General features: G+C 62.7%; 49 protein-coding genes (2 of these 49 cut by a window edge). 16 read left to right on the top strand and 33 right to left on the bottom strand.

What is annotated here, in order from left to right:
- From rpoB to BBF93_RS02155, 8 genes are all read right to left on the bottom strand, one after another.
- Positions 1 to 2167, bottom strand: the 5' portion of a protein-coding gene (gene rpoB / locus BBF93_RS02190) for a DNA-directed RNA polymerase subunit beta (protein ID WP_114104833.1). It extends 1973 nt beyond the left edge of the window; only the first 2167 of its 4140 coding nucleotides appear in the window; the start codon lies at positions 2165 to 2167; the stop codon falls past the left edge of the window.
- Positions 2168 to 2320: 153 nt separating this feature from the next.
- Positions 2321 to 2701 (bottom strand): 50S ribosomal protein L7/L12, encoded by a 381-nt coding sequence (gene rplL / locus BBF93_RS02185; protein WP_035594168.1) that lies wholly within the window; start codon positions 2699 to 2701, stop codon positions 2321 to 2323.
- Between the two features lie 58 nt (positions 2702 to 2759).
- Positions 2760 to 3275 (bottom strand): 50S ribosomal protein L10, encoded by a 516-nt coding sequence (rplJ, locus tag BBF93_RS02180; protein ID WP_035594165.1) that lies wholly within the window; start codon positions 3273 to 3275, stop codon positions 2760 to 2762.
- A gap of 392 nt (positions 3276 to 3667) precedes the next feature.
- Entirely contained in the window at positions 3668 to 4363 is a 696-nt protein-coding gene (rplA, locus tag BBF93_RS02175; protein ID WP_035594162.1) for a 50S ribosomal protein L1, read from the bottom strand.
- Positions 4364 to 4368: 5 nt separating this feature from the next.
- Positions 4369 to 4815, bottom strand: coding sequence for a 50S ribosomal protein L11 (rplK, locus tag BBF93_RS02170; RefSeq protein ID WP_035594161.1), 447 nt, complete (start codon positions 4813 to 4815; stop codon positions 4369 to 4371).
- Between the two features lie 198 nt (positions 4816 to 5013).
- Positions 5014 to 5850 carry a M48 family metallopeptidase gene (locus BBF93_RS02165; RefSeq protein WP_051612204.1) on the bottom strand — a complete coding sequence of 279 codons (837 nt, stop codon included), beginning with the start codon at positions 5848 to 5850 and terminating at the stop codon, positions 5014 to 5016.
- Between the two features lie 113 nt (positions 5851 to 5963).
- Positions 5964 to 7313 (bottom strand): hypothetical protein, encoded by a 1350-nt coding sequence (locus BBF93_RS02160; RefSeq protein WP_114104832.1) that lies wholly within the window; start codon positions 7311 to 7313, stop codon positions 5964 to 5966.
- Positions 7310 to 8734, bottom strand: a complete 1425-nt coding sequence (locus BBF93_RS02155) for a hypothetical protein (protein WP_114104831.1) — start codon at positions 8732 to 8734, stop codon at positions 7310 to 7312. The genes BBF93_RS02160 and BBF93_RS02155 overlap by 4 nt, the downstream gene beginning before the upstream one ends.
- A gap of 107 nt (positions 8735 to 8841) precedes the next feature.
- On the opposite strand from BBF93_RS02155, the gene BBF93_RS02150 reads away from it, so the two are divergent.
- Positions 8842 to 9657, top strand: coding sequence for an RNA methyltransferase (locus BBF93_RS02150; protein WP_114104830.1), 816 nt, complete (start codon positions 8842 to 8844; stop codon positions 9655 to 9657).
- A complete protein-coding gene (locus BBF93_RS02145) occupies positions 9654 to 10550 on the top strand; it encodes a class I SAM-dependent methyltransferase (protein WP_114104829.1) in 897 nt (298 codons plus the stop codon). The genes BBF93_RS02150 and BBF93_RS02145 overlap by 4 nt, the downstream gene beginning before the upstream one ends.
- 24 nt (positions 10551 to 10574) lie before the next feature.
- Here the strand turns inward: BBF93_RS02145 and BBF93_RS02140 are convergent, their stop codons facing one another.
- Complete coding sequence (locus BBF93_RS02140) at positions 10575 to 11108, bottom strand: hypothetical protein (protein WP_114104828.1); 534 nt, start codon at positions 11106 to 11108, stop codon at positions 10575 to 10577.
- A 214-nt stretch (positions 11109 to 11322) separates the two neighbouring features.
- Entirely contained in the window at positions 11323 to 14454 is a 3132-nt protein-coding gene (locus BBF93_RS02135; RefSeq protein ID WP_162786370.1) for a TonB-dependent receptor domain-containing protein, read from the bottom strand.
- 251 nt (positions 14455 to 14705) lie between these two features.
- Between BBF93_RS02135 and BBF93_RS02130 the strand changes: the two genes are divergently transcribed.
- Positions 14706 to 15287, top strand: coding sequence for a hypothetical protein (locus tag BBF93_RS02130; protein ID WP_162786369.1), 582 nt, complete (start codon positions 14706 to 14708; stop codon positions 15285 to 15287).
- Between the two features lie 139 nt (positions 15288 to 15426).
- Entirely contained in the window at positions 15427 to 17448 is a 2022-nt protein-coding gene (locus BBF93_RS02125; RefSeq protein ID WP_114104825.1) for a S9 family peptidase, read from the top strand.
- 106 nt (positions 17449 to 17554) lie between these two features.
- On the opposite strand, the gene BBF93_RS02120 is transcribed toward BBF93_RS02125, so the two are convergent.
- The 7 genes from BBF93_RS02120 to BBF93_RS02090 form a co-directional block, all read right to left on the bottom strand.
- Positions 17555 to 18343 (bottom strand): hypothetical protein, encoded by a 789-nt coding sequence (locus tag BBF93_RS02120; protein ID WP_035594147.1) that lies wholly within the window; start codon positions 18341 to 18343, stop codon positions 17555 to 17557.
- A gap of 85 nt (positions 18344 to 18428) precedes the next feature.
- Entirely contained in the window at positions 18429 to 21545 is a 3117-nt protein-coding gene (locus BBF93_RS02115; protein ID WP_114106969.1) for a TonB-dependent receptor domain-containing protein, read from the bottom strand.
- Positions 21546 to 21806: 261 nt separating this feature from the next.
- Positions 21807 to 23204 carry a putative 2OG-Fe(II) oxygenase gene (locus BBF93_RS02110; RefSeq protein ID WP_114104824.1) on the bottom strand — a complete coding sequence of 466 codons (1398 nt, stop codon included), beginning with the start codon at positions 23202 to 23204 and terminating at the stop codon, positions 21807 to 21809.
- Between the two features lie 77 nt (positions 23205 to 23281).
- Positions 23282 to 24901, bottom strand: coding sequence for a peptide ABC transporter substrate-binding protein (locus tag BBF93_RS02105; protein ID WP_114104823.1), 1620 nt, complete (start codon positions 24899 to 24901; stop codon positions 23282 to 23284).
- Between the two features lie 185 nt (positions 24902 to 25086).
- A complete protein-coding gene (locus BBF93_RS02100; RefSeq protein WP_114104822.1) occupies positions 25087 to 25983 on the bottom strand; it encodes an MBL fold metallo-hydrolase in 897 nt (298 codons plus the stop codon).
- Between the two features lie 32 nt (positions 25984 to 26015).
- Entirely contained in the window at positions 26016 to 26954 is a 939-nt protein-coding gene (locus BBF93_RS02095; protein ID WP_114104821.1) for a hypothetical protein, read from the bottom strand.
- 113 nt (positions 26955 to 27067) lie between these two features.
- Positions 27068 to 27478: a TIGR01244 family sulfur transferase gene (locus tag BBF93_RS02090; RefSeq protein ID WP_035594137.1), complete on the bottom strand. Its 411-nt coding sequence runs from the start codon at positions 27476 to 27478 to the stop codon at positions 27068 to 27070.
- Positions 27479 to 27618: 140 nt separating this feature from the next.
- On the opposite strand from BBF93_RS02090, the gene BBF93_RS02085 reads away from it, so the two are divergent.
- From BBF93_RS02085 to BBF93_RS02075, 3 genes are read left to right on the top strand one after another with little or no spacing between them, the layout of a single operon-like run.
- Positions 27619 to 28584, top strand: coding sequence for an ABC transporter permease (locus BBF93_RS02085; protein WP_051612199.1), 966 nt, complete (start codon positions 27619 to 27621; stop codon positions 28582 to 28584).
- Positions 28584 to 29495: an ABC transporter permease gene (locus BBF93_RS02080; RefSeq protein ID WP_114104820.1), complete on the top strand. Its 912-nt coding sequence runs from the start codon at positions 28584 to 28586 to the stop codon at positions 29493 to 29495. The genes BBF93_RS02085 and BBF93_RS02080 overlap by 1 nt, the downstream gene beginning before the upstream one ends.
- 1 nt (position 29496) lies before the next feature.
- Positions 29497 to 30360: an alpha/beta fold hydrolase gene (locus BBF93_RS02075; RefSeq protein ID WP_114104819.1), complete on the top strand. Its 864-nt coding sequence runs from the start codon at positions 29497 to 29499 to the stop codon at positions 30358 to 30360.
- An 82-nt stretch (positions 30361 to 30442) separates the two neighbouring features.
- Here BBF93_RS02075 and BBF93_RS02070 read toward each other — a convergent pair whose 3' ends face one another.
- The gene (locus BBF93_RS02070; RefSeq protein WP_035594133.1) at positions 30443 to 31231 is read right to left on the bottom strand and encodes a transglutaminase family protein; all 789 of its coding nucleotides are present in this window, start codon (positions 31229 to 31231) and stop codon (positions 30443 to 30445) included.
- Between the two features lie 222 nt (positions 31232 to 31453).
- Here BBF93_RS02070 and BBF93_RS02065 point away from each other — a divergent pair, with 222 nt between their 5' ends.
- Together BBF93_RS02065 and BBF93_RS02060 are read left to right on the top strand one after the other, a co-directional pair.
- Positions 31454 to 32299 (top strand): neutral zinc metallopeptidase, encoded by an 846-nt coding sequence (locus tag BBF93_RS02065; protein ID WP_114104818.1) that lies wholly within the window; start codon positions 31454 to 31456, stop codon positions 32297 to 32299.
- Positions 32300 to 32350: 51 nt separating this feature from the next.
- Positions 32351 to 33640, top strand: a complete 1290-nt coding sequence (locus BBF93_RS02060; protein WP_114104817.1) for an O-acetylhomoserine aminocarboxypropyltransferase/cysteine synthase family protein — start codon at positions 32351 to 32353, stop codon at positions 33638 to 33640.
- 23 nt (positions 33641 to 33663) lie between these two features.
- On the opposite strand, the gene BBF93_RS02055 is transcribed toward BBF93_RS02060, so the two are convergent.
- From BBF93_RS02055 to BBF93_RS02025, 7 genes are all read right to left on the bottom strand, one after another.
- A complete protein-coding gene (locus BBF93_RS02055; RefSeq protein WP_114104816.1) occupies positions 33664 to 34413 on the bottom strand; it encodes a DUF72 domain-containing protein in 750 nt (249 codons plus the stop codon).
- A gap of 20 nt (positions 34414 to 34433) precedes the next feature.
- Positions 34434 to 34718: a type II toxin-antitoxin system RelE/ParE family toxin gene (locus BBF93_RS02050; protein ID WP_035594123.1), complete on the bottom strand. Its 285-nt coding sequence runs from the start codon at positions 34716 to 34718 to the stop codon at positions 34434 to 34436.
- Positions 34715 to 34954: a type II toxin-antitoxin system ParD family antitoxin gene (locus BBF93_RS02045; protein ID WP_035594120.1), complete on the bottom strand. Its 240-nt coding sequence runs from the start codon at positions 34952 to 34954 to the stop codon at positions 34715 to 34717. The genes BBF93_RS02050 and BBF93_RS02045 overlap by 4 nt, the downstream gene beginning before the upstream one ends.
- Before the next feature lie 110 nt (positions 34955 to 35064).
- Positions 35065 to 37062 (bottom strand): RNA polymerase sigma factor RpoD, encoded by a 1998-nt coding sequence (rpoD, locus tag BBF93_RS02040; RefSeq protein WP_035594118.1) that lies wholly within the window; start codon positions 37060 to 37062, stop codon positions 35065 to 35067.
- A 71-nt stretch (positions 37063 to 37133) separates the two neighbouring features.
- Positions 37134 to 39020, bottom strand: a complete 1887-nt coding sequence (gene dnaG, locus BBF93_RS02035) for a DNA primase (RefSeq protein ID WP_114106968.1) — start codon at positions 39018 to 39020, stop codon at positions 37134 to 37136.
- Between the two features lie 132 nt (positions 39021 to 39152).
- Positions 39153 to 39899 carry a PRC-barrel domain-containing protein gene (locus tag BBF93_RS02030; RefSeq protein ID WP_051612197.1) on the bottom strand — a complete coding sequence of 249 codons (747 nt, stop codon included), beginning with the start codon at positions 39897 to 39899 and terminating at the stop codon, positions 39153 to 39155.
- A 122-nt stretch (positions 39900 to 40021) separates the two neighbouring features.
- Entirely contained in the window at positions 40022 to 40489 is a 468-nt protein-coding gene (locus BBF93_RS02025; protein WP_035594278.1) for a GatB/YqeY domain-containing protein, read from the bottom strand.
- Between the two features lie 188 nt (positions 40490 to 40677).
- On the opposite strand from BBF93_RS02025, the gene carA reads away from it, so the two are divergent.
- Positions 40678 to 41835 carry a glutamine-hydrolyzing carbamoyl-phosphate synthase small subunit gene (carA, locus tag BBF93_RS02020; RefSeq protein ID WP_114104815.1) on the top strand — a complete coding sequence of 386 codons (1158 nt, stop codon included), beginning with the start codon at positions 40678 to 40680 and terminating at the stop codon, positions 41833 to 41835.
- A gap of 90 nt (positions 41836 to 41925) precedes the next feature.
- Here carA and BBF93_RS02015 read toward each other — a convergent pair whose 3' ends face one another.
- The 5 genes from BBF93_RS02015 to hppD form a co-directional block, all read right to left on the bottom strand.
- Positions 41926 to 42552, bottom strand: coding sequence for a CoA transferase subunit B (locus BBF93_RS02015; protein ID WP_114104814.1), 627 nt, complete (start codon positions 42550 to 42552; stop codon positions 41926 to 41928).
- Positions 42552 to 43259, bottom strand: coding sequence for a CoA transferase subunit A (locus tag BBF93_RS02010; RefSeq protein ID WP_035594110.1), 708 nt, complete (start codon positions 43257 to 43259; stop codon positions 42552 to 42554). The genes BBF93_RS02015 and BBF93_RS02010 overlap by 1 nt, the downstream gene beginning before the upstream one ends.
- A gap of 127 nt (positions 43260 to 43386) precedes the next feature.
- A complete protein-coding gene (locus tag BBF93_RS02005) occupies positions 43387 to 44397 on the bottom strand; it encodes a fumarylacetoacetate hydrolase family protein (protein ID WP_035594108.1) in 1011 nt (336 codons plus the stop codon).
- Between the two features lie 130 nt (positions 44398 to 44527).
- On the bottom strand, positions 44528 to 45079 hold the full coding sequence (locus BBF93_RS02000) for a VOC family protein (RefSeq protein ID WP_114104813.1): 552 nt from the start codon (positions 45077 to 45079) through the stop codon (positions 44528 to 44530).
- A 123-nt stretch (positions 45080 to 45202) separates the two neighbouring features.
- Positions 45203 to 46303 carry a 4-hydroxyphenylpyruvate dioxygenase gene (gene hppD, locus BBF93_RS01995; RefSeq protein ID WP_114106967.1) on the bottom strand — a complete coding sequence of 367 codons (1101 nt, stop codon included), beginning with the start codon at positions 46301 to 46303 and terminating at the stop codon, positions 45203 to 45205.
- 95 nt (positions 46304 to 46398) lie between these two features.
- Between hppD and BBF93_RS01990 the strand changes: the two genes are divergently transcribed.
- Complete coding sequence (locus tag BBF93_RS01990; protein WP_035594102.1) at positions 46399 to 46857, top strand: MarR family winged helix-turn-helix transcriptional regulator; 459 nt, start codon at positions 46399 to 46401, stop codon at positions 46855 to 46857.
- A gap of 165 nt (positions 46858 to 47022) precedes the next feature.
- Here the strand turns inward: BBF93_RS01990 and BBF93_RS01985 are convergent, their stop codons facing one another.
- Positions 47023 to 48000 (bottom strand): alpha/beta fold hydrolase, encoded by a 978-nt coding sequence (locus BBF93_RS01985; RefSeq protein WP_233349237.1) that lies wholly within the window; start codon positions 47998 to 48000, stop codon positions 47023 to 47025.
- A gap of 360 nt (positions 48001 to 48360) precedes the next feature.
- On the opposite strand from BBF93_RS01985, the gene BBF93_RS01980 reads away from it, so the two are divergent.
- From BBF93_RS01980 to BBF93_RS01960, 5 genes are all read left to right on the top strand, one after another.
- Complete coding sequence (locus BBF93_RS01980; RefSeq protein WP_035594099.1) at positions 48361 to 48726, top strand: BlaI/MecI/CopY family transcriptional regulator; 366 nt, start codon at positions 48361 to 48363, stop codon at positions 48724 to 48726.
- Positions 48723 to 50861 (top strand): M56 family metallopeptidase, encoded by a 2139-nt coding sequence (locus tag BBF93_RS01975; RefSeq protein WP_035594097.1) that lies wholly within the window; start codon positions 48723 to 48725, stop codon positions 50859 to 50861. Before BBF93_RS01980 ends, BBF93_RS01975 begins: the two co-directional genes overlap by 4 nt.
- Positions 50862 to 50932: 71 nt before the next feature.
- The gene (locus tag BBF93_RS01970) at positions 50933 to 51379 is read left to right on the top strand and encodes a hypothetical protein (RefSeq protein ID WP_114104812.1); all 447 of its coding nucleotides are present in this window, start codon (positions 50933 to 50935) and stop codon (positions 51377 to 51379) included.
- Positions 51380 to 51395: 16 nt separating this feature from the next.
- Positions 51396 to 52208, top strand: a complete 813-nt coding sequence (locus BBF93_RS01965) for a manno-octulosonate cytidylyltransferase (RefSeq protein ID WP_114104811.1) — start codon at positions 51396 to 51398, stop codon at positions 52206 to 52208.
- A 3-nt stretch (positions 52209 to 52211) separates the two neighbouring features.
- Positions 52212 to 52811 (top strand): histidine phosphatase family protein, encoded by a 600-nt coding sequence (locus BBF93_RS01960; protein ID WP_114104810.1) that lies wholly within the window; start codon positions 52212 to 52214, stop codon positions 52809 to 52811.
- A 3-nt stretch (positions 52812 to 52814) separates the two neighbouring features.
- Here the strand turns inward: BBF93_RS01960 and BBF93_RS01955 are convergent, their stop codons facing one another.
- Both BBF93_RS01955 and pepN read right to left on the bottom strand, forming a co-directional pair.
- The gene (locus BBF93_RS01955) at positions 52815 to 55214 is read right to left on the bottom strand and encodes an ATP-binding protein (protein WP_114104809.1); all 2400 of its coding nucleotides are present in this window, start codon (positions 55212 to 55214) and stop codon (positions 52815 to 52817) included.
- A 93-nt stretch (positions 55215 to 55307) separates the two neighbouring features.
- Positions 55308 to 57671 carry the 3' portion of an aminopeptidase N gene (gene pepN / locus BBF93_RS01950; RefSeq protein ID WP_114104808.1) on the bottom strand. Its footprint extends 258 nt past the window's final position, so only the last 2364 of its 2622 coding nucleotides appear in the window; its start codon lies off the right edge, out of view; the stop codon is at positions 55308 to 55310.

The raw sequence follows: 57671 nt of genomic DNA, 5'->3' as shown, positions 1-57671 counted from the left end.
CAACGACCGCTTCCATACCGGTGCCGACGAAGGGCGCTTCGGACTTCACAAGCGGCACCGCCTGGCGCTGCATGTTCGAGCCCATCAGCGCGCGGTTGGCGTCGTCATTCTCGAGGAACGGAATGAGCGAGGCAGCCACCGAGACGACCTGCTTGGGCGAAACGTCCATGTACTGAACTTCTTCGCGGGCAACCATGGTCGCTTCGCCAGCCACACGGGCGTTGACGAACTCGTTCACGAGTTCGCCCTTCTCGTTGACCGTCGCGTTCGCCTGAGCAATCGAATAGATGCTCTCTTCCATCGCGGAGAGGTACACGACCTCTTCAGTCAGCTTGCCGTTCAGCACGCGGCGGTACGGGCTCTCGATGAAGCCGTACTTGTTGACGCGCGCATGGGTCGCGAGGCTGTTGATCAGACCGATGTTCGGGCCTTCCGGCGTCTCGATCGGGCAGATACGGCCATAATGGGTCGGGTGAACGTCGCGGACCTCGAAGCCAGCACGCTCGCGCGTCAAACCGCCCGGGCCAAGGGCCGAAAGACGGCGCTTGTGGGTGATCTCGGAGAGCGGGTTGGTCTGGTCCATGAACTGCGACAGCTGCGAGGAGCCGAAGAATTCGCGGACAGCGGCCACAACCGGTTTGGCATTGATCAGGTCGTGCGGCATCACGGTGTCGATATCGACCGCGCCCATACGTTCCTTGATCGCGCGCTCCATGCGCACGAGACCGATGCGGTAGTTGTTTTCCATCAGCTCGCCGACCGAGCGGACACGCCGGTTGCCGAGGTTGTCGATGTCGTCGACTTCGCCCTTGCCGTCCTTCAGGTCGAGGATGACCTTCATGACGCCGATGATGTCTTCGTTGCGCAGGGTGCGCATGTTGTCTTCAGCCGACTCGTACTCGCGCACGGCCACCGAGAGACGCATGTTCATCTTCACGCGGCCAACGGCCGAGAGGTCATAGCGTTCGGCATCGAAGAACAGCTGGCCGAAGAGGGCTTCTGCCGCTTCCTGCGTCGGCGGCTCGCCGGGGCGCATGACGCGGTAGATATCCGAGAGCGCCTCGAAGCGGGTCTCGTTCTTGTCGGCTTTCAGCGTGTTGCGCAGCCAGGGGCCACGGCCACCAGCGTCGATGTCCAGCACTTCGATCAGGTCGATGCCGTAATCGCGCATTTCGGCGATGGTCGCCTCTTCCAGCGCGTCGCCGGCTTCCCCGAAGATTTCCCCGGTTTCCAGATTGACGACATCGCGGGCCAGGAACTTGCCGACGAGGGCTTCGGAGGTGACGAGGATCTCGTCTGTGCCGCTTTCAGCCGTACGCTTTGCCTTGAGCGCGGTGATCTTCTTGCCGGCCTCGGCCACGACCTTGCCGGTCTTGGCGTCGATCAGGTCGAATTCCGGCTTCACACCCTTCCAGGCATCGGCGCGGAAGCTGGTGACCCAGCCCTTCTTGTCGAGGCGGTAGATGGAGCGGGTGTAGAATTGGTCGAGGATCTGCTCGGTGTCATAGCCGAGCGCATAGAGCATCGTCGTCGCCGGCAGCTTGCGCTTGCGGTCGATCCGGATGTTCAGGATGTCTTTCGCGTCGAACTCGAAATCGAGCCAGGAGCCGCGATACGGAATGATGCGGGCGGCAAACAGCAGCTTGCCCGAAGCGTGGGTCTTGCCCTTGTCATGGTCAAAGAATACGCCCGGCGAACGGTGCATCTGCGAGACGATCACGCGCTCGGTGCCGTTGACGACGAAAGTGCCCTTCTCGGTCATCAGCGGGATGTCGCCGAGATAGCATTCCTGCTCTTTCACTTCCTTGACCGAGCGGGCGCCGGTGTCTTCATCAACGTCGAACACCACGAGCTGGAGGCGAACCTTCAGCGGCGCCTGGAATGTCAGGTCGCGCTGGACGCACTCTTCAACGTCGAACTTAGGCTGTTCGAACTCGTAGGAGACGTATTCGAGGGTCGCGCGCTCAGAGAAGTCCGTGATCGGGAAAACCGATTTGAAGACACCGCCCAGGCCATCGTCCGTGCGCTTTTCGCGCGGCGTGTTCATCTGGAGGAAGGCTTCGTAGGACTCGCGCTGGACCTCGATCAGGTTTGGCATTTCGATGGCTTCGGGAATGCGGCCGAAGTTTTTGCGGATACGTTTCTTTTCCGTGAAGGAGAGTGCCATCCCAGGTTCCCAGTCTTTCGGCTTGTCCGCACGCGCGCAGACAGCCTGTGATTAGAACGCGAGTACGCGGCGATCCCCAATGGAGACCGCCGCGCAGATCCTTGAACGGGTGACGCCTCGCGCGAACGCCGCCCGGATGCGAAACCGCAGAGCTTACTTCAGCTCGACTTTTGCGCCTGCAGCTTCGAATTTCTTCTTCATCTCTTCAGCGTCAGCTTTGGCAACGCCTTCCTTGACGGTCTTCGGAGCGCCTTCGACGAGGTCTTTGGCTTCTTTCAGGCCGAGGGCCGGAACGACTTCGCGGACGAGTTTGATGACTTCGATTTTCTTCGCGCCAGCGTCGGTCAGCACGACATCGAATTCGGTCTTCTCTTCAACAGCAGCAGCCGGAGCAGCGCCGCCGCCAGCAGCAGCGACAGCCACCGGAGCAGCAGCAGAAACGCCCCACTTTTCTTCGAGCATCTTTGCGAGCTCAGCGGCTTCCAGAACGGTCAGAGCCGAGAGATCTTCGACAATCTTTTCGAGATTTGCCATGGTTTCAATTCCTGTTTGGTTCGGTTGTTAAGGTCTTGGTGTTGCGAAAACGGGTGTCTTATGCGGCGTCTTTCGACGCATACGCGGACACCACGCGGGCAAGTTGCGAAGCCGGTGCCTGAATGACGCCTGCAACTTTCGTTGCCGGTGCCTGGATGAGGCCGATAAGCTTGCCACGCAGTTGGTCGAGGGACGGCAGTTTCGCGAGGGCTTCGACGCCTTTGGCATCGAGGACCTGCTCACCCATCACGGCGCCGATGATGACGAGTTTCGAATTTTCCTTCGAGAACTCATCGGCCGCTTTTGCAGCCGACACCGGATCCGGCGAGTAGGCGATTGCCACGGGGCCCTGGAAGAGCTCCTGTGCCTTGTCGCCACCTGCCCCGCCCAGCGCGATTTTCGCGAGGCGGTTCTTGACCACTTTGAAGTGCGCGCCGTCCTTGCGGAGCAGGCCACGCAGCTTCGTCATTTCCGCCACGGTAAGACCGGTATAGTGGGTCACGACGACCACGCCCGCCCCTTCGAAAACCCCTTTGAGGTTCTCAAGAGCCGCGCTTTTTCCAGCTTTATCCATTGCGGGTCTCCATTGAGGCGTCCGGACCATCCGGCCGCCCTGGTGATCGCCAAGACTCCCGAAAGAGCCTCAGCGCCTGCCCAGGGATTGGCCTGCCCGGCTTGCACCCCCTGGAAAATTCCAGAAGATTCCGAACCGTATCAACGCCTCACCCCGTCTGCACAGGCGGCCAGATGGCCCTTAGCAACCCCGAAGGGTATGACCTATGGTCTAGGACAGGAAAACGGGAGGCCGCCGATGCATATCGGAGAACTCCCGTCAAGCGGGGGGCATTAACGCTTTTTCCAGAGGTTCGCAAGCCCCTTCCCTCATTTTTTCACAGGGGCAGAAAAAAGCCCGGAGCAGCAAGGCGCTCCGGGCTTCTCCCAATTTCAGTCCCGAAGGGACGAAGATCAGCCTTTGGCTTCGGCCAGGTCGATCATGACGCCGGCGCCCATCGTGGACGACAGGGTGACCTTGCGCACGAACGTGCCCTTTGCGCCCGACGGGCGAGCTTTCACGACAGCGGAGATGAACGCCTGAACGTTCTTCTCGATGTCGGCGTCGGTGAAGCTGGCTTTGCCAACGCCGGCATGAACGATACCGGCCTTCTCGACCTTGAACTCGACGGCGCCGCCCTTGGCGTCCTTGACGGCCTGGGTGACGTTCGGGGTCACGGTGCCGACTTTCGGGTTCGGCATCAGGCCGCGGGGGCCGAGCACCTTACCGAGACGGCCGACGAGGCCCATCATGTCCGGCGTCGCGATCACGCGGTCAAAGTCCATGAAGCCGCCATTGACCTTTTCGAACAGGTCTTCTGCGCCGACGATGTCTGCGCCAGCCGCCAGGGCTTCCTCGGCCTTCTTGTCCTTGGCGAACACGGCCACGCGGACGTCCTTGCCAGTGCCGGCCGGCAGGTTCACCACAGAGCGGACCTGCTGGTCAGCATATTTGGGGTCAACGCCGAGATTGATGGCGATTTCGATCGACTCGTCGAACTTCGCCTTGGCGTTCGATTTCACGAGCTTCACAGCCTCGGAGATCGTGTAAGCTTTCGTCTTGTCGACGGTCTGCTCGATTGCGCGGGTGCGTTTACCTTTGGTCGCCATGTCGCTTACTCCACGATCTGCAGACCCATCGCGCGGGCAGAGCCGGCGATGATCTTGGTGGCTGCGTCAAGGTCGTTGGCGTTCAGGTCTTCCATCTTGACCTTTGCGATCTCGCGGACCTGGTCCATCGTCACTTTGCCGACGGTGTCGTAACCGGGCTTTTTCGCGCCAGAAGCAGGCTTCTTGCCGAGTTTCAGGCCAGCGGCCTTCTTCAGCAGAACCGTTGCCGGCGGCGTTTTGGTGACGAAGGTGAACGACTTGTCCTGATAATACTGGATCACAACAGGGGTCGGCAGGCCTTCTTCCATACCCTGGGTACGGGCGTTGAAGGCTTTGCAGAATTCCATGATGTTGATACCGCGCTGGCCGAGGGCGGGGCCCACTGGCGGCGACGGGTTGGCCTTGCCGGCCGGGATCTGGAGCTTGATCTGCCCCAGAAGTTTCTTAGCCATTTTGTCCTCACAACTTTGGCGAAGGGGCGGTGGTCTTTCGATCCGCCCGGTTTAATACGAGGCTCCGCGGTTCGGCTGGCAGCCTCCCGCAGAAGCGGGGCGTATGGCCGAAAGCCCCTGCCCGGTCAAGCTGCAGGCATGAAAAAGCCCGGAGCGCCTGGCGTCCGGGCCTTTCGCAGAGAGGGGCTGCCCCCTTCCCTACATCATCGCATAGCCGCGCGCATTGATATACTGGCGCAGCTCCTGGGCACGGCGGACCGGATCCGGGTGGGTCGACATGAATTCCGCCGGGCGCTGGCCCTTGGACTGGGCATCCATCAGCTCCCACAGGCGGACAGACTGTTTCACGTCATAGCCCGCATTATACATGTAATCGACGCCGAGGCGGTCGGCCTCCAGCTCATGATTGCGGCTGTAGGGCAGAATGACGCCGAACTGCACCGCCGCCCCGCCGAGCGCGCCGATGGCCGAGCCATACTTGCTGAGCTCCTCGGAAGACGCCACGGCGATCTGGCCGACCATCATGCCGGCCTGCGCCGCCATGGTCACGGACATCCGCTCTGCCGCATGGCGGCCCGTCACATGGCCTGCCTCATGGCCCAGCACAGACGACAGCTGGTCGTCATTCTCCGTCAGCTCGGTAATCCCGCGATAGACGCCCACCCGGTTGCCCGGCATCACGAACGCGTTGACATCATCGGTGTCGAACACCGCCACATCCCACTGTTCATGATCGCGCTTGGCGCCTTTTGCGGTGCGGTTCCAGACATTCAGCACGCGGTTGCGCAGGGCCGAATTGGAAGTCTGCGGCACCTGGCTTTTCATGTCAGACCAGGCGGCGGTTGCCATGCTCGCCACTTCCGCGTCGCCCATTAGCAGGAACTGGCTGCGGCCGGTCTCCGGATTGGTCGTGCAGCTCGACACGAAAGGCAGCACCGTGCCGGCAGCGATGCCGGTGATGATCGCGCGGCGCGACATCCGGATCCTGGGCGCGCCAGCAAGAATCTCGCCGTCAAAATCAATGCGTTCGACCATTTTTCTCTCCCTGAAACCGGCCATGGGAAGGTTAACCCCCCGGCGGTAAATTGCAATTCCAGCCTGCGATCCCTAGGCCCCTGCCCGTGAACCGCTGCTGAATGTGAACGGCCTCAGGGCTCGGCGCCCTCGCCCACCAGAATGGCCGCCTGCTCCACCCAGCCTTCGCGCTTCACGCGGCCATTGAAGTGCAGATAATCGTCGATCCAAGCGATGTTCTCCGGGCTCCAGTCGGCAATCTGATCGAAATGATAGATGCCCAGCGAGTTCAGCACTTCCTGAATGCGCGGGCCGATGCCGCCGATCAGGGTCAGGTCGTCCGGCGCGCCTTCTACCGGCCGCTCCAGGGCCAGCGGCCGGGCGGGCACCACATCGGCCGCCCCTCCGGCATCGGCCAGCGCATCTTCTTCCTCAAGCCGGCCGAGGATGGTTTCCGCAGCAAACGCGCCCTCATCTTCTTCTTCGTTCTCGTCTTCGAAACCTTCATCATCGCCGTCTTCATCCCCGGCGATGTCTTCCAGCTCGTCATAGGCCTCATCAACCTCAGCGGCCTCATCGAGCGCTTCCCCGGTCTCGTAGTCGGTCTCCACCTCGAACGCCTCGCTGGCGGTCTCCTCGTCCTGCGCAGCGATTTCATCGGCGACGCTTTCCTGGTCCCCTTCAAAATAGGCCAGCCGGCCTTCCAGATAGCGGTTGCGCCAGCGCAGACGGGCCAGTTCTTCCTCGGGCGACTCCTCATCAGCCTTCGGCTCGGCGGGGGCGATCGCTGCGGCCACCCGGGCCGGCTCTTCCGCCTCGGGCGCGGGCGCCGCCGGGGCGGGCTGGGCAGCCACTTCGTTTTCCAGCGCCTTCACGCGAAGCGCCAGATACGAGACTCTCCAGGCCAGCTTGGGGTCTGCCTCGGCGGCGGGGGGCGCCTCAGCCTGAACAGGCGCAGGCACGGGCGCCGCTGCCGCAGCGGCCTCTGCGCGCGCCACTTCGGCGTCCGTCAGCGCCCGGCGGGCTTCGGCCAGCTCTGCTTCAAGCCCGGCAACCTGATCTTCAAGCTCCTGGGTGCGCAGCATCGCGGCCCCGTCAATCGCAGGCACCGCCGCCATTTCCGGCGCCGGCGCCAGCACGGGCGGCGCGGCCTTCAGCGCGTCGAGTTCAGCCCGCGCCGCGCGCAGGGCCGAGAGGGTTTCGGCAAGCCGCTGTTCCAGCGCCGGGTCAGCCTGGGGCGAGACCTGCGCTGCCTCGAAGGCCTGCGCCCCGCCCTGCCCCGCCAGCAGCTTGCGCTGGGCGGCAAACAGGCGCTCGATCTCGTCACGCGCTTCGCTGAGCTCCACTTTCGTCACATCGCGGTCGACTTCCGCCCGGCGCAGACGCCCGGTCAGCAACATGCCGCGGAGCGACCAGCCCAGCAGCAGTGCCACGAGCGCTGCCCCGGCCAGTGCGATCCACATATGCGCCACAAGCCAGGTCATTCTCCGCTCCGTTCCAAAACTCTGATGTCTACCGGCCGGGCCGCTGCCGTGTCCGCGTCAGCTTCCTGATTAGCCGCCTCGCCGCCAGGGCGACTATAGCTGATAGCAGCCAGCTGCGCGCGGGGCACCCCTGCCGAAACAAGGAAATCCACCAGTTCGGACGCCTGCACATTTCCGGCAGCGACAACCTCGAACCGCTCAGACGCGCCACAGCGGCGGATGATCCCGGCAACCTGGTCGAGCTGCGGGCCGCTTTCGCGGGCAATGGCCGCGCCGCCATGGATGAAGCGGATCTGTCCGGCGGCAAGCGCCGCGCGAAGCTCTCCCTGGCAGTCCATTCCCGCGTCCTCTGCAGACATCGGCAGGACATTTCCGGACATTTCCTGGACACTTTCGGACATTTCGGCGCCAATCGCCGTCTTCCAGCGGCCTGCGACGCGCGCCATGTCGTCCTTCAGGTAATAGAGTGTGCTGGGCCGCGCCTCGCCGTCGAAAATGAACACGCCGCCCGCCGCATCAAACGCCATCTCACCGGCGCGGAACTTCGCAAATTCCGGCAACCCGGCCAACGCGCCGGTGAGCCAGCCTTCAGGCATCCCCGCGCCAGCCGTCATCTCGTCACGGATCTCGCCGGCAAAGCCCTCCTCGGCCGCCGCCAGCAATTGGCGCCGCTCGCCCTCATCGGAGATCGTGCCCGACAGCGTCAGGACATTGTCCTCAACGCGCGCGCGCCAGCGAATGTCGCCGGTCAGAAGCGGCTCTCCGCGGAAGGGCGCGGCCACGCCCGACACCGCCCTGGCGATCTCCGCCCGAAGGGCCGGATCAGCCACCTCGCCGCGCAGCACCAGCCGGTGATCGGTGAGGGTCACCTCCCCTTGGTCCATCTGCGCAAGCTGTTTCAGCGCCAGCCGGGCCATCCCCTGGAAGTTGCCTGCCGGCGCGCCGGCGGCCAGCTGCATCTCGTTATCCACCGCGGCGCGGCCCACAAGGCGGGCGTCCTCCACCAGCGTCGCCTGGATCGCCTTGGAGGGCACCAGGCCGGACAGCACGATCCGCCCTTCCTGCGTCTTGGTGGCCCGCCACACATAGGGGGAAACCGGCGGGGCCGCGTCGGCCCGGTTTTCCACCAGGGTCACGCCGCCAAAGATCACGCCGCCGGGCCCGCTGCTGCGCCGCACGAAGCGCGCCGCTTCAGTCACCGCATCATGGGAAGGCGCCGCGCCGGTGATGACGGCCCGCTGGCCATCGATGCGAACGCTGGCCCAATCGGCCCCGCCTTCGGCAAGCGCCGCCTTGGCCCGCGCCTCAAGCCGCGCTTGGAGGTTTACAGCGCTCTGTGGGGATTGGTAGATGCCCCACCACATAAGGAAAGGCAGGGCCAGGAGGGCGAGCCCCCCAATAAGGTAGTCAAGCAGGCGCATGACGTCGCTGACCTCCCAAAACCAGTACCCCCACAGCACTCTCTCGGGCGAGGCATGCCCTAACCCTTAACTGATCGCAAGATGAACCAGTCAGGCCCAACCCGGCGATGAAACAGCCCCTCGAACTGATCACCAGCCCCTCCAATCCGCTGATCAAGACCTTGAAAGGCCTTGAACGCAAGAAGGAGCGCGCCGAAACCGGCCTCTTCCTGGCCGAAGGTGCCCGGATTGTCAGCGAGGGCCTGGCCCGCGGCTGGCAGCCGGAAACCGTGATTATTGCCGCCGATATGGCAGAACGGCCACAGATCCGTGACCTGGCGCGCGACGCGGCAAAGGCCGGCGCCCGCGTGGTGATGGCGCCTGAGCGGCTGATGAGCAAGATCACCCAGAAGGACAACGCCCAGAGCGTGGTCGCCGCCTTCCGCCAGCGCCATCTCAGCCTTGCGAACCTGCCCGCGCCCAAGACCGCCCCCCTCTACATCGCCCTCTATGAAGTGCGCGATCCCGGCAATCTCGGCACCATCCTGCGCACAGCAGACTGCGCCGGATTGAGCGGCGTCATCCTGGTGGGCACCTGCTGTGATCCTTACAGTTTCGAGGCCGTGCGGGCGTCCATGGGATCGGTGTTTGACGTGCCCTTTGCCCATGCAGATTTCGACAGTTTCAACACCTGGCGCAAGGGCGCCGGAATGCGCCTCAGCGCTGCATCTGTAAACGGGACCGTGCGTCATGACGGGGCTGATTTCACCGGCGGATCCATCATCCTGATGGGCAATGAACAGGCCGGCCTGCCCGGCTGGGCGGAAGCAGCCTGCGACACGCTCTGCCTCATCCCCATGCGCGGCGGGGCCGACAGCCTCAACCTTGCCCAGGCCAGCGCCGTCATGATCTATGAGGCCTGGCGCCAGCGGGGCTATGCATGACCATGAAGACCGAAACCCGCCTGCTGATTGCCGATGACTGGGAAGACTATGCCCTGCTCGATTCAGGTCACCTGCAAAAGCTGGAACGCTTCGGCAGCCAGACCGTAATCCGGCCCGATCCGCAGGCCTTCTGGGAACCGGCCCGGCCGGTGCAGAGCTGGAAGGCAGACGCCCGGTTCGTCACCAAGGCGCAGGATGAAGACGGCGCGGGGCAATGGGAAGCGCTCTCCCCACGCGCCGCCGAAAGCTGGCCGATGCGCTGGAACGGCCTCACCTTCACCGCGCGCCGCACCGCCTTCCGCCATATGGGCGTGTTCCAGGAACACTCCGTCCACTGGCGGTTTGCGCAGGACCAGATCCGCGCCGTAAAACGCCCACTGAAAGTGCTGAACCTCTTTGGTTATACCGGCATGATGTCGCTCGCCTGCGCGGCGGCCGGCGCCGAAGTCGTCCATCTCGATGCCAGCCCGAAATCCAACGGCTATGGCAAGGACAACCAGGCCCTCTCCGGCCTTGATGACCGCACCATCCGCTGGATTGCCGATGACGCGATGAAGTTCGTCGCCCGGGAAATCCGCCGCGGCAGCAAGTATGACGGCATCGTGCTCGACCCGCCGAAATTTGGCCGCGGCCCCAAGAACGAAACCTGGCGCTTCGAAGAGAGCCTGCCCGAACTGCTCGACGGCGTGCGCGACCTCCTGAGCGAGGAACCGCAGTTCGTCATCGCGACCGCCTATGCTGTCCGCCTCTCCTATCTCGCCGTGGCCCAGGCCCTCGGCGACCGGCTGAAGCCCTATGGCGGCGTGATGGAGATGGGTGAAATGGCCCTGCCCCAGCAGGGGTCTGACCGCCTGCTGCCTACCGCGCTCTATGCCCGGTGGCGGGCGGCCTGACGCCGCCCTGACCCGCCCTGGGCGCTAGAGCGCCTTGCTGCCCGGGATTCTCGCCCGCTCACGCTCGACCCAGCCTTTTCCGCCGGGGACGACTTCCATCCCCTGCCAGGGCTCATTCTTGCAGATGACATCACGGGCGCGCGCCACCGCATGCCCGATGATCGGGTAGAAGGCTGTGTCTTCGTCCTGCCCGAAGGCGTTGCCTTCGAAATCATAGCGCGTGCGCTGGCCCATCATCACACTATCCCGCGCGCAGTTAAGCGTCGCATACGGATATTCCTGCCAGGCCACATACCGGCCTTCGAAGGAAACCTCATCCGGCCTGTAGACGTAGACCATCCTGAAGAAGGCAAGGTCTCCCTCGCGCACGGCCGGCTGGCCGATAAAGACGGCGAAGCGCTCGTCCTGCTGAATGATCTTGCGCCATTCCGGCGCCGGCAGGTCCGGAACCGCTGCAAGTGGCGCTGGCGCGGGCGGAGGCGGCGCACTGGCACACGCCGCAACGAGGCCCGCCACGGCAAGCCCCGCCAGCATCTTCAGGGATCGGTTGAGGGTCATATTGATCTCCCATGTGATGGATGATCCCAGAATGCCAGACCAAGCCCCCCTGTAATCCCCCTCAACAGGGGGGCTGGCACAGCCCTGAGCCCCGCTCCTGTCAGCCCCCAAAGAGGCCGATACGGAAACCAGCAGAAAAAGAAAACGGCGGCCCCGAAGGACCGCCGTTCCTGTAGTCGAGAAAGAATGGCCGGATTGCGCCGGCCAGTCCCGATTAGAAGCGCAGGTTGACACCCACGAAGGCCGAGCGGCCAACCACGTCATACTGGGACGGGTCGGTGTTGGCCTGGACGTTCGGCGAGTACAGACGCGGCTCTTGGTCGAACAGGTTGTTCACACCAGCGCGGAGCGTGACGTAGTCGGTCAGATTGTACGAGCCGTTGAGGTCGAAGTACCAGGTTTCCGGGACGTTCGTGTTCGTCAGAACGCTACCACCCGTCACGCGGTTCGCGTGCGACATGTTCTGAATGTAACGCGTTGCGAGCGTCAGACGCAGATCGTCGTAGGTGTAGGTGGAGTTCAGGGTGAACTTCCATTCCGGAACAGCCGAACCCGTCAGAGAACCGATGGTGCCCACATACTCGTACATCGGATCGTTCGGGGTCACAGTGGTGCCCGACTTGTAGGACTCGATCCAGGTCGCAACCAGGTTCCAGTTCAGAGCGCCAAAGGTGTCGAGATCAACACCCCAACGGCCCGTGATGTCCACGCCCGAGGTTTCCAGAGCGAGGTCATTGGTGTTGATCTGCGAAAGGTTGATCACACCCCCGTTGCCAGGATCCCGCTCGAACAGCTGGCAGTAGGCGTTCGATGGATCGTATGTCGGGTTGGAGCCGTCCCGGTTAAAGCAGCGTTGAACGATGGTGTTCGCGGCGAATGCCCCGATCTGCTTGTCCAGTTCGATGGACCAGTAATCGACCGTCAGACCGAGGCTTTCCACGAAGGAATTGCCCGTGAACGGCGAGGAGAGGACGAAACCGATGGTATAGGAGTCGGATTCTTCCGGCGTCAGGTTGACGTTACCACCGGTAAGACCTGTTGCCTGGCCCGAGGGTTGGTTGTACGTCGCGCCTCCAGCCACGCCGGACTGGATCGCGCAAAGGGCCTGGACCTGTGCACCATTTGCACCGTTGCGGCCGTACTCGGGGTTTGTCACCGAGCCGGAGGTGGTGTTGCAAGGATCCTGGTTAGTGAAGGTCGGGAAGCCGTTGAGCACCGGAGCGAAGAGCTCGGTGATGGACGGCGAACGAATAGCCTTCTGATAACCACCGCGGAAGCGGAGGTAATCATTGACTTTCCAGTCACCGTTGATTTTCCAGGAGTCCGCAGTGCCCGAGCGGCTGTTGTCGGTTACGCGGTAACCAGCGGTCAGCGTCACTTCTTCAGCGAAGGGCATGTCTTTCACGACCGGGATCAGAGCCTCGGTGTAGAGGTCGTACCAGTCAAGATAGCCAAAGGTCGGGAGCTGCTGGTTGAAGCCGGCAACGATCCCCGGCTGAAGGCCGGAGTCGGGCTGGAAGTCATAGTCCAGCTCGCGGTACTGGATACCAAAAGCGGTCTGGATCGGACCAGCGGGAAGCTGGAACATCTCGCCCTGGATCGAGCCTTCGATGATCTTCTGTTCGATCTCGGTGAGGTTTTTCGCCGTCAGCGAGATGTAGTCGATGCACGCTTGGCTGATCGGAGCGTTGCCGATCAGGTTCAGGCCACCGGCGCAAAGCGAAGCGCCGCCATCGGCTGCGTTGAGCAGCGTCTGGACACGGTCACGGCGAACGTTACCCGTCTGGATTTCATTCAGCGTGGAGCGGCCCTGCGACATATACACGTCATAGGTCCAGGTCTCGGTGCCCATCAGCTTGCCGTCGAACCCGACAGTCATCTGCCAGACGTCATGCGTCGTGGAGCCGACCCGGCCGCCGAGCGAATTGAAGCGCTTGGAGAAAAGGAAGGGAGCATTGGCCGCATCGGTGTAAAGGATGTTTTCTACGACCGCTGCGCCGGGGATTGCGGCAGCGCCAGGAGCCATTGCAGGCGTGGTAGGGTTGCCCGGCAGGCGGTAGCAACCGCCGGCGGCAATATTTGCCGGAGTGTTCGCACAGGTAATGTTGCTGCCAGTGCGCGTTTGCATGAGCGTACGAAGCTCTGGGCTAACGAAGGGGTTCGTAAGGGGAATATAAAAACCTGTGGTCCCACCCGCTGGAGTCGGCGCAAGCTCCTGCTCGGCATTGTAGTTCGTGAACACGAAATTACCGTAAGCACGAACGTACTCGTTAATGTCGTAGTCCACCGAGGAATAGATGTTCCAGCGGTTGAGCGGCAGGATCAGATTGTTGTCCGGCTCAAAGTTGTAGGAGAAAGCATCCGGAGCAAACGCCGTTGCGATGGCCGATTCCGGGCCGGTGTAGCCAACGATATTGCGGTTCGGGTTACCGGCAACACCGGTACAGAAAATCGAACCATCGGGGTTGAAACCAAAGCCAGCGTCACCGCCATTGTTGGCGCAGACACCGGGTCCGAAAATGCTGGCAACGGCAGCAGCCGTCGGCTGGTTGGTTCCGGGGTTCCAGGAGCCATCCGGGAAGATCGAGGTGGTGCTGGACGCTTGAGCGGAGAAGTCGCGAGCGCCTTTGCCGAGCACTTCACGGGTGAAGTAGTTCATGGAGAGAACAGCGTTACCACGGCCGTCAGCAAAGTTGCTGCCCATGGTGATGCCCGAGCCCCACTCGACAGCGTCGCCGTTTTCCATCGCAGCGCGGTACTGGCCGTCGACTTCAACGCCTTCGAAGTTGTCGCGCATGATGAAGTTGGCGACACCTGCCACAGCGTCGGCGCCGTAGGTCGAAGCTGCACCACCGGTGATGATTTCAACGCGCTCAACGAGTGCCGAAGGGATCGTGTTGATGTCGACTGCGCCACCGGCGAAGGACGGCATGCCACGGCGGCCGTTGACGAGCACGAGGTTACGGCCCGAACCCAGACCGCGAAGGTCGAGAACGGCGCGGCCGTTGGAGCTCGGGTTGTTCGACTGGGACGACAGGTTCGGCGTGATCTGCGGCAGCGTGTTCAGGTACTGCTCGACCGTGGTGAGACCCGAGGTGACCAGCGCGTCCTGACCAACGGTGAGGATCGGGCTTTCAGCAACTTCGTCACGGCGCACCAGGCGCGAGCCGGTGACGGTGATGCGCTGCTGGCGTGCTTCGGCTTCGTCGCCCTGAGCAGCAGTGGTTTCAACAACAGGTTCATCTGCTTCTTGCGCAACAGCCACAAACGGGCTGGTGGCAGCAAACAGCGCACCGGCAAACAGCGATGTGGTGAACAGTCGCTTTTTCCAAGTAGGTTCGTTCAACTTACCCTCCAAAAATAATGTAGCGCGCATGCGCGCTATAGCGGCACTCAGCTTGAGTTTGAGTGTTGGGTCCGACTCCCCGGACCTTAACGGTGAGTAATGAAGTCAAGAATTTGACAGTCAACCACAGTGTCGCAAAACCTTCGACAAATTCCCCGAGTGTGACTATTTGGCTTCAGGTTTATGTGAATCTCCACCCGGAATTACGCGAAACGCGAACTCAATAGGTGCACCAGCCCCGGCTAGCGGGCATGATCGTGCCAGAATTATTGGATATGGAGCGAAATATCGTGGTCCTTAAATCAGCCTTCAGCGCCGCCGCTTGTCTGTCCGCCACGCTCTTGTGTGTCGCGGCGGCACAGACGGCCCCCTCCAACCCGATCGATCCCATCTATGCCTGTCAGACCATTCCGGCCGATGCCGAACGGCTGGCCTGCTTCGACCAGGCGGTCGCAACGCTCAAGGCACGGGAGACCGCCGGCGAAGTCCAAACTGTGGATGTAGCGGCCATCGAGTCCATCGAGAAGGAAGCCTTCGGCTTTTCCCTGCCCAGCCTCCCTTCCCTCTTCCGTAGTCAGGCAGGTGATACCGCTCCCCGGGAATCGGTCTCTGAAATCACCGTCCCGGTGAAATCGGCGCGGATCCAGGGGGTCACCGGCAAAGTTGTTGTCGTGCTCGAAAATGGTCAGACCTGGGAGCAGACCGATACGGTCAAGGCAAACGCCTTTGCCATCAAGAAGGCCAAGGAAGCCAGGATCCGCAAGGCATCAATGGGCAGCTACATGCTTAGCCTGGATGGGGCGGCATCCTTCCGCGCGAAACGTATCTCCTGAAGCGAATGGCGCTTGAGCGATCCTTAAGGATCAGCAATATCTTCCCTGGGGAAGTCAGAGTTAATGTCACAATCAACATCGCTCCTGCGGAAGCTTCTCGCTGGCGGTGATAGCTAAAGAATTACAGGAGTGTGATCACATGAAAGGTTTCCTGCCCGTGCGCGGGCTGGTTCTGGCGCTTGCGGCCAGTCTTGCCACCCCGGCCGCGCTGGCCAAGCCGATCCCCATCGAGGATCTGGCCAGACTGCCGGCAATGTCTTCCGTGTCGGTATCTTCGGACGGCAAAACCATGGTGGCCCTGGTCGGTCCGTCTACCGGCAATGATCAGGACCGCGCGGTTGTCGCCGCATGGGATCTGACCGATCTCTCCAAGCCGCCGGTGACCGTTGCCCCCGATGGGCGGGATTCAGAGTTCATCAGTGTTGCCGCCCTTAAGAACGGGAAAATCCAGACGGTTGTGCGCCAGCCCTTCACCGGACGCCTTCAGGGCTGCGCCGAGGGATCGGCCATCGGGTCGACCCGCACATGGTCGGTCAAGGTTCTTCTCACCGATACGAGTTTCAAGAGCTTCGAAGAGCCCTTCATCGATCTCGGCAGCACCCGGAACATCAGCAAGTCGACGGCGGACTGCGTGCGGATCACCGCACGCGGCAGCGTTGTTTCAACCCTGCCGCTGGATCCGGACAATGTTCTGATCAACCGGATTTCGGGCACTTCCTTTGCCCGGGAGATAGGGCTGCTGAACGTCAACACCGGCGCCTTCCGCAGCACCTATCGCGCCTCGGGCGATACGGGCGCAGACTATATTGATCCCCGCGATGGCGAAGTGATGAGCCAGGCTGGCACGGATGAGAAGCGCAACACCTTCGAACAGTATACCCAGCTGAAAACCACCAAGGGCGGCGCCTTCGAACAGCATGATGCGCTGACGGTGGACGCGGTAAACCGCCAGGTGCTCTCGGTCATCCACCGGGATGAAGCGACCGGGATCTACTATATCCTGACGAACAAATTCTCGGACAAGTCAGCCATCTACACCTATGATCCGGTAACCCGGAAACTCAGCGATGAGCCGGTCTTCCTCGCCACGGATTTTGACGCCACCGGCGTTGTAACGTCCACGGCCGCGCATGATTTCGGCAAGATACTCGGCTATCGCTATGCTGCAGACATTCAGCGCACGGAGTGGATTGACCCGGAGTTCGGCGGCATCGTCCTCGGGCTCGAACAGCAGCTTGGCGTGGAAAGCGTCAACATCCTGTACCGCAACGACGATTTCAGCCTGATCATCTTCAGCGCGTCTGGCTCACAGATGCCGGAACGCTATTTCCTGCTGCGCGACCGCAGCCAGCTGGAAGCATTGGGCGGGGAACGCCCCTGGATTGACACGGCAGATCTCTCCCGAACCGAACTCGTCTATTACAATGCGCGCGATGGGCGCAAACTCCCAGCCCTGCTGACGCCCCGCCAGGGCTGGAAGGAAGGCGATGCGCCCGGCAAGGCCATCATCCTGCCGCATGGCGGGCCCTGGGCACGGGATTTCGGCGGCTGGGACATGTCCGGCTGGGTGCCGTTCCTGACCTCACGCGGGTTCACTGTTCTGCAACCTCAATATCGCGGCAGCGTCGGCTGGGGGCTTGATCTCTGGCGCGCGGGCGATGGCGAGTTCGGCTACAAGGCGCAGGACGACAAGGATGACGGCGCCGCATGGCTCGTTTCCGAAGGCTATGCCGCGCCCGGCAAGATGGCGATGTTCGGATATTCTTATGGCGGCTACGCTGCCATGGCTGCCGCCACACGCAAGAACAGCCCCTATCAGTGCGCGATCGCAGGCGCTGGCTATGCCGAATCGGCCAAGATCAATGTCGGCATCGACCGGGGACGTTTCAGCCGCCTGGCCTTTGGGAAAGGCCTCTCTGGCCGGGATGTCATCAAGGACGTCGCCCAGGCGGAAATCCCGATCCTGGTCTATCATGGCGACCGGGACGTGCGCGTGCCGGATACATTTGGCAAAGCCTTCTACAACGCCATCCGCAAGCATACGAAAGCGAAGTATCTGAACGTGCCGGACATGCCCCACAGCCTGCCCTGGACGCCAGATCAGCAACGCCTGACGCTGACAGAAATCGAGAAGTTCCTGACCAACGATTGCGGGCTCTAGCCCCCTCGCGACCCCAGAGACAAACGGAAAAGGCGCGCCGGCCGGCGCGCCTTTTTTAGTTCGTTTAAGCCTGTGGGGCTGGTGACAGCCCCCCTTCCCCGCGCGGTCAGGCGTAGCCCAGCAGCGCGCGCATGCCCGGCATGGCCACATCCACGAGGCGCTTCTGGATATCCGGCAACTCTTCCGGAATGGTGCTATTGTCGACGCGCAAATTCTCACGCGCCGTTGCACTCTGCTCCCGGTCGCTGCCGATGCGGATACGCGCCCGCCAGTCCTCCGGCATGGCGATGCCGCAATCATCCAGCAAGGCGCGGAAAAACACTTCGGATTCCGGTGTGTCGATCGTCTTCACAGCGCGGACGATATCCTCATACCGGTAAAGCTTGGCGCCCGTTCCCATCCAGGCCGCTGCGTTGAACTGGAAGACGTCCACCATCGGCGGGGCTTTCCCGTGGATGCCGAAGATCATCATGTTCATCAGCGCTTCGGCTGAAACCCCCGGCCCTTTCAGATGGCTGAGATTGGCCTCGAAGTTCTCCGACACGAAGAAGCGCGCCCGCGCCAGAACCCAGGTATACGGGTCACGCACCAGCAGGATGTGCCGCGCGGCGCGGGTTGCGATGGCAGAATCATCCGTAAACAGAAGATGCCCCCAGCTCAGCATCGGCTTGGCCGGGTTCAGCGCCGCCCCGGCATGGTTCCGAAGATTGGGGATCTGAAGGAAGGTTGCGTGGTACTGCTGCTCCACCGGCACAAACATGCGCATGATATTGCGGATGAGGTGGGTTCCGGATTTGGGAACGGAGTTGAGGAAAACCGGATGCTGCAGGGGCTGCTGAGTGAACTCGGCATTCCGTTCGTTCAGATTGTCCATCTTCATGGTGATGCGCGGCATGGATAAAACCTTCCATTCACAGGGCCACATAAAAGAAAGCGGCGGGTGAGGCACCCGCCGCTTTCGGTTCTTTCCCGCGTGAAGTCTAGAACTTTTTGCTCATGTTCACGAAGAAGCGGCGACCCATCCAGTCATACTGCGAGTAGAACGCCGAGGTACCCACGGTGTTGTATTCGCCCAGACCCAGCGTGGTGACTGCCGGGGGATGCTCGTCGAAGATGTTGGCCACACCCACCCGCACGTTGATGTCGTAGGGCAGTTCCCGGCCGAGAGATGCATTGTGGTAGGTCGTCTGCTCGGTTTCCAGTTTGAAGACAACCGGCACACCGAAATAGGTGCCCGTATTGCCGCCATAGCTGGCAACGTTCGACGTCTTGCCGATGAAGTCCAGGCCATAGAAGGCCGACCACGGGCCGCGTTCGAATGCGAACGAAACTTCACCCACCCACTCCGGACGGCCGGCTTCGCCGGTGTAGTCCTGCGGAACGCTGGTCGGGAGCAGCTGGAACTCGCTCTCGAGCGTGAAGGTGTGCGAGGTGTCGATCGTCAGCGTACCGAAGCTGAAGTCACGGCTGTAGGTTGCGGCAACGTCGACACCATTCACCGACTGCTTGGCGATGTTGATGAAGTTGTCCGTAACCGTCTCGATCAGGTCATTCTGAGTATTCCGGGTGAACAGCTGGCAGAGCGGGTCCGTTCCGAAATTGTCAGAATTGTAGCATCCGGCAACAATGGTCGCAGGCCCGAGCTGGTCGATCTGACCATCAACCTTGATCTCGTAATAGTCGATCGACATCCGCAGATCTGCGAAGTTCGGTGCCCAGACGAGACCGATGTTGAAGGCGTCCGAGGTTTCGGCCTGCAGGTTGCCGGTGGCGTTACCCGAGGAAATGATCGTGGCCGAAGAACCCGAACCCGTGTGCGTCGGCAGAATACCATCTGCGGCGCAGTTGTCTGCCAGGCGCTGGGAGATGTCGCCGTTAGCCAGAGCCGAACCCCAGTTGATACAGGGGTCGATGTTACGCTGCTGGAGGAAGCTCGTCTGACCAGCGAGGAACAGTTCGAACAGGGCCGGTGCGCGGAACGACGTGCCATAGCTTGTGCGTGCCCGTACGGTCGGCGTGATCTGCCAGCCGAGGCCAGCCTTGTAGGTCGTGTCCGAACCATACACGTCCACATCCGTCAGACGCGCCGAGAGCGACAGGTCAACAGCTTCCGCAAGCGGAAGGTCCTTCACCACCGGGATCGAAACCTCACCGAAGACCGCGCGGGTCATCTTGCGGCCACGGGTGATGCCGGCGCTCGACGTGCCCCAGGCGTTGCCAATCCGGGTGTTTTCGCCCGGAATATCGTTGATACGCTCATGGATACGGCTGAAGCCGATACCACCGCGCACTTCGCCAGCCGGCAGCGTGAACAGCGGACCGTCGAGGAAGAGTTCGAGCTGCGACTGTTCGTAGATCGTCGTGCCGGTATCGACCCCGAAGAGGAAGTCCCGGTCGGCCTGGGAGATATTGCCCGCCAGGAATTCAGGGCTGTACCAATCCGGCGTGCGGCAGGCAACGCCGCGCACAGGGGTCACATCGCCCGGTCCGCAAGGCGTACCGATCCAGTAGCGATACGGCGCAATGGCATCATTGAAGATGATGTCATTCTGATATTCACCATCCGAACGCGAGAACTGGAAGAAGGCATCCCAGTTCCAGCCCGGAACCGCGAAATCACCTTTAGCCCCGACAACGGCGTTGATGTAATCGACGGTGATCTTGTCTCTGTTGTGGTCGGTAATTGCCGTGGGGCTGAACCCGACCACGTACACATCGTCCGTCGCATACTGGAAGCCGTGCGCTTCGCCAGGTGCCGTACCCGGAGCATACTCATCGAAGCTGTAATTATAGAGATAACCGAAATAGTTGTAGACGTAGTCATACTGCCAGAACTGGCGGTAGCCGTTCACTTTGGTTTCCCGGCGGTTGACCAGCACTTCGCCATACAGCGTCATCGAGTCGGTCAGTTCATAATCGCCGTTGGCATAGAACGTCATCCGCTCGACTTCCGGAACCATCGTCTGCCGATCCTGGAACGGATGGTCATAGTTCAGCAGAGCTTCGGACAGCAGTGCCGTCGGGGCGTAGAAGGGGTCCGGCGTGGCGCCCGGCAGGGTCAGTTCGCCAAGACCCATCGGATACCAGGGAGCATTCATGCCGAGACCGAAGGAGTTCGGCCCCCAGGGAGCAACTCCGTTGGCAGCCAGCGTGCCATCATAGTCATACTGCAGAAGCTGCGGACGGCCCTGCCACGGACGGCCAATGGCGCCGGGGCTGAGATAGTCATACATCCAGATATGGCCCCAGAGCAGGTCCTGACACTTGTAGGTGCCGGTGGTGGGATCGATCAGATCGGCGCGCGAGCCGTCCTGATTGTAGATGTAAGGCTGGCCACAGCTGAAATAGCTGCGATCGCCTTGTGCAAGCTCTTCACGCTTGAAGTAGTCGAGCGAGACCAGCAGGTTGCCGCGATCGGTCACCTTGCCGCTCCAGGTGCCGCTGGCACGCAGTTCTTCACCGCCGCCCTCTTCCGGGCCGCTGTAGAAGAAGTTCACTTCCGAGCCAGCGTCTTTCTTCGTGATGATGTTCACAACACCGGCAACGGCGTCAGAACCGTAGATCGAAGAGGCGCCGTCTTTCAGGATCTCGACGTTCTGAACAGCCGAGAGCGGAATGGCGTTAAGGTCGAATGCCGAAACGCCGCCGCGCGTACCGGCGGGGCCGGCCCGGCGGCCGTTGATCAGGGTCAGCGTGCGGTTGGCGCCCAGGCCGCGCAGCGACACGGTTTCCGTACCGATACCGCCGTTCTGGACGAATGCAGCAGAGGTTGCTGCGGTCACCTGCGGCGCGCCGGCGGCAACAGTTGCCGTCTGGAGCAGCTTACCTACGTCAGAGATGCCTTTGAGGCTGGCCGAGTCGGCCGTGATGATGTCGAGCGGGGCGATGCTCGTATAGGGATTGTTCAGGCGCGAACCGGTAACCCGGACAACATCCTGACGCGCTTCGTCTTCAACAGCCGGCGCCTGGGTGGTCGTTACCGGTGCATCTTCAGCCTCTTCGGCCGTTTGGGCCGCCGCCGTGAAGACGAGGCTGGAGCACAGCGCCGTGATGGCGGCCGTGCGGTAGAGAAAACTATTGTAATTGGTTCTGGCCATGTCCGCCATAACTCCCCGTTAAAACCAAAAATGATCCGCTGACGCGTAAAACGCGCTCACGGTAACGCCCTGAACGGCAACATTGCAGTTCTGTTACAAAACAATCAATCCGGAAATTTATGCTGTGGGGGCATCATCTTCCCCCTGTGTGCTTTTTGGGCACCACGGTTTGGCGCAAGATTTACGGCGTTTTCGCCATTTCAGCGCAATAATTCGCAAATAGTCGCGGGCATGCCACCAAAATTCCTGTTCAGGCAGCGTTCAGATTGGCGCCAGATCAAACGCGATCGTCAGGCGCGGCTGCGTGCCTGTAAAAGCCTCGGTGCCATGCCACATGTAGGATGGGAAAAGCGCCACCACGCCCGGCTCCGGCCGCACCCAATGTTCAGCTTCCGGCCCGCCGGCAACGGGAATGCCGGGCCGGCCAAACCGCAGCCAGCCTTCCTTACCGCCCGCACTCACCGACGGGGGTAACTCTATATAGCAGGCCGAAGACAGCCACCCTTCCTGATGCACATGGTCGACATGATATCCGCCCGGCCGCAGCCAGACCGACCAATTGCCAATCATCCCCACGCGGCCGGTATTCCGGCGGGTCAGAACATCGCTCCCCTGCCCTATCCGCTGCAGATGCCGGCTCAGCGGCCCCTGCAGCGCCTCAAGAAAGGCGGCAATCGCCGGGGTCTGCAACATCAGGACATGCGGGCGCTGGCTGCCATACCTCACAGAATGCCCGAACGGGTGGGTCCGGAAGGGGTGAGCCTGTTTCAGCTCCGCGGCGAGGTCCAGGACATACGCGTCCAGGTCTGCCCAACCTTTGGGCACATCAAGACGGTCGACAGATACGAATCGTCCATAATCGTAGAGGTCGCGGTAGCGGCTATCGCCCAGCATCCGCCAGGCAGTCGCCTGCAAGGCAAGCGCGTGCTGATTGCCGGGCTGCCGGCGGATCAGGTCCGCCGCCGCCGCTGAGGCGCCCGCCCCATCTCCCGCCGCAAGCCGCGCCCGGATCAAGGCTTCCAGAGCGCCAGGGTGGCCCGCCGCCTTGGCAAAAGCGCGCTCCGCCAGCCCGACCGCCAAGTCCGGGCGCCCGAGACGTGCCTCGATGTCCGCTGCAAGCGCCAATATCTCGGAAGGGCAGTCTGCGTGCTGAAGCGCCGGCTCCAGCGCTGCGCGGGCGCCGGCGGGTTCTTCCATGAACTCCAGAGCCTGCGCCTCGAGAAACCGCAGCATCACCGGCGCGCCAGGCCGGGCCGCAGCCGCGCGGATATCCGCCAGGGCCGCCTCCCGGTCACCGGTCGACATCCACACCAGCTGCGCCATCTCGAATTGCGCCGGCAGTATGTCCGGCCGCCGCCGGATTACCTCGGCATAGCTTTTACGGGAAGGCTCCAGCTTTCCCTGTCCAAGCTGCGCCCGTGCCAGCACCAACCAGGTCTCCGGCGCGTCGAGCCCCGTCTTCAGGGCGGAAGCGGCTATCGTCTCCGCCTCGGCATGGGCGGCCACATCACCGAGCGCGCCGGCCAGATTGTGCAGCGCCACCCCGTTGCCCGGATAGAGCGAAACGGCGCGGCGATAGGCGTTGATCGCCTCATCTATCCGCCCCGCCGCTTTCAGGCGCTGGGCTTCCTGGGTCAGGTTCGCAAGAGTTGGTTGCATGGACGGTCACGTCACTCACCGGAAAGGCCCGGCTTGAAGCGGAAGAGCGAGGGGGCCGCAAGGCCCCCTCCCCGGCATCAGTCAGCTTTCAGTCCGTCGCGGCAGAGGAAGCGCGAGCGGTGGATGTCTTTGGCGTTGTCTTCCCAGCCGGTCAGGGCGGGGTCGACCAGGTTTTGCGTCACCTGCACCCACATCGGCGTGATCGGATACTCCTCCAGCATCAGTGCCTCGGCCTTGGCGAAGATTTCGGCGCGCTTCTGCAGGTCCAGCTCCATGTTCGACTGGTTCAGCAGCGCGTCATACTCAGCATTGGCATAGCGGCCATAGTTCTGCTGGCCGGTGGTCGATTGCAGCAGGTAGAGGAAGTTGATCGGATCATCGAAGTCCGCCAGCCAGGCACCATCCGACACCTGGAAGTCGTTCTGGCGCAGGCGGGCATAGAGCACCTTGGTATCCTGGCGCACGATGGTGGGCTGTACCCAGTCGCCAATCTCCGCCCAGTTCTGCTGGGCTACCGGGGCGACTTTCGGATTGTCACCGGTCGAGCGGTGAGTGAATTCAAAGCGCAGCGGGTTGGACGGGCCGAAACCAGCTTCCTGCAGCAGGCGGCGCGCTTCTTCCAGACGCTCGGCGCGCGGCATGCTCTCCCAGGAAACATGCGGACGCGGCACATCATAATTGCTCATTTCTGGCGGCACGAAGGAATAGGCCGCCTGGAAGCCGGGCGTCATCACATTGCGCACCATGAACTCACGGTCGAGCGCCATGGAGAGCGCCTTGCGCACGCGCACATCGTTGAAGGGGGCGCGCTGCTGGTTATAGCTCCAATAGGTGGTCAGCAGGCCCGGCCCGGTGCGCACCCAGCCTGGAAACTTCGCCTCGATCTCGCTCTGGCGCGGGCCGGAGAAGGCATTGTTGATGTCGAGTTCACCGGCCGAGATCTTGTTCTCATAGGCCGCCTCATTCTCGATCTCGAAATACACCACGCGGTCAAAGCAGGCCTCAGCCGCGCCAAAGCCGGTGGGGTTCTTCTCTGCCACCAGCTGGTCGCCCGTACGCCAGTAAACCAGCTTGTAGGGGCCGTTCACCACGATGTTCTGCGGCTGGATCCAGGCATCGCCATAGGTCTCCACCGCCTGACGCGGCACCGGGAAGGTCGTGTAATGAGAGAGCAGGCCCGGCAGATAGGGCGCGGGATATTCGAGGGTGATCTCGAAGGTCTTCTCGTCGATCGCCCGCACGCCCATTTCCTCGGGCGGCAGGTCGCCATTGTTCACCTTCTCGGCATTCTTCACCAGCCACAGCATCGAGGCATATTGGGAAGCAACCGTCGGGTCCTGGATGCGGCGGAAGGCAAACACAAAGTCCTCTGCCGTCACCGGCGTGCCGTCCGACCAGGTGTAGTCGCCGAGCTTGAAGGTCCAGACGGTGCCCGTGTCATCGACCTCCCAGCTCTCCGCCATACCCGGAACCGGCTTGCCGTCAGCGTCATCCGTCGTCAGGCCGATCATCATGTCGCCGATGATGATGTTCTCCCAGGCGGCGGAGGATTTGTGCGGGTCCAGCGTGTCGACCTTGGCCGAAATGCCCCGGCGCAGCGTCGGCACATCGCTGCCCGATCCGCCACCACCACAGGCGGCCAGCGCCGCCACCATGATCGCACTGGCCGCGCCAGCCAGCAGGGATTTCATTTTCATCGGCACCTCCTCAAACACCTGATCATCGACAATCTGTCGAACTTGTCAGGTTTGGTGCCAGACCCGGGCGAAAATGCAAAGTCCTACCGGCAGAGAACACGCAGCCTTGATTTGCGCTGCGCAGCTTTCCCGCATCAGCACTATTCATGCCCTGCAGGACGGGCAGGCGCGCAAATTACTGCTTTTCAGACAAGCTCGAAGCGGGACCGCGTGGTCGGCGCGCTGTCGGGCGTGGTAACGGCGCCGCGGCGCACCAGGTCAATCATATGGCCCAGCACGCTCAGCGCGGCGGCCGGATGCAGGCGTTTGTCCACCTCGGCATAGAGCACCGAGACAATATCCGGAATGCTGGTCTGCCCGGCCTTCATCTGGCCGAGGATCGCGGCTTCCCGCGCCCGGCGGTGGGCGGCATATTCGCCGATGAACGTGTCCACGAACGCCTTGCCGCGAACGCCTTCGCCATGGGTCGGCCATAGCGTTTCAAAGCCCCGTGTGCGGATCTTTTCCAGGCTCTCCATATAGGCGCCCATATCCCCATCGGGCGGGGAGACCACCGTGGTCGACCAGCCCATGATATGGTCGCCGGTGAAGCAGGCGTTCTCTTCGCGCAGGGCAAAGCAGATATGGTTGGCCGTGTGGCCGGGTGTCTCGATTGTCTCCAGCGTCCAGCCGGGACCGGAAATCACATCGCCATCCGCCAGTTCCACATCAGGCACGAAGGCGGCCCCGCCCTCCCCGCCTTCATCGGCGGCAGTTTCGATGCCGCGGTGTTTTGCGTAGGTCTTGCAGCTGGCCCATTGCGCCAGCGGGCGCGCAAGCGGGGCATGGTCGGAATGGCCATGTGTGACGAGCACATGTGTAACCGTCTCGCCTTCAAGGGCGGCTTTCAGCGCTTCGAAATGCTCGGCAAGATCCGGCCCCGGATCAATCACCGCCACTTGGCCTTGACCGACGATGAACACGCCCGTGCCGGTATAGGTGAAGGGGCCGGGATTGTTCGCAATCACGCGGCGCACCAGCGGAGACACCTGATCCACACGTCCGTATTCGAACTTGATTTCACGGACGAAAGGAATGGGCATGTCGGCCTCCGGCAGAATGGTCTGGGGTCGGATCAGCGCTTCTTGGAGGCAAACTTCTCGGCAAAGGCGCGGGCCATGCGGCGGGTGGCGCGCAACTTGGCGCCCAGCTTCAGCGCCACGGGCGGGCCCATATCGGTTTTGTTCGCGTCCACGATGAAGATCTTGCCGCTCGCCCGGTCGCGCAGAACATCCACCCCGCCCCAATCGAGACCGATCTCGGCGGCAAACGCCTCGATCACCTTGATTTCTTCCTGCGTGTAGCAGTTGCGCGGCTCATCCAGCAGCACCTGCACGTTCTCGTTGAGGAAGCGGCGCTCCAGCGGGCGGCGCTTGCGGAACACGATCACCGGGCTGCCGCCCACAAGGCAACAGCGCAGGTCTTCCACCAGCCCGCCGGGAATCTCGTTGTCGATCAGACGCTGATACGTCTTGCCGTCCACCGGCGCGTCCAGCGGCCCTTCCAGAATGCGGCCATCATGGGCGGCGTTCATCTCGGACTTCTCGACCATCCGCCCGGCAAAAGTCGTCGGGTCCACGGCCAGCGACTCGCCGCTGGCCTTCTCGAACGCGGCCGATACGCGGGACTTGGAAATGTCGGTGCAGCCGAAGTTCAGCACATGCGCGCCCGGTTTCACCGCGGGCACGTCATTGGCCGTCTCGGTGGAATCGTCAAACTGCATCACAATGTCGGCAGTAGAGATGTCGTCCACCAGCTTGGCGCCGGACACATGCATCACCGACCAGATGAAATACCAGGGGCGCGGCTTGTCGGGATAGAACGCCATGGTTGGGCGTTTATGGCCGGTAAGGAGGCGCCAGGTGCGCCAGTTCTGGACGAAGAAATAGAAGCAGAACCAGGTAAAGATGCTGTGCGCCAGCGCCAGGTCAGGAACAATGCGGTGCCCCGTCTTCTTGACGAGTATGGCGCCCTCTTCGAGCTTGAAATCATCGGTCCAGAGGCGACCTGACATACGCTCTACTCCTGACACGCCTCTCAGGCGGATTCTCAACGGTGAGAGCCCTTGCACGGCTCACGTCCGGCATCAACACCCGGTTTGCGGCACAAGTGTGATCCTGCCTGCAATTACAGCAGTTCCCGCAGGCTGGAGAGATCATAGCCCGCCCCGGCGGCGGCCTCAATGATATCCTCCCCCGCGCCCTGCCCGGAATGGACTAGGGCCCAGGCCGTGACGCAGCGGGTGCCCGTCCGGCAATAGGCCAGCACCGGCTGAGGCGCTTCGTTGAGGATCTGCGCCATCCGCTCCACGATTTCAGGCGTCGGCGCACCGGAAAACGGCAGGGCGGCGAATGTCAGCCCCAGAGATTCGGCTTTGACGCGAATTGGGCCCATGCGCGGCTGGTCTACGCCGCCTTCCCCATCGGGGCGATTGGCGATGATCGTCTTGAAGCCGGCAGCGGCAATTTCTTCCACGTCCGCCTCGGAAATCTGCGGCGCAACGGCAAAGTCGGGAGTGACCCGGCGGATGTCAGCCATACTCTAAATTCTCCTGCTCCTGCAGCCATCGCTTGATCGGTCTGCCCGACAAGCTAAGGAGTGTTGGGGGCCCTGCCAAGCTGGCTGATGGCCTGAGCCTTATCAACCCACTGTGACAAGAGGCTTTTTTACTTGTGACGATGCTTCAGCGCGCCTTTGGACGTATCCCGTGGGGCTATACGCTCCGGCGCCTGCTGATCGCAATCCCTACGATGCTTGCGATCATCACGGTGGCTTTCCTCATGATGCGGGCCGCACCGGGCGGCCCCTTCGACGGGGAGCGCAAGCTGCCCCCGGCCACCGAGGCCGCCATCGCCGCAAAATTCGGCCTCGATAAGCCGCTTCACGAGCAATATTTCAGCTATGTCGGCGGCGTGCTTCAGGGCGATTTCGGCCCCTCTTACAAAACCCTCGGCAAGAGCGTGAACGATCTCATCTCCGATGGCCTGCCCATCTCGATGACCATCGGCGCCCTCACCATGGTCTTCGCCCTGATCGTTGGCACCACGCTGGGCATCTTCGCGGGCCTCCGGCAGAACACGGCGGCCGATTACGGCGTCATGGGCTTTGCCATGTTCGGCATTTCCGTGCCCACCTTCGTCACCGGCCCGATCCTGATCCTGCTTCTTTCCCTCGGCGCGGGCATCTTCGCCGTCGGGGGCCTCGGCACCTGGCCAAACATCGGCATGAGCTGGCATAACATGACCCTGCCGGTACTGACCCTCGCCCTCCCCCAGATCGCCATCATCTCGCGCCTGATGCGCGCCTCGATGATCGAGACGATGCGCGCCAACCATATCCGCACCGCCCGCGCCAAGGGTCTCGCCGAGCGCGACGTGATCGTGCGCCATGCCCTGCCCTCCGCGCTGCTGCCGCTCGTCTCCTATGCCGGCCCGGCGATGGCCGGTGTCATGACCGGCTCGGTGGTGATCGAGAAGATCTTCAGCCTGCCCGGCCTCGGCAGCTATTTCGTCGATGGCGCCCTCAATCGCGACTATACGCTCGTGATGGGCGCGATCATCGTCTACGCCGCCCTGATCATCGTGCTCAACCTCGTCGCAGACATCCTCTACGCGATGCTCGATCCGAAAGTGAAATACGACTGATGGCGCATATCGATCCGATCCTTGACCCGACCGGCCGCGTCGAGGCCGTCAAGACCGCCATCGCAGGGGGCCGCTCCCTCTGGGATGACGCCCGCGCCCGCCTCCTGCGCAACCGCGCCGCTGTCGTTTCGATGTGGATTCTCGGTTTCCTGGTCCTCGTCGCCATCTTCGGCCCGATGGTCTGGATCCACGACTACCGCACGATTTCAGACCTCCGCACCATCAACCCCACCTTCGAGAACTGGCACATCTTCGGCACAGACCTTCAGGGCCGCGATCTCTTCGCGCGCACCATGATCGGCCTGCGCATCTCGCTGCTCGTCGGTGTCGTCGCCACCGCCGTCTCCCTCGTCATTGGCGTCACCTGGGGTGCCACGGCAGGCTATCTGGGCGGGCGCATCGACAATCTGATGATGCGCTTCGTCGATGTGCTCTACGCCCTGCCCTTCATCTTCTTTGTCATCCTCCTGCTCACCGTGTTCGAGCGCAACATCGTGCTGATCTTTGCCGCCATCGGCGCCATCGAATGGCTGACGATGAGCCGCATCGTCCGGGGGCAGACGCTCGCCATCAAGGGCAAGGAGTTCATCGAGGCGGCCCGCGCCGCCGGCGTTTCCCGGCGCGGCATCATCTTCCGCCACATCCTGCCCAACGTCATCGGCCCGGTGGCTGTCTATGTCACGCTCACCATCCCCGTGGTCATCCTGGCAGAGAGCTTCCTCTCCTTCCTCGGCCTCGGCGTGAACGAGCCGCTGACCTCCCTTGGCGTGCTGATTTCCGACGGCGCGCGGATGATGGAAGACAAGCCCTGGATGTTGCTCATCCCGGCGGGCGTCATGTCGGTTGCCCTCCTCTGCCTCAACTTCATCGGCGACGGCCTGCGCGACGCGCTCGACCCGAAAGAACGTTGACATGCCCGGCATGCTCAAGGCCGCAGCGCTCAGTCTGGCATTGACGGCCACGCTGATTGCGCCAGCGTATGCGTCGCCACAAACAGAGGCCGAAATGTCCATGCCCCAACCCGCCGTCCACACTTTCACCTCGTTCGACGGCACGGTCATCAGCTACCAGACGCTCGGCGAAGGCCCGCCCGTTCTCCTCCTCCACGGCTTCAGCGGCAATGCCGAGGTGAACTGGTTCGGCCCCGGCATCGCCCAGAAGATCGCCGCCGCAGGATACATGGTGATTGCGCCGGACCTGCGCGGCCATGGCGCCTCGCCGGTGGCAGATCCAGACGCCCCCTGGCCGCGCGATGCCATCGCCCGCGACCAGATCGCACTGGCGAAACACCTGGGGCAAAAGCCCTATGGCGTGGTGGGCTATTCGATGGGCGCGCTCAGCGCCCTGCGCTATCATCTCCTCTCGCGTGATGGGGAACGCCTCATCCTCGGCGGCATCGGAGACGCGGCGGCCGATGAGGCCAACACCGATCGCAACACCGCCTTCCGCGCCGCGCTCGATGCGGCCATCGCCGGCGAGGACACGCCCGCCGCCAAAGCGATGAAGGCCCGCGCCAAGGCCACCGGCGGTACCCTCGAAGGCTTCCGCGCCGCCCTTGCCGCCCGCCTCTATACCGGCCGCGACCTGCTCGAAACCTTCGCCCTCCCCACCCTCGTCCTCACCGGCGACCAGGACCTCGACAACGGCTCCGGCCCGAAGCTCGCAGAGATCATTCCGGGAGCAGACTATGTGCAACTCAGCGGCACTCACCTCTCCGCCGTCGCCGACCCCGCTTTCTCCGAAGCAATCATCGCTTTCCTGAACGCCGGGCGCTGAGTCCCTCACCTCCCACGCCCATTCGTGAGCCACAAGAACTGCTCCGAGCCCGGATGGACCCGCCAGTCCGGCCAAAGGCGCATCAGCCCTCGCCTGGTACTAGCTCGACGGCCACCCGCTGGTCGCGCAGCTCAGCTGCGCCAAAGATTGTCATGAAGCTGATATCGGTCGCGTCCCGGCCGATGGCAATGCGCACCAGTACCTCCTCGCGTGAGAGCCGCGTCGGGTCGATCAGGTGCCAGCCATGACCTAGCCACACCTCCACCACCGCATGAAAATCAGGCGGCTTGATTGCGGGCGCGTAGGCCGACACCATCCGCGCGGGCACGCCCATCGCCCTGCAAAGGCTGATGAGAGTATGCGCAAAATCCCGGCAAACCCCACGCCGCATCAGAAAGCTATCAGTCGCCGTTGTCGCCGCATTACTGGCGCCGGGGGCATATTCGAAATTGTCATAAATCCAGGCCGCCATGCCCAGCACAAGGTCACCCCCCTCCAGGCCGCTGAAAGTCGTCTCGGCAAACGGGGCCAGCTTGTCGGATTCGCAATACCGGCTCGGCAGCAGGTAGCTGATCACATCATAGGGCAACTCCGGCCGGGGTGGCACCAGCAGCCCGGCGAGATTGACCGGCCCGCGCGACACCTCCACCAGCCCTTCATAGGCAATGGTCACATCCCCCGACGCGGCCATCCATTGCCGGCGGCCAAGGTCCTCCGGTCCCTCCGCCCGCGTCAGCGCGAACGGCGGCGTGACGATCAACCGGTCAGATACAATCTGCTGATCCCCGGCCCGGATGGCCTCGAGCGAGAGCAGCACATCGGCAGGCTGGGCAAAGTGATAGGCAAGCGAAGCGTCTATCTTCACGCGCATGGAAAGCGTCCTGAAATGCTGAAACGGGATGAGCGCCGATCCGGCAGCGCTCAGTTCATCAAGCGCGCAACCCTCGATTTCGTTGCAACGGGCTGAACCAAAGCGGAAAGAAATACGCCGCGCTGAAGCCTGGCCGCTGTACCGGCGCTAGCGTGAAGCCCCCCCTGGCTATAGGGTATGCGGCAACAGGCCGAGGGCTAGTCCCGCGAGGAGACATCAACGATGAAATGGCAAGGCGGACGCAGGGGCGGCAATATTGAAGACCGGCGCGGCATGAGCCCCGGCGCCGCCGTTGGCGGCGGTGGCATCGGCATCATCATCCTCGCGCTGATCGGCTATTTCGTCTTCGGGATGGAGCCCCAGCAGATCGCCGAAATGGCCAGCCCGCAGCAGGGCACCGCCACGCAGCAGGCCGGCGTCGAAGGCACGCCAGCCGATGAAGCCGGCCAGTTCGTCGATGTCATCGGCGCCAATATCAACGATGTCTGGCAGGGCTCGCTGCAAGGCTACACCCCGCCCCGCGTCGTCCTCTATGAGCAGGGCACGAGTACCGGCTGCGGCTTCGGCCAGTCCGCCATGGGTCCCTTCTACTGCCCCGCCGATCAGACGGTCTATCTAGACCTCTCTTTCTGGCAGGATATGGAAACCCAGCTCGGCGCGTCCGGCGCAGAGTTTGCCCGCGCCTATGTCATCGCGCATGAATTCGGCCACCATGTTCAGACGCTCACCGGCGCCTCCCAACAGGTGCGCCAGGCCCAGCAGCAGGCGCGCAGCCAGGAAGAGGCCAACCAGTATTCCATCGCCCTGGAACTTCAGGCCGATTGCTATGCCGGCTTCTGGGCCGCCAATGCCGCCCGCGCCTCCGGCGGCGCCGTCGCGCTCGAACCCGGCGACCTGGAAGAAGGCCTCAAAACCGCCAACGCCATCGGCGACGACATGATCCAGAAACGCATGCAGGGCCGCGTTACGCCGGAAAACTTCACCCATGGCACCGCCGAACAACGCATGACCTGGCTGCGCCGGGGCTATGACAGCGGCGATCCGAACACCTGCAACACCTTCAACTGATCCTCTCACGGATCAGACAAAACCACGAGAAACCATCAAGGGAGTACGCCGATGACTGACGGCACCTATAAAGACTTTGCCACCGCCCAGATCCATGCCGGCACAGCGCCAGACCCCGCCACCGGCGCGCGTCAGGTACCGATCTATCAGACCACGGCCTATGTCTTCCGCGACGCCGATCATGCCGCTGCCCTCTTCGGCCTGCAGGAAGTCGGCTACATCTATTCCCGCCTCACCAACCCCACCATCGGCGCCTTGCAGAGCCGCCTGGCAGCGCTGGAAGGCGGCGCGGGCGCGGTCTGCTGCTCGTCAGGCCATGCCGCCCAGATCATGGCTCTCTTTCCGCTGATGGGGCCGGGCAAGAATATCGTCGCCTCCTCCCGCCTCTATGGCGGCACGATCACCCAGTTCACCCAAACCTTCAAACGCTTCGGCTGGTCAGCAAAACTCATCGACACGGAAAATCTCGATGCCGTCAAAGGCGCGATTGACGAAAACACCCGCGCCATCTTCTGCGAAACCATCGCCAATCCCGGCGGCTATATCAGCGACCTCGACGCGCTGGCGAAAATCGCAGACGACGCCGGCATTCCGCTGATCGTCGACAACACCACCGCCACGCCCTACCTCTGCCGCCCCATCGAACACGGCGCCACACTCGTCGTTCACTCTCTGACGAAATACATGACCGGCAATGGCACGGTCACCGGCGGGGCGATCATCGACTCGGGCAAGTTCAACTGGTCAGCGTCGGACAAGTTCCCCTCACTCTCGGCGCCTGAGCCGGCCTATCACGGCCTGAAATTCCACGAGACCTTCGGCCCGGCCGCCTTCACCTTCCATGGCATCGCCATCGGCCTGCGCGATCTTGGCATGACCATGAACCCGCAGGGCGCCCACTATACTCTGATGGGCATCGAAACCCTCTCGCTGCGGATGGAAAAGCATATCGCCAATGCCCAGAAGGTCGCCGAATGGCTGGAAAAGCACCCCGCCGTTGCCAGCGTCACCTATCCGGGCCTTGCCTCCTCGCCTTATCGCGAGCGCGCCAAACGCATCACCCCCAAAGGCCCCGGCGCCCTCTTCACGGTTCAGCTGAAAGGCGGCTACGAAGCCTGCACGAAGTTTGTCGCGGCGCTGAAACTCTTCAGCCATGTGGCAAACCTTGGCGACGCGCGCAGCCTCGTCATCCACTCGGCCTCTACCACGCATCGTCAGCTGACGGATGAACAGAAAGTCGCCGCCGGCGCCGCCCCGGATGTGGTTCGGCTATCCATCGGCATCGAAGGCACCGAAGACCTGATCGCAGACCTTGACCAGGCCCTGAACGCAGCGGGCTGAGCTTCTTCCTGCGGAGGGCGGCCCTATCCGGGCCGCCCCACCCGCTCGATCAGTGCCTTGGCCGCGGCCGGGTTGCGCTCCTTGGCTCCGGCAATGAAGAACGCGAATACCTCGCGCTTCTTCGCCCAGCCCTTGAGTGTCTTCGCCCAGGCGTCCAGTTCGGCAGGCGGGTAGCCGGTCTCAAGCTCGCTGCGCGTCTGCTGCAGGCGGGCATAGGCGAAGTCTGCCGTTTCGATGTCCGGCATCGGCCAGTCCGGATCATCGGCGAATACCACGGCGCAGCCATGCTGGCGCATAAGATCCGTGAACGCCTCATTCCGGAAGGTGTCATTGCGCACCTCGATGGCATGGCGCAGGCGCACGCCTTTATGCTCGGGCGGCAGGCAGGAACAGAAAGCCCCGAAATAGTCGCCGTCAAACTTGCGCGTTTCGGGAAACTGCCAGTTGATCGCGCCGAGCTTCTCGCCCATCGCCGTCACACCGCCCTCAATGAACATGCCGACCGAGCTGCGCATGTCCTCCACAGTCTTGCGGATCGTGGTCGCCCGGTGCGCCTTCACGGTGAAGCGGAAATCTTCGGGCACTTCTTCCGCCCACTTTGCAAATGTCGCCTCGCTCTGGCCGCGATAAAAGGTCGAATTGATCTCAATGGCCGTTACCTGCCTGCTCGCATAGGCGAGCTCTCCCGCCTTCTTCACCTCCGGCGGATAGAATGTCTCCCGCCAGGGCTCATAATTCCACCCGCCAATACCGGCACGAATGGGATGGGGCATGGAGCTCTCCTGCTATCCTACTAGTCCGCAGACCAATCTTCGTGACCATGGCGGATGCGCAGGATCAACGCCACTTCTTCCCTGATCTCATAAAGGATCACATGTGATCCAAATAGCCGAACGCGGACCGGACGATCAAGCTCATTTCTGACAGGGCTGGCGAGCGGATATTCGGCAATAAAACGGAATGCTTCCGCCATTTCTGTGGCATACTTCTGAGCTTGTTGCACACCAAACAGACGGATGCCATTACGGTTTATGGCCGCGATATCAGCCTCCGCCTCCCGGGAGAAATCGATGTTCAAGACTGGGCGGCTTTCCAGGCATCCTGCATCACTTGGTCAATGGACTTGCCTGAGAAGCCGCTCGCATACGCCTCCTCAATCCTCTCGTTCAGCGCCGCGATCTTCTCCTGCTTGATCTGCTCGCGGCGGATGAGGTCGCGGATCAAGTCGGAGGAATTGGCGTATTTGCCATCGGCAGATTGCGCCTCGACCCAGGCTTTCATCTGATCAGGCAGAGAAATGTTCATCGTGGCCATGGCGGGGCTCCTCTTAACGTACAGCCAAGTTAATGGCAAACTTTGCCAAAAACAAGATAGAGGGCGGGAATCAAAAAGGGCGGCCGTGGGGCCGCCCTTTTTATTTCAGATCAGGTATCCAGGAAGCTTCGCAGCTTCCTCGACCGGCTCGGATGCTTCAGCTTCCGCAAAGCCTTCGCCTCGATCTGGCGGATACGTTCGCGGGTCACGCTGAACTGCTGGCCGACTTCTTCCAGCGTGTGGTCGGTATTCATGCCGATGCCGAAGCGCATCCGCAGAACACGCTCCTCACGCGGAGTGAGCGAGGCGAGCACGCGGGTCGTCGTCTCGCGCAGGTTCGACTGGATGGCCGCGTCCACCGGAAGCAGCGCCATCTTGTCCTCGATGAAGTCGCCGAGGTTTGAATCCTCGTCGTCCCCGATCGGGGTCTCCAGCGAAATCGGCTCTTTCGCGATCTTCAGAACCTTACGGATCTTCTCCAGCGGCAGGCCCAGCTTTTCGGCCAGTTCTTCCGGGGTCGGCTCGCGGCCGATCTCGTGCAGCATCTGGCGCTGGGTGCGGATGATCTTGTTGATCGTCTCGATCATGTGCACCGGGATACGGATTGTCCGGGCCTGGTCCGCAATGGAGCGGGTAATGGCCTGACGGATCCACCAGGTGGCATAGGTCGAGAATTTGTAGCCGCGCCGGTATTCGAACTTGTCGACCGCTTTCATCAGACCGATATTGCCCTCCTGGATCAGATCCAGGAACTGAAGGCCACGATTGGTATATTTCTTGGCAATCGAGATCACGAGACGGAGGTTGGCTTCCACCATCTCCTTCTTCGCGATGCGGGCCTCGCGTTCGCCCTTCTGCACGGTCTGCACGATGCGGCGGAAGTCGTCGATCGGAATACCGATCTCCTGCGCGATTTCGGAAATCTCGTCGCGCACTTCCTGGACTTCTTCGCCCTTGCCATCGACGAGGCGTTTCCACTTCGCCGAAATCTCGCGCACACGCTCGGCCCAGTCCGGCTCAAGCTCGCTGCCGATATAGTTCTGCAGGAACTCCTTACGCGGAACACCGTGTGCATCGGCCAGACGCATCAGCTTGCCTTCCAGGCCCATCAGCTTCTTGTTGATGGCGTAGAGCTGTTCGACGAGGGCTTCGATACGGGCATTGTTGATGTGGATCGTCTTGAGATTTTCCACGATCGCCAGCGACAGCTCGTCATATTCGAGCTGCGCCTTGGGCGTCAGGTCCTTGCCTTCTATCCGGCGGGTCAGCAGGCGGTCCTGAAGCTTGCGGAAACGGCTAAAGGCTTCGGCGATCTCGTCGAGCTTGGCGAGCACGCCTTCGCGCAACTCCCCTTCCATCGCCGACATCGACATCGCAACCGCGTCGTCTTCTTCTTCCTCTTCCTGCTGCTGCTGGCGCAGACGCTCGGCCTCAACCTCGTCCACCTCTTCGGCAGAGCGGCGCTTGCCCTTGGCGGGAACCGGCTCGGGCGCCTTTTCCTCGATCACCTTGGGCTCGGGCGGCGGATTTTCCGCGCCATAGGTCGCTTCCAGGTCAATCAGGTCCCGCAGCAGGATGCGCTCATTCATGAGCTCATCGCGCCACACCATCATGGCCTCAAAGGTCAGCGGGCTTTCGCAGAGGCCGCGGATCATGGCGTCGCGGCCGGCCTCGATGCGCTTGGCAATCGCAATCTCGCCCTCACGGGAGAGAAGCTCCACCGCGCCCATCTCGCGCAAATACATCCGCACGGGGTCGTCGGTCCGGTCGCTGCCACGGGCATTGCCCTTCTTGGCGACGACTTTCTTGTCCTCGATCTTGGTGAGCGCCTTGCCCTGCTCCTCGGCCTCTTCCTCGGTCTCGACGACCGCTATGCCCATTTCCGAGATCTGGGACATCACGTCCTCGATCTGGTCAGAGCTCATGTCAGAGTCCGGCAGCAGCTGGTTGATCTCGTCATGGGTGATGAAGCCGCGCTTCTGGGCGCGCTTCAGAACCTTTTTGACGTCTGTGGCGTTAAAATCGACCAGACCACTTTCGTTGTCCTTGTCATCTTCGCCCTCGCCGTCGCCGGCAGTGTTCTTTTTCTTCTTGGTGGCTGTCGCCATATCTCAGCTATCTCCCGTCCGGTCCGGCAGCCTCTGCAGGGCCGCCATGCCAGTGCCTCTCGCCTTACCGCTCAGCTATCGCTGCGTTTACTGGATGCCTCGTTCATACGGACCTTTAGAGCCTGTCGTTCAGCAACCTTTTGTAGCTGCCTCCGCCATTCTTGCGGGGACAGTGTAGGGTCCGCGCTCGCACTATCCGTGCCAAAGCCCGTCTCCTGGTCGCTGGAACGCCGCATCGCCACATATTGCTCCAGAGCGATTAGCCATTCCCGAGCCTCGGACCCATTGGTCGCTATCTGAGGCGTTACGGGATAATCTTTGAGCAAGCCGGCAGCACGTATGTTCCCAGAATTCGCTAGATGGGCGGTGATTGTCCCGCGGTCAATGGGGATTCCGTCATTTGCCAGGTCAAGAACTGCATCGCGCAGGCGAACGACATCCGCATCGGCGAATGCACATTGGGCAAGCATCTCCGCCCCAATGGCCAGAAGGCCCGGATTATCGATGGCGCGAAGCACCAGGCTCAGCCCGCCAATCTTCTCCCGCGCGCCCTGCTTGAGCACTTCCTGGGCGGGCTCGCCTTCGGAGAGAATCTGTGCCGAACCGGGCAGTCCCGGCTTTCCGGGGCGTTTCTGGTAATTCGCCGCGCGCTTGGCCTCGCGCAGCTGCCAGAGATAATCCCGCAGGCGCGATTTCAGATCCCGCTCATAGGCCGCTTTCACCCCCGCATGGCGAATATGCCCGCACGCCGCCATCAGCCGCGCCTCCAACCCCGCCTGCCGCTCGGGCGTATCGAGCGGCTCGGCATCCCGCTCGCGCCGCCACAGGAGTTCCGACATCGGCAGGCGCGCGGCAAGCTGCTCGGCCATTGCCCCCGCCCCCTTCGCGCGGATCAGATCGTCAGGGTCCATCCCGTCCGGCAGCAGCACGAAGAACACAGACCGCCCCGGCTCGGCAAAGGGCAACGCCCGGTCGAGCGCGCGATAGGCGGCGCCAAGGCCTGCCCGGTCGCCATCAAAACACATCACCGGCTCGGGCCCTGCCCGCCAGATCAGTTGCAGCTGGTCTTCGGTCAGCGCCGTGCCCAGCGGGGCAACGGCATTGCCAAACCCCGCCTCGCAGAGGGCGATAACGTCCATATAGCCCTCTGCCACGATCAGCCCGCCGCCTTCGCCATGGCCAAGCGCCTCGCGCGCCGCCTTGTAGCGATAGAGCACGGTCGATTTGTGAAAGAGCGGGGTGTCGCCGGAATTGAGATATTTCGGCTTGGCATCGGGCTGCAGCGCACGGCCGCCAAAGGCGATGATCCCGCCGCGCGCATCGGGAATGGGAAACATCAGGCGCCCGCGGAACATGTCATAGGGCTCGCCGCCCCGGTCGCTTTCCTTGATGATGCCCGCTTCCAGCAGCTCGCTGTCTGTAAAGCCCTTTTCGTGCAGATGCGCCCGTGTCCGCCGCCAGTCGTCGGGGGCATAGCCCAGCCGGTATTTGCTCCAGCTTGAAGCGCTGAGTCCCCTGCCCTCCAGATAGGCGCGCGCGCCGCTGCCCTCAGGCGCACGCAGCCGCTCCTCGAAAAACTCCGCCGCCGCCTCGCACGCCGCCTGCAGCCGCTTGCGGTGGTCATATTCCTCTGCCGCTGCCGGGTTCGCCTTGGGCAGCGCCATCCCCGCCTCTTCAGCCAGCTTCTCCACCGCTTCCATGAAGGAGAGCCGCTCGGTCTCCATCACGAAATTGATCACATCCCCGCCCATGCCGGAGGAGAAGCATTTGAAGATGCGCTTCTGGTCGTTGACATAGAAGCTTGGCGTCTTCTCGGCGGTGAACGGGGACAGCCCCACCCACTCCTTGCCCTTCTTCGTCAGCTTCACCTTGCGCCCGATCACATCCGAAGGCCGGATGCGGGCCTTCAGCTCCTCGACGAAGCCATCAGGAATGCGAATGGGGGGAGCAGATGACATAAAGGCCAGAATACCATCTTTGTTCGTCGCCGGGCACCGGAGATTGGCATCCGCCCACAAAATACAACACCCAAAAGAAAAGGGCCCCGCCTTGCGGCAGGGCCCTCCTGGTTCAACGGGGCAGGACGTATCTTACTCCCAGCGATACATCGGCGCTTCGTCGAACTCGCTCTGATCGATGTCCAGGATCACATCGCCTTCGCCGTCACCTTCAGCAACCCGGATGGCGTTGGCCGGCACCACGAACTGGTCGGTGGAGGCCAGGCTCGGCGAAATCACGGCATAGCGCAGTTCACCGGAGTTGGTGAGGATGAGGTCGGTGATGCGGACATCATCCTCGCGGAAGGAAACCGGGGTGGTGGCGCCCATGATTTCCGAAGCCAGGCGGTAGTCATTCATGCCGTCCTGTTCGAAGGCGGGAAGCGTTTCGATGGTTTCTTCGGCAATCTGAACCAGCACTTCAGGCTCCTGATCGGCCGGCGCCGTCACGGTCGCGGTGTTGAAAGCGATCTGGCGCAGCTCACCGCCGACGCCGGCAACGCCGCCATCACGGATCAGGATCACAGGCGAAGCGCCATCTTCACCGAGGTAAACATCGGCAACCGTCGCGATTTCTTCATCAGCACCATTGCGCACCGATGCGCCGATCAGGTCGGAAGCTTCCATCTCGCCCTGAGCAAGGCGGTATTCTGCGCGAACCGAATCCAGATCGGTGCGCTCATTTACGCTGGCGGTGTCCATGGTCTGGTCGTCATACTCGACAACCTGCGGACCGCGGGTTTCGTAGCCATTGGTGGCGGCCGGGCCTTCAGCCGGCGAACAAGCGGCTGCGCCAAGCAGCAGGACAGAGGCACTGGCAGTAGCAAGAAGGGTCTTCATGGGTTTGTCCTTTCGATGGGGGTAGATGTCCCACCAACGGACCCTGCGAAGAGTTGTTCCCCCACATTGCCGACTTTTCAGACTCAGGGCGGAAATGGGGCGAGGCCGCCCTCGCCGGCCGCTCAGCCCTTGCTGAGCGCGGTGCGCACGGCCTTACCGGCGCTGGCCGCCTCGATCTGGCCCGGATAGCGCGATTTCAGCTCAGTCACGCAGCGGCCCAGGTCCTTCAGCTTGGCCGCGCCCAGATCCTCAACCACCTGCCGCACGGCAATATCCAGCGCCTTGCCCGACAGCGGCTGGGGCAGGAAAGCCTTGATGATCTCGACTTCCTCGCGTTCGCGGATAGCATCGGCGATGCGGCCTTCCTCTTCATGCTCGCTGGCGGCTTCCTCGCGCTGGGCCACCATCGTCAGCAGCACGCGCTGCACATCGGCGTCCGGGCAGCCTTCGCCCTCGCCCCGCCCGCGCGCGCAGACATCCCTGTCCCGGATGGCGCACTCCACCAGGCGCAGCGTACTCAGCCGCATCTCGCTCTGCGTCCGGGCAGATTCGTCCTTGAGTGCTTGAAGGATGCGGGACTTGAGTCCCATACAGGCAGTCATATCTTCACGGCCCATGCCGGTCCTATGCCTTTCTACACCCCGCGACAAACGCCTTGCTTGACGGTGCGGAGAGTCAGCCCCAATAAGCGGCCGAGTTTTAGCCAGACCGGTTAAAACGGCGTCAACCAGCAAGGCCAGCGGCGAGAGGTATATCTTCCATGAGCAGGAATCAAGATATGGACTCAGCCACCGGTGCCTTGGCCCTTGAAGATGGTACGATTTTCGCGGGTTTCGGGGCCGGGGCGACGGGTATCAAGGTGGGGGAGCTGTGCTTCAACACGGCGATTACAGGGTATCAGGAAATCCTGACAGACCCCTCCTACGCCTCGCAGATCATCCTCTTCACCTTCCCGCATATCGGAAATGTCGGCGCAAATGCTGACGATCAGGAAGAATCCACCGCTGCTGCGGCCGACGCGGCCCGCGGCGCCATCTTCCGCGAGCCGATCACCGCGCCGTCCAACTGGCGCGCCACCGATGATTTCGGCGGCTGGCTGGCAAAGCGCGGCATCATCGGCCTTTCCGGCGTCGATACGCGCGCGCTGACCAAGCGCATCCGCGAAAAAGGCATGCCCAAGGCGGCCATCTGCCACAAGCCAGATGGAAATATCGACTTTGCCGCCCTCGTGGAGCTGGCGAAAAGCTGGGAAGGCCTCGACGGGGCAGACCTTGCTGATGTCGTTGACCAGGACGCTGCCTACGAAAACACCGACGGCCTCTGGAAGCCGCAGACCGGCCACGACAAGCTCAGCAATGCCGAGTTCCATGTCGTCGTGGTCGATTTCGGCGTGAAGAAGAACATCCTGCGCAACCTTGCCAATGCCGGCGCCCGCGCAACGGTCGTCAATGGCGACGCGACTGCCGAAGACATGCTCGCCCTGAAACCCGATGGCGTCGTTTTCTCCAACGGCCCCGGCGACCCGGCCGCGACCTATGAGCGCTCCGGCACGATGATCAGAGCCATCGTCGCTTCCGGCCTGCCGATCCTCGGCATCTGCCTGGGTCACCAGCTGCTCGGCCTGGCGCTCGGCGCGAAGACCAAGAAAATGGCGCAGGGCCATCACGGCGCAAACCATCCCGTGAAGGATCTCACCACCGGCAAGGTCGAGATCGTCTCGATGAACCACGGCTTCACCGTTGACCCCGAGACCCTGCCCGCTGGCGTCGAGGAAAGCCACCGCTCCCTCTTCGACGGTACCAATTCGGGTCTCTCGGTTACCGGCAAGCCGATTATCTCGGTCCAGCACCACCCCGAAGCTTCGCCAGGCCCGCAAGACAGCTTCTACCTGTTCGACCGCTTCGCCGGCCTGATGCGGGGCCATCGCGGCAAATAGCAAAAGGCCGCCCGCGGGCGGCCTTCTTTTTAACACGGACAGCTAAAGTAAGACGGCCGCAGGCTTCAGCCTGCGAGCAGCCGCGAGCGATTAAACCAGCGTCGCCTCGGTCTTCGCCCGAACTTCCTCTTCCGTCACGCCCGGCGCCAGTTCGAGCAGCTTCAGCCCGCCCGGCACCACATCCATAACGCAGAGATCGGTGATGATCCGGTCGACGACTGCCTTGCCCGTCAGCGGCAGGGTGCATTCTTTCAGCACCTTGCTCTCGCCGGCTTTGTTGGCGTGGTCCATCACGACCACCACGCGGCCAACGCCCGCCACCAGGTCCATCGCCCCGCCCATGCCCTTGACCAGCTTGCCAGGGATCATCCAGTTGGCCAGATCGCCATTCTCCGCCACTTCCATCGCGCCGAGGATTGCCATGGCAATCTTCCCGCCACGGATCATCGCGAATGAGGTCGCACTGTCGAAATAGGCGGTCTGGGGCAGTTCGGTAATCGTCTGCTTGCCGGCATTGATCAGGTCGGGGTCTTCCTCGCCCTCGAAGGGAAACGGCCCCATGCCCAGCATGCCGTTCTCGGACTGAAGCGTCACATTCACGCCAGCCGGAATATGGTTCGCCACCAGCGTCGGAATCCCGATGCCGAGGTTCACATACATCCCGTCCTTCAGCTCCCGCGCGGCCCGCGCCGCCATATCATCGCGTGTCCAGGGCATCAGCTTGCCTCCCGCTTGCGCACAGTGCGCTGCTCAATCCGCTTCTCGTGTTTACCCTGGACCAGCCGGTGCACATAGATGCCCGGCAGGTGGATCGCGTCGGCATCAAGCTGCCCCGGCTCCACGATCTCCTCCACTTCCATCACGCACACCTTCCCGCAGGTCGCGGCCGGCAGGTTGAAGTTGCGTGCCGTCTTGCGGAAGATCGCGTTGCCCGTTGTGTCCGCCTTCCAGGCTTTCACGATCGCAAGGTCAGCGAAGATCCCCTCTTCGAGGATGTAGGTCTGCCCGCCGAACTCCTTGTGTTCCTTGCCCTCGGCAATCACGGTGCCCACGCCAGTCTTGGTGTAGAAGCCCGGAATGCCCGCGCCCCCTGCCCGCATCCGCTCGGCAAGCGTCCCCTGCGGGTTGAACTCCAGCTCCAGCTCGCCGGAAAGATACTGCCGCATGAACTCGGCATTCTCGCCCACATATGAGCTCATCATCTTCTTCACCTGCCGGCTCTCCAGCAGCACGCCAAGGCCAAAGCCATCGACGCCGGCATTGTTGGAGGCGACGGTCAGGTTCTTCACGCCGCTGTCGCGGATCGCCGCGATGCAAAGCTCGGGAATCCCGCAGAGGCCAAAGCCGCCCGCCGCGATCAGCATCCCGTCATGCAGCAGGCCGTCCAGGGCCTCGGCTGCCGAATTGTAAACCTTGTTTGCCATCCGGCCCGTCACTCCCTTGTGCCTGCCCGCGCGGGGGAATGCCCCGGCGCTGCCAAACCCTATCATGATTTCCGGCGCCCTGAATGCCTCAGGCCGCGCCAAATTTCAACACCTGTTGAAAAACGGATCAGACCGCTTCAACCGTCTGCTCGATCGCCCCGAAGATCGAATGCCCGCTCGTGTCGCACATCTCGATACGCACGGTGTCTCCCGGCTTCATAAACGGCGTTTTCGCCGCTCCGTCCGCGATGGTCTCGATCATGCGGATTTCCGCGATGCAGGAATAGCCCAGCCCGCCCTCTGCCACGGGCCTCCCCGCCCCGCCGTCGGCGCCCTTGTTCGATACCGTGCCCGACCCGATGATCGAGCCGGCAACCAGCGCGCGGGTTTTCGCGGCATGGGCGACAAGGCGCGGCAGGCTGAACGTGGCGTCCACACCCGCATTCGCCCGGCCGAAGGGCTTGCCGTTCAGGTCCACCCGCAGGGGGAGATGGACGAGGCCATCCCTCCAAGCATCGCCCAGCTCATCGGGCGTGACAGCGACGGGAGAAAAGGCGCTGGCGGGCTTTGCCTGGAAGAAGCCGAAGCCCTTGGCGAGTTCACCCGGGATGAGGCCGCGCAGGGAGACATCATTACAGATCATCACGAGGCGGATGAGTTTGGCCGCGTCTGCCTCGCTGACGCCCATGGGCACATCATCGGTGATGACGGCGATCTCCCCTTCCATATCGCAGCCCCAGGCTACGTCTTTGAGAGGAATAGCGTCGCGCGGGCCGAGGAAGCCATCGGAGCCGCCCTGATACATCAGCGGATCGGAATAGAAACTCTCGGGCACCTTGTCACCCCGCGCCGCGCGGACGAGTTCGACATGGTTGATATAGGCAGAGCCGTCCGCCCACTGATAGGCGCGCGGCAGCGGGCTCATCGCGTCATGTTCATGGAAGCGGAACGTCGGCACAGAGCCCAGCTCCACCTGCTCGGCCAGCATGGCCAGCTGCGGCGCATAGATCTCCCACTTGTCCAGCGCGGCCTGCAGGGTGGGCGCAATCCGCGCCGCGTCCGTCGCCCGCGTCAAATCCCTGGAAACAACAACAAGGCGCCCATCCCGGGTGCCGTTTTTCAATGTGGCAAGTTTCATCTGGAATGTTTCCTCTCAAATCTTCTAAGCCCCCCTCTCCCCTGGGAGAGGGGGTTGGGAGTGAGGGTGCGCGCCCTCTCAAATCTTTGCAAGCGGGGAAGCGGAGCGCCCCTCAGGGGGGAAGCGCGCCCTACTTCGTCTCTTCCGCGATCTTCTCATGCAGCCAGGCCGCATGCCTCGGCGCCTTCTTCGTTTGGCTCCACTCCTTGATCATCGGCTCGGCGACCGATTTCAACTGCGCCATCTGCTCCGGCGTGCCGATGTCGGCGGCCAGCTCCAGCCGGTGCCCGTTGGGATCAAAGAAATAGATCGACTTGAAGATACCATGATGCGTCGGCCCCAGAACATCGATGCCCAGCGACTCAAGGTGCGCCTTGGCCGCATGCAACTCCTCAAGGCTGCCCAGCCGCAGCGCAATATGCTGCACCCAGACCGGCGTGTTCTCGTCTCGCCCCATTTCGGGCTGCTCGGGCAGCTCGAAAAAGGCAAGCACATTGCCATTCCCCGCATCGAGGAAAATGTGCATGTACGGATCATATGCCCCGGTGGAGGGCACATGGTCTTCCGCGATGGCGAGCTGGAAATCCATGCCCAGCGTCTTCCTGTAAAACTCCACCGTCTCCTTCGCATCCTTACAGCGATAGGCGACATGATGAACGCCGCGAAGTTTAGGTGTGGTCATCTTCTTTCTCCGTCCTCCCGGAGGCTCACCCTGAGCGAAGTCGAAGGGTGGGCCGCCAGGCGGAACACTGGTGAGCCCGCGCTCGCCCTTCGACTTCGCTCAGGGTGAGCGCTCAGGGCTGGATTATACTTTTTCTTCCGTCTTCAGGACACCGCGCTGTATCTGGTCGCGCTCCATCGATTCAAACAACGCCTTGAAGTTCCCCTCGCCAAAGCCGTCCTTATAGTCGCCCTTGCGCTGGATGAATTCGAAGAACACCGGGCCAACCTGCGCCTGCGCAAAGATCTGCAGCAGGAGGCGCGGGCTGCCGCCCTCGGTCGTCCCGTCCAGAAGAAGACCGCGCGATTGCAGCCCCTTTACGTCCTCGCCATGCCCCGGCAGGCGGCCATCGAGCATTTCGTAATAGGCCGCCGGCGGCGCCGTCATGAAGGGCACGCCCATCGTTTTCAGCTTGTCATAGCATCCATAAAGATCGTCACAGATCAGCGCGATATGCTGGATGCCTTCGCCATTGAACTCCCGCAGGAATTCCTCGATCTGGCCGCCGCCGCCCTTGCCCTCTTCATTGAGCGGTATACGGATCTTCCCGTCCGGCGCCGTCAGCGCCTTGGAAGTGAGGCCGGTATATTCGCCCTTGATGTCGAAATAGCGGATTTCCTGGAAGTTGAAGAGCTTCTCATAGAAGTCCGCCCAATACTTCATCCGCCCGCCATACACATTGTGCGTCAGGTGATCGATCAGCTTGAAGCCCGCGCCAACGGGGCGCTTGTCCACGCCCGGCAGGTATTCAAAGTCGATGTCATAGATGGAGAGTTCGTTCGCCCCGGTGTCATACCGGTCGATCAGGTAGATGATCGAATTGCCGATGCCGCGGATGCCGGGAATGTGCAGCTCCATCGGGCCCGTTTCGACCTGCACGGGCTCTGCCCCCTGTGCCAGAAGGTGATCATAAGCCTTCCGGGCATCCCGCACGCGGAAGCCCATACCGCAGGCCGACGGGCCATGCTCGCGCGCGAAATACCAGGCGGCGGATCTGGGCTCATAATTGGTGATCAGGTTGATCCCGCCCTGGCGCCACAGCTCCACGTCCTTGGAGCGGTGCCGGGCGATCTTCGTGAACCCCATCGTCTCGAATACCGGCTCCAGAATACCTTTCTTGGGGGCGGAAAACTCGATGAACTCGAATCCATCGAGACCTGCGGGATTGTCGAACAGATCAGCCATGGCAAAAGGCTCCATATTGCGCGTGTGGAATATATAGTTTCATATGTAACTAATATCACCCCGCGCCGCAAGTGATGGATCAAACAGGGTTTCCGATGTCCGAAGTTCCCCCACTCCGCCTCTCCACCTTCCTACCCTTCCGGCTGTCGGTGCTCTCCAACGCCATCTCCCAGCGGATTGCGGAGCTTTACGACCGCGAATTCGGCCTCTCCATCTGGCAATGGCGCGTCATGGCGGTCACCGCCGACACGCCCGGCATCTCCGCCACCGAGATCGGCCAGCGCACCCAGATGGACAAGGTCGCCGTCAGCCGCGCCGTCGCCGGCCTGATCGAGATGGGCTATCTCGAACGCCGCCCCTCCGAAGATGACGCCCGCCGCGCCAACCTCTACCTCACCCCCGCCGGCGCCGAGGTCTACAAGCTGATCGTTCCCCTCGCCAAAGCCGAAGAGGCCCGCCTCGTCGCCGCCCTGTCAGAGGCCGAACAGGCCGAACTCACCCGCCTGATGATCAAACTCGCCCAAACCGCCTCCCCCGACCGCGACCTCTGGTGACGCCCAAACGTGCAGCAAACGCGCAATGTCAGGACATCGAACTCCGTACCCTGCTGATCTCGGTCACCAGATGGGCTCGCGCCCCTCGGCCGGAAGAACGGCGTCACGCAAAACCGGCCGCCCCAAAGGACCGCGCTCCGACCCTCCGTGCCGGAAAAAGCCCGCCTACCCTGCCCGGCGCCGTCTCTGGCGCAGGCCGCGCGCCACGGGCGCATCTTCCTCCAAGGTCAGCCGCTCCACCAGGCGGGCGATGAAGGCCGACAGCTGGTCGCGCACTTCATACGGCGCTTCCATCGGCAGGAAATGGGATGTGCCGCGCACCGCCCGCATCATCAGCGATGGGTTCTGCTGGATGATCTGGGCACGCACCTTGTCGGAAATCACCGAATCCCTTGTCGGCCGCATGATGACGATGGGAATCTTGTTCTTGCGCACCTTCTTCAGCGCGGCCCACGGCGCATGGCGTTGCGCGCCAAAAGTCCTGGCTTCCCATTTCGGCGTGCAGGTCAGCGCCCAGCGCTGGGTATCGGCGTCCTGTGGGCCGGTGTCCACGCGGTCGATCCCGTCGAGCAGATAGTCCGCCAGGAAAGGTTCGCGCCATGACTGGAACGCGCCCCGTCCGGTGTAAGACTTCAGCGCCTCGGGGAAGGATCCGAACTCGCCCCGGCGCTTCTTCGCGCGCGAGGCCATCTTGTTGCGCGCAAACAGCCAGTTGAAGGGAGGAAACACATGGTTCCAGAAATAGGTCTTCCGTGAAAGGATCACCGGGTCTGCCAGCACGAGGCCTTTCACCAGGTCCGGCCGCTTGCCCGCCACCAGCAGAGCCACGCATCCGCCCATCGAATGCCCGCCCAGCACTACGCCCTGGGGCGCTTCCTTCTCCAGGAACTCGATCACGTCATCGCGGTAACGGTTCCAGCTCGTCAGGCCGCCCTTGGTCGGAATGGTCGTGCGGCCATGGCCGCGCATGTCCAGCGCGCCGATCCGGGCGCGCAGGCCAAGTGGCGCCAGAAGGGACTGATAGGTCATCGCGTTGAAGCCGGTCGCATGGATCCAGATGGCGGCAAACGGCTTGATCGGATCGCCAAACTCGATCCCGGTCATCTCGCCGCCGGATTTCATCTCTTCGCGGAACCGGCGCATCAGCTGCGATCTCCGCCGCGCGCCGCCGCTTCAAAATTCTCCAGCACCCGCGCCTCCCGGTTCTCTTCTCTCTTTACCGATGGACCGTGTCCTGCGGCCACTCCCCTGCAGACTTTCCGCATATCTGCGGAGGACGCAACCACCTGGCCGGGTTTCTTCACGTTACTCTACTCCACACGACTCGCCAGCAGCACACACCGGACTGGAGAAACTCTACAAGAGCGTTTCCCGGAAATGAAGGGACGGGAAGCCGCGCCGCCCAGACAGGAAGCAGCTTACGCCGATTTCATATTCCCCCTATTGACCACGCTTGTAGTCAATCGTATTGACCACGTGTGTAGTCGACAGGGGTTTCCTACCATGATGCAGATCTCAGCCGCCGAACTTGAAGTCATGGGGGTCCTCTGGGAGGAACCCGGTCTCGCCGCGTCCGATGTCCATGAGAAGCTGGGCGACGGGAAAGACTGGAATGTCCGCACGGTTAAAACCTTCCTCGCCCGCCTGGTCGAGAAAGGCGCCCTCACCACCCGTGAGGATGGCCGCCGCTATCTCTATTTCCCCGCCATCGACGAGGCTGAATACAAGGCCAAGGCGGCCGGCCAGTTCGTGGACCGGGTGTTCTCCGGCCGCGCCGCCCCGCTGGTCGCCCATCTCGCCGACACGCGCGGCCTTACTCATGATGATATCGCCGAACTCGAAAAGCTTCTGGGGGAGCTGAAGAAATGATTATCCAGCTTCCCGATACCTATCTGGCTCATGCGCTTGAAGCGGCTCTGGCCGTTACGCTCCTGATCATCCTGGTGCTTGTGGTCCGCAAGCCGGTAGCCCGGCATTTCGGCGCCGGCATAGCCTACGCCCTCTGGCTGCTGCCGGTGGCCCGGCTGGTCCTGCCGCCTTTGCCGCATGACGTGCAGGCCTCCCTTTTCAGCTGGTTCCGCCTTCCCGCGACCAGCGATGGCGGCGCCGTCACCGCCAGCACCAGCACCGCGCATGAAACGGTAACCGCCGCCTCGGCCATGGCCAGCAGCGCCGCGCCGGCCATCCCGGCCGAAATTCTCCCGGCTGCCCAACCAGTCATCACCGAGGCACCGGTCAACCTGGCCGCGCCCGCCCCCTTGCAGGGCCTCCTCGAAACACCAGACCTTCTGGCCTATGCTGGCATGACGGTCCTTGCCGTCTGGCTCGCCGGGGTTGCCTATGTGCTCGCCCGCAGCCTCTACACCCACATGCAGTTCATGGCTGTGGTAGAGCGCGAAGGCCAGCCGGTGACCGGTCACCTGGAAGCGCTCTCGATCGAAGTGGCGCGAGAAGCTGGCCTCAAGCGGCTGCCGCGGATCGTCACCAGCCTGATCTCCAGCGGCCCCTTCGTCACCGGCCTCTTCCGCCCGGCTGTGGTCCTGCCCGCCTGGTTTGCCGAAGACTATTCCCGCACCGAAGCCCGCGCCGCCATTGCGCATGAGCTGACCCATGTGAAACGCGGCGACCTCTGGGCCCTGCAGGCATCCGAAATCTTCCTTGCCCTGATGTGGTTCAACCCGCTGGCCTATATCGCCCGTCAAGCATTCCGCACCGATCAGGAAGCGGCTTGTGACGCTGATGTGTTGCGCCGCGGCCATGCCAGCCCCCATGCCTATGGCTCGACGCTGGTGAAAGCCGTGCGGATGCAGATGCCAGCCCGCATTGCGCTGACCACCAGCCTGCCCCTCACCCACGCCCTCAAGGAAAGGCTGAAGCTGATGTCCTATCCCGCCCCTGACTCGCGCCGCCGCTGGATCGGATTTGGCGCCGCCGTTCTCCTCGGCACCACGGCGCTGGTAGGCACGGCCTCCGTGGCCGCAGCTGGAGAAAACCACCGCAAGGATCTCAAAATCCAGAATGGCACGCTCTGGCTCGACGGCGAAAAGATCGACAACCGCCAGGTGGTCCTCCTGACCGACCCGGTGCAGGGCATCCTGCCCAAACCGCCGGTGCCGCCGGAGGTCAAGGACCTCTCGGCCAGCATCGCAAGAGATGTGGCCGAGCTTACCGGCCCGGAAGTGCTCGGCGCCGTCGCCGACATGAGCAAGGACCCGGACTTCCTGGAGATCACGCGTCTCAGCACCGAGCTCGCAATGATGGGCGCAAGCCTCGGCACCCAAGCGGCCTTTGAAGGCATTTCGATGAACTTCGCCGGCATGTCCGAAGATGAAATCGATGCCTGGGCCGAGGAGTTTGAAGCTCGCATGGAAGCTAAAGCTGCTCAAATCGAAGCGCGCGCCGCAGAGATGGAAGCTCAGATCGAAGCCCGCTCTGCCCGGCTTGAAGCCCGTATGGACAAGGCCAACGAGGTTCGCGCCGAGGCACTTGAGCGCCAAATAGAAGCCAATGCCGCGCGGATCGAGGCTGAAGCGGCCCGCATCGAAGCCGAAGTCGAGCGCTATTATGGCAAGGACTTCGAAGCCCGGGTGGAAGCGCGCACCTCGGTGATCCCCGATCTGGTCCAGGAGTGCGTCGCCCTCAACCTGGCCGAAGGTGAAACCCGGATCGTCGAGCGCAAGACCGATGATGGCTACAGCGTGAAGATTGCCTGCGCTGCCGGAGGCAAGGACGTGCTGCGCACGGAGAAGACGATCGGGTTCATCAATTCGAATGATGGCCTCAGCGAGCAGGAGAAAGCCAAATTCCGCCAGCAATCGTCCGCCAGCAACAAGCATACCTTCACCTTCTCCACCAAAACCAGCAGCGACAAAAAGCAGGCCGTACCCGCGCCCCCGGCCCCTGCTGAAATTCCTGCGGATCTGCTGGGTGAGGAGAAGCATACGAGCCTCTTCCCCTTCTCCCCGGCCTTGCGCCTGAATGAGGAGAGCTGCGGCGCGGCCTGAACCAGCGCTTCCCGCGCCCGGCAGTTGCGGCTAGGGTCGAGCAAAAGCTCACCGCCCGGAGGCCCTCCTGCATGATGATCCGCTTTGCCCTGGCCGCCATGGCGCTTGCCTCACTCGGCGCCTGCGCGACCCAGCCTGAGCCCTGCACCACCGAATGGGTGCAATACCGCACTGACCGCATCCTCGGCAAATTCGCCATGGACAATCGCGGCCTCGTCAATGATCTGCGCCGGCTGACGCGCGAAGATGGCCGGGTTGATCCGGTGCAGAGCGTGATCCTCGCCGCCAAGGCCGAAGACATCCAGCGCTTTGCCCGCAGCTTTGAAACCGTCGTGGTGCCGGAACTGAATTCAGCCATTGCGCAATGCGGGCGGCATGAGAATTTTGTGCCGGCCTTCACCCAGTTCCTGCGCAATGAAGGCGTGCCGGAAGCCTCGCTGCAATGGGTCGGCCCGATCCTGGCGCTTGTCCAGGTCATGCAGAATGACGGGCAGCTGCAATCCTCCCCCCGCCTCTGATCGGGGGAATACGGACATGCAGACCCTGATCGTTGTTCCCGCCCGCTATGGCTCCACCCGGCTGCCGGGCAAACCGCTGGCCAAGATCGCCGGCAAGACGATGGTAAGCCGCGTGGCAGATCTTGCCCGGCGCGCTGCGGCCCAGCTCGGCAAGGGCACCGAATGCGTGGTGGCCACCGATGACACGCGCATCCTCGAATACTGCCGCGACAATAACATCAGTGTCGTGATGACCGACCCGGCCCTGCCCTCGGGGTCTGACCGGGCTCTCGCCGCGGTTGATGGCCTTGGCATGAGCCCGGACTTCGTGGTGAACCTGCAGGGCGATGCGCCTTTCACGCCCGTGGCCCATGTTGTGGCTGTCGTCAAAGCGCTTGAGAAATCCGGCGCCGACGCGGCCACGCCCTATATCCAGCTGAGCTGGGCCGCGCTCGACCAGCTGCGCGCCCACAAGGCCGAAACGCCCTTCTCCGGTACGACGCTGGTAAGAAACCCCAAGGGCCAGGCGATCTGGTTTTCCAAGAATATCCTGCCTGCCATCCGCAAGGAACCTGAGCTCCGTAAGCTGAACGATCTCTCGCCGGTCTGCCAGCATGTTGGCCTTTACGGCTTCCGTCTCGATACGCTGCGGCGCTACTGCGCCCTGCCTGAAAGCTATTATGAGCGGCTGGAAGGCTTGGAACAGCTGCGCCTGATCGAGAACGGGTTCACGGTTCAGGCCGTCGAGGTAAAGCCCGGCCGGATCGCCATTCCCGGCATTGATACGGCCGAGGATATTGCCCTTGCCGAGCGGCTCGTGGCCGAACTGGGCGAACCGGACGCAGCCTGAGCCATGGCCCGCCTGTTTATCGTCCGCCATGGCAACACCTTCGACAAGGGCGATACCGTCACCCGTGTCGGCGCGCGCACGGACCTGCCGCTCTCCGTCTCGGGCCGCGAGCAGGCCCGCCATCTGGCCACGCACTTTGCCGGAACGCGCTTCACCGCCGCCCTTTGTTCGACGCTGGTGCGCACCCGGCAGACAGCCCGCGCGATCCTCAGCCAGCGGAGCGACAGCCCGGCCCTGCTGATCGCGCCTTTTTTGACCGAAATCGACTATGGCCCGGATGAAAATCAGCCGGAAGACGTGGTTGCTGCGCGTCTTGGCCCGGCCCTGGAAGCCTGGGACCGGGACGGCACACCCCCGCCGGGCTGGAAGATTGACCCCGGCGTCCTCCGCGCGGGCTGGCGGGCCCTCCTCGCGCGGGCGGCAAAGTTGCCGGAAGACGCCAACGCATTGATCGTTACCTCCAACGGCATCGCCCGCTTCCTGCCCGATGTGGTGGACGAAATGCCCGCCGGGCTTGACCGGAAACTCAAGACCGGGGCCTGGGGCGAACTGATCGTAACACCGGCCCGCAGCGAGCTGCTCAGCTGGAACCAGCGCCCCTGATCCTCAGGCCACATCCCGCTGGATATCGAAGCGGAGCGCTGACGGCCCGCCGATCGGCAGCACAAAGGCGACCGTTGTTCCCTCACCATAGATGGAAGACAGCAGCATCCGCCCCCCATGCATCTCGGCAAAGGATTTGGTGAGGGCGAGGCCGAGGCCCGTGCCCTCATGGTTGCGGTCCTTGGTCTTGGCCACCTGCTCGAAAGGCTGGGCCAGGCGCGGCAGGTCTTCGGGCGGAATACCGATCCCGGTATCGGTGACGCCGAAATAGATATCGGTGCCCCGCTGCTCGACGCGTACGGTGATGGTGCCGGCATTGTCAGTGAATTTGACCGCGTTGGAAAGCAGGTTCAGCATCATCTGCCGGATGGCGCGGTGATCGGCGTCGATGTCAGGCAGGTTGTCTTCGGCCTCGAGCACAAGATTGATCGCCTTTTCCTCGGCCTTGCGGCGGATCATGCGCATGGCAGCGTCCACCGGATCGATCGGATCAATCGGCTGTGGGCTGATGGTCATCTTGCCCGCTTCGATCTTGGCCATGTCGAGGATGTCGTTGATCATGTCGAGCAGGTGCTGGCCGGACATGAGAATATCCTTGGCATATTCCTTGTACGACGGATCGCCCAGCGGGCCGGCAAGCTCGTTCGTCATGATTTCCGAAAAGCCGATCACGGCATTCAGCGGCGTGCGCAGCTCATGGCTCATATTGGCCAGGAAGGCGGATTTGGCGAGCGCGGCGCGCTCAGCCTTTTCCTTTTCTTCCGAATATTTCCGGGTGAGTTCATTGGAGCGGCCTTCGGAACGCTCAAGGTCCAGCGCGGCGCGGCGCAGCTTTTCCTTCTGCTTCTTCAACTCGTCCTCATTGCGGACATTCTCGGTCACATCGATGCCGACCGTGATCAGCCCGCCATCCGGCGTGGCGCGCTCTACCATCTTCAGCCAGCGGCCATTGCGCAGGGCGAGCATCGTCGTGCGCATGTCTTCCTCGGACCGGCGCTCATTGGCCACCGCCCCTGCCCGCGCGATCACCACCGTATCATGGCTCATGCCCGGCCGCAGCGTATCCTGCAGCCCGAAATCCAGCGCGAAGGCACGGTTCCAGTAAAGTAGGCGCTTGCGCGTATCCCAGAGAGCAAAGGGGCCGTTGAAGCCTTCAATGGCGTTGCGCAGACGGCGCTCTGCCGTCTTCACCCGGTCTTCGGCCTGCTTGCGCTCGGTCGCGTCCATCATGATGCCGCCGAAAACAGTCGTGCCGGTGACAGGATCGGTGGAGACGCTGCCCCGCATTTCGATCCAGCGCAGAGGGCTGGTCTGGGCAATGAAAGTGAGATGTACCCAGCCGATGCTGCGGGCCTTGGAGAAACCCTCCTTCACATAGCTGCGGCTTTCCACCGGCACGCGGTCGAGCAGTTCCTCGAGCGCCACGCGGCCTGAACTGGCGATGCCGACCAGATCTGCCGCCCCTTCGCTGAGGAAGAGGGCGCCCGGCCCCTGATACCATTCCCAATAGCCCGCCCGCGCGCCGCGCATCACGAGGCCGAGAATACGGTCGGACTCCTCGTTGCGGGTTTCCTGGATCGCGATCTCCCGCTGGCGCAGGGAAAGCCGCCGCGACAGGCCGAACAGCGTGAAGGTGGGCGCGGCCACCAGGAGCGCGAAGATCGCGAAGCTGAGAAGATCAGCCCGCGTCAGCAGGGGCTGCCTGACCGCGACACAGACTGACAGCGCGCCGCTGCCTGCCGGGGCGCAGGCGATTGCCGCGCGTGTGCCGCCCGTAGAGATGATCCGGGGACGGGACGCGCCCGCCGCCGCTGCGGCCGTCAGAGACGTATCACCGGTCCCGAACGTATTGCCTTCGCCCAGCAGGGTGATCCGGGCCCCTTCCCCCGGCTGGCCAATCAGTTGGGAAGCCTGCGTCAGCGCCATGACGGGATTGCGCTCGTCCAGCGCCGCCAGGAAGACGATATCTCCCTGCGCCGAGAGGCCGATCAGGGCACCTTCTTCCATCATCCGGTTGGCGGCCGCCACGCCCGCGCCAAGGCGCGAGGTTTCGGGCGATTGGGACGCGTCGCGCAGGGAAACGATGGCATCAATGCCCGGCGTGAGGCTGGCGGTTTCAGCCCGCGGAACACTGCCGCCCTCGGCAATCGAAATGGCGGTTATGGCAACATTGCCCGCAGCTTCGATCCGCGCGGCCAGATGGCGGGCTTCGCTCTCGATCTGGATGAGGCGGCTGGCTTCGGCGGTCTGGCGCTCGTCCCAGGCCTTGAGGCCAAGCGCAAGTGCCAGGAGGCCGAGGATCAGCGGAACCAGAACGCGCAGCCGGCGTGCCTCAGCCTTTGCTGCAGCCGTGTCTGCGGCAGCAGCTGGTGTCAGCTGAGAACGGGCCTGCGATCTTGCCAAGGTGGAGCCTGACGTCTGCTACTTCCGGGAAACAGTCAGCCTACCTTTTCCGCCTGAAACATTGACCGCTCGTTAACAAAGTTAGCTGTGGAATTAACCTTTCGCGTCCCCGTCGAGGGCGCGGCTGGCAATGTCCATCGCATTGGGAGAAAGGCCTGCTGCAACAAGGCGCTTGAGGCACCCTTCCGCCTCTGCGCCCGCCTTGGGTTCCAGCAGGCGCCACTGTTCGAATGCCGTCATCAGGCGCGCGCCCAGGGCGGGGTTGGCCTTGTCGGCGGCCAGGATCGTCTCTTCTACCGCCCGGTAGCCGGAGCCATCGGGGGCGTGGAAGGCGGCGAGGTTCTGCATCGCAAAGGCGGCGACCACCGAACGCACCCGGTTGGGATTGCGCAGATCAAAATCCGGATGGGCAATCAGGCGGCGGACATCCTCTGCCGTGCCCAGGCCAGCCTGAACCGAGAACCATTTGTCCATGACGAGGGCGTTCTGCTTCCATCTGGCTTCAAAATCCGCCAGTGCCTCTTCCTTACCCGCCCCTGCCGAAACCGTCAGCGCGCGCAGCGCCGAGAGCTGCTCGGTCATGTTCGGAGCATTGCGGTAGAGATCGAGCAGGGTGCCGGCCGCGTCACCGCGCCCGCCCAGCAGCATGATGAAGGCTGACCGCAGCGCGCGGATCGACGCCTGCTCTGCGCCCGGATTGTAGGGCGCAGGCGAAGCTTTCGCGAGGGTCTCGGAAATTTCCGGCGCAAGCTCGGCAGCAATGGCGGCCTGCAGCTTGCGCCGGGCGGCCGAGAGGGCGACCGGATCGGCAGGCTCGCGCTCCAGAAAAAGCTCGCCCACATCCGGCAGGCGCGTCAGCAGCGCGGCAAAGGCCGGGTCGCCCATCGCGCCGCGAACCGCCTGGCCGATAGCGCCAACGAGGGCAGTATCCGGCGCGGTCTGCGAACCGTCTGCCAGGGTGAGAATTTCCTCCTTGATCAGCGTCTGCAGACCATCCCAAGTATTGAACGGGTCTGTCTCTGCCCGGACGAGCGCCAGCCGCTCATCCCGGCTCAGCGCGCGCTTGAGGCGCACCGGAGCGGAGAAATCGCGGTTGAGCGACACAAGCGGGCGCGCGCTGCCGGCCGGCAGGCGGAACACCATTTCGGCCTGCTCGGTATCCAGCACATAGAGGAACGGCTCGGCGGCGCGGTCAGTAGCGGCGACATGCCCACCCTTCCCGTCCAGCAGCGCGGAAAGCAACGGCACCGGCACCGGCTTCTTCACCGGCTGGCCATGGGTGGGGCGGGTGTATTGGGAGAGCTTCACTGTCAGGGTCGAACTCGCCGCGTCCCAGCTTTCCTCCACCGTGATTTCCGGCGTGCCGGCCTGGGCATACCAGCGGCGGAACTGGGCAAAGTCCTGCCCTGTTGCCGCTTCAAAGCAGGCGTAAAAGTCTTCGATCGTGACCGCCTGGCCATCATGGCGCTCAAAATAGAGATCCATGCCTTTTCGGAAATCCTGCGAACCGATCTGCCTGCGGAGCATTCCGATCAGCTCGGAGCCTTTCTCATACACGGTTGCCGTGTAGAGATTGTCGATGGCGGCGTAATTGTCCGGGCGCACCGAATGGGCCAGCGGGCCGGCATCTTCGGCAAACTGGCGGGCGCGCAGCTTGATCACATCCTTGATGCGCTGAACCGGGCGCGAGCGCATGTCGGCGGAGAAGTTCTGATCCCGGAAGACCGTGAGCCCTTCCTTCAGGCAGAGCTGGAACCAGTCGCGGCAGGTGATGCGGTTGCCGGTCCAGTTGTGGAAATATTCATGCGCCACGATGGATTCGATGGCTTCAAAATCAAGATCAGTGGCCGTGGCTTCATCTGCCAGCACATAGGCGGAGTTGAAGATGTTGAGGCCCTTGTTTTCCATGGCGCCGAAATTGAAGTCGCGCACCGCCACGATGTTGAACACGCCGAGATCATATTCGCGGCCATAGGCTTCCTCGTCCCAGCGCATGGAGCGTTTGAGACTGTCCATCGCCCAGGCGGCGCGGGCGGCCTCGCCCTTGTCGACATAGATGCCGAGATCGACATGCGCGCCGCTGGCGGTGGTGAAGCTGTCGCGCAACACATCATACTCGCCGGCGCAGAGGGCAAAGAGATAGGCAGGCTTTTTATGGGGATCGTCCCATTCGGCAAAATGCCAGCCACCTTCCAGATCGCCCGCCTCCCCCGGCGTGCCGTTGGAAAGGAGGTGCGGATATTTCGCCTTCTCCGCTTCAATCCGCACACGGAAGCTGCTCATGACATCCGGGCGGTCGGGATAATAGGTGATGCGGCGGAAGCCGATGGCTTCACACTGGGTGCAGAAGCGCCCGCCAGAGATGTAGAGCCCCGAAAGGGCGGTGTTCTTCTCCGGCGAAATCTCCACCACCGTTTCAAGGGTGAACGGCCCCGACGGCGGCGCCGTCAGTGTCAG

This window comes from Hyphomonas sp. CACIAM 19H1 (assembly GCF_003325995.1).
GTDB classification, from domain to species: domain Bacteria; phylum Pseudomonadota; class Alphaproteobacteria; order Caulobacterales; family Hyphomonadaceae; genus Hyphomonas; species Hyphomonas polymorpha.
The sequence above is the reverse complement of the archived record's forward strand: the minus strand, read 5'-3'. Positions and strand labels throughout refer to the sequence as shown.

Bases quoted from the DNA above. Each gene is read 5' to 3' on its own strand.
- rplL (WP_035594168.1), bottom strand. From the start codon at position 2,701: ATGGCAAATCTCGAAAAGATTGTCGAAGATCTCTCGGCTCTGACCGTT.
- rplJ (WP_035594165.1), bottom strand. From the start codon at position 3,275: ATGGATAAAGCTGGAAAAAGCGCGGCTCTTGAGAACCTCAAAGGGGTT.
- rplA (WP_035594162.1), bottom strand. From the start codon at position 4,363: ATGGCGACCAAAGGTAAACGCACCCGCGCAATCGAGCAGACCGTCGAC.
- rplK (WP_035594161.1), bottom strand. From the start codon at position 4,815: ATGGCTAAGAAACTTCTGGGGCAGATCAAGCTCCAGATCCCGGCCGGC.
- BBF93_RS02165 (WP_051612204.1), bottom strand. From the start codon at position 5,850: ATGGTCGAACGCATTGATTTTGACGGCGAGATTCTTGCTGGCGCGCCC.
- BBF93_RS02160 (WP_114104832.1), bottom strand. From the start codon at position 7,313: ATGACCTGGCTTGTGGCGCATATGTGGATCGCACTGGCCGGGGCAGCG.
- BBF93_RS02155 (WP_114104831.1), bottom strand. From the start codon at position 8,734: ATGCGCCTGCTTGACTACCTTATTGGGGGGCTCGCCCTCCTGGCCCTG.
- BBF93_RS02150 (WP_114104830.1), top strand. From the start codon at position 8,842: ATGAAACAGCCCCTCGAACTGATCACCAGCCCCTCCAATCCGCTGATC.
- BBF93_RS02145 (WP_114104829.1), top strand. From the start codon at position 9,654: ATGACCATGAAGACCGAAACCCGCCTGCTGATTGCCGATGACTGGGAA.
- BBF93_RS02140 (WP_114104828.1), bottom strand. From the start codon at position 11,108: ATGACCCTCAACCGATCCCTGAAGATGCTGGCGGGGCTTGCCGTGGCG.
- BBF93_RS02130 (WP_162786369.1), top strand. From the start codon at position 14,706: ATGATCGTGCCAGAATTATTGGATATGGAGCGAAATATCGTGGTCCTT.
- BBF93_RS02125 (WP_114104825.1), top strand. From the start codon at position 15,427: ATGAAAGGTTTCCTGCCCGTGCGCGGGCTGGTTCTGGCGCTTGCGGCC.
- BBF93_RS02120 (WP_035594147.1), bottom strand. From the start codon at position 18,343: ATGCCGCGCATCACCATGAAGATGGACAATCTGAACGAACGGAATGCC.
- BBF93_RS02115 (WP_114106969.1), bottom strand. From the start codon at position 21,545: ATGGCCAGAACCAATTACAATAGTTTTCTCTACCGCACGGCCGCCATC.
- BBF93_RS02110 (WP_114104824.1), bottom strand. From the start codon at position 23,204: ATGCAACCAACTCTTGCGAACCTGACCCAGGAAGCCCAGCGCCTGAAA.
- BBF93_RS02105 (WP_114104823.1), bottom strand. From the start codon at position 24,901: ATGAAAATGAAATCCCTGCTGGCTGGCGCGGCCAGTGCGATCATGGTG.
- BBF93_RS02100 (WP_114104822.1), bottom strand. From the start codon at position 25,983: ATGCCCATTCCTTTCGTCCGTGAAATCAAGTTCGAATACGGACGTGTG.
- BBF93_RS02095 (WP_114104821.1), bottom strand. From the start codon at position 26,954: ATGTCAGGTCGCCTCTGGACCGATGATTTCAAGCTCGAAGAGGGCGCC.
- BBF93_RS02090 (WP_035594137.1), bottom strand. From the start codon at position 27,478: ATGGCTGACATCCGCCGGGTCACTCCCGACTTTGCCGTTGCGCCGCAG.
- BBF93_RS02085 (WP_051612199.1), top strand. From the start codon at position 27,619: ATGCTTCAGCGCGCCTTTGGACGTATCCCGTGGGGCTATACGCTCCGG.
- BBF93_RS02080 (WP_114104820.1), top strand. From the start codon at position 28,584: ATGGCGCATATCGATCCGATCCTTGACCCGACCGGCCGCGTCGAGGCC.
- BBF93_RS02075 (WP_114104819.1), top strand. From the start codon at position 29,497: ATGCCCGGCATGCTCAAGGCCGCAGCGCTCAGTCTGGCATTGACGGCC.
- BBF93_RS02070 (WP_035594133.1), bottom strand. From the start codon at position 31,231: ATGCGCGTGAAGATAGACGCTTCGCTTGCCTATCACTTTGCCCAGCCT.
- BBF93_RS02065 (WP_114104818.1), top strand. From the start codon at position 31,454: ATGAAATGGCAAGGCGGACGCAGGGGCGGCAATATTGAAGACCGGCGC.
- BBF93_RS02060 (WP_114104817.1), top strand. From the start codon at position 32,351: ATGACTGACGGCACCTATAAAGACTTTGCCACCGCCCAGATCCATGCC.
- BBF93_RS02055 (WP_114104816.1), bottom strand. From the start codon at position 34,413: ATGCCCCATCCCATTCGTGCCGGTATTGGCGGGTGGAATTATGAGCCC.
- BBF93_RS02045 (WP_035594120.1), bottom strand. From the start codon at position 34,954: ATGGCCACGATGAACATTTCTCTGCCTGATCAGATGAAAGCCTGGGTC.
- rpoD (WP_035594118.1), bottom strand. From the start codon at position 37,062: ATGGCGACAGCCACCAAGAAGAAAAAGAACACTGCCGGCGACGGCGAG.
- dnaG (WP_114106968.1), bottom strand. From the start codon at position 39,020: ATGTCATCTGCTCCCCCCATTCGCATTCCTGATGGCTTCGTCGAGGAG.
- BBF93_RS02030 (WP_051612197.1), bottom strand. From the start codon at position 39,899: ATGAAGACCCTTCTTGCTACTGCCAGTGCCTCTGTCCTGCTGCTTGGC.
- BBF93_RS02025 (WP_035594278.1), bottom strand. From the start codon at position 40,489: ATGGGACTCAAGTCCCGCATCCTTCAAGCACTCAAGGACGAATCTGCC.
- carA (WP_114104815.1), top strand. From the start codon at position 40,678: ATGGACTCAGCCACCGGTGCCTTGGCCCTTGAAGATGGTACGATTTTC.
- BBF93_RS02015 (WP_114104814.1), bottom strand. From the start codon at position 42,552: ATGCCCTGGACACGCGATGATATGGCGGCGCGGGCCGCGCGGGAGCTG.
- BBF93_RS02010 (WP_035594110.1), bottom strand. From the start codon at position 43,259: ATGGCAAACAAGGTTTACAATTCGGCAGCCGAGGCCCTGGACGGCCTG.
- BBF93_RS02005 (WP_035594108.1), bottom strand. From the start codon at position 44,397: ATGAAACTTGCCACATTGAAAAACGGCACCCGGGATGGGCGCCTTGTT.
- BBF93_RS02000 (WP_114104813.1), bottom strand. From the start codon at position 45,079: ATGACCACACCTAAACTTCGCGGCGTTCATCATGTCGCCTATCGCTGT.
- hppD (WP_114106967.1), bottom strand. From the start codon at position 46,303: ATGGCTGATCTGTTCGACAATCCCGCAGGTCTCGATGGATTCGAGTTC.
- BBF93_RS01990 (WP_035594102.1), top strand. From the start codon at position 46,399: ATGTCCGAAGTTCCCCCACTCCGCCTCTCCACCTTCCTACCCTTCCGG.
- BBF93_RS01985 (WP_233349237.1), bottom strand. From the start codon at position 48,000: ATGCGCCGGTTCCGCGAAGAGATGAAATCCGGCGGCGAGATGACCGGG.
- BBF93_RS01980 (WP_035594099.1), top strand. From the start codon at position 48,361: ATGATGCAGATCTCAGCCGCCGAACTTGAAGTCATGGGGGTCCTCTGG.
- BBF93_RS01975 (WP_035594097.1), top strand. From the start codon at position 48,723: ATGATTATCCAGCTTCCCGATACCTATCTGGCTCATGCGCTTGAAGCG.
- BBF93_RS01970 (WP_114104812.1), top strand. From the start codon at position 50,933: ATGATGATCCGCTTTGCCCTGGCCGCCATGGCGCTTGCCTCACTCGGC.
- BBF93_RS01965 (WP_114104811.1), top strand. From the start codon at position 51,396: ATGCAGACCCTGATCGTTGTTCCCGCCCGCTATGGCTCCACCCGGCTG.
- BBF93_RS01960 (WP_114104810.1), top strand. From the start codon at position 52,212: ATGGCCCGCCTGTTTATCGTCCGCCATGGCAACACCTTCGACAAGGGC.